The organism is Streptomyces canus (genome assembly GCF_001514145.1).
Classification (GTDB): domain Bacteria; phylum Actinomycetota; class Actinomycetes; order Streptomycetales; family Streptomycetaceae; genus Streptomyces; species Streptomyces canus.
The window spans coordinates 6,835-54,761 of sequence record NZ_KQ948659.1; the positions used below are offsets into that span (position 1 = coordinate 6,835).

At 71.5% G+C, this 47,927-nt stretch carries 50 protein-coding genes and 1 pseudogene; 31 read left to right on the forward strand and 20 right to left on the reverse strand.

All coding sequences use genetic code 11. The annotated features are described in order from the left end of the window. Positions 1-147 precede the first annotated feature (147 nt). The 5 genes from AQJ46_RS13690 to AQJ46_RS13710 all read left to right on the forward strand — a co-directional run bounded on the left by AQJ46_RS13690 (position 148) and on the right by AQJ46_RS13710 (position 5,262). Positions 148-1,056, forward strand: coding sequence for an MBL fold metallo-hydrolase (locus AQJ46_RS13690; RefSeq protein WP_059205876.1), 909 nt, complete (start codon positions 148-150; stop codon positions 1,054-1,056). 38 nt (positions 1,057-1,094) lie between these two features. Then, positions 1,095-1,736, forward strand: a complete 642-nt coding sequence (locus tag AQJ46_RS55440; RefSeq protein ID WP_059205877.1) for an antibiotic biosynthesis monooxygenase — start codon at positions 1,095-1,097, stop codon at positions 1,734-1,736. A gap of 91 nt (positions 1,737-1,827) precedes the next feature. After that, positions 1,828-3,537, forward strand: coding sequence for an NAD(P)/FAD-dependent oxidoreductase (locus AQJ46_RS13700; protein ID WP_059205878.1), 1,710 nt, complete (start codon positions 1,828-1,830; stop codon positions 3,535-3,537). Continuing rightward, positions 3,534-4,058 carry a flavin reductase family protein gene (locus AQJ46_RS13705; RefSeq protein WP_059205879.1) on the forward strand — a complete coding sequence of 175 codons (525 nt, stop codon included), beginning with the start codon at positions 3,534-3,536 and terminating at the stop codon, positions 4,056-4,058. The genes AQJ46_RS13700 and AQJ46_RS13705 overlap by 4 nt, the downstream gene beginning before the upstream one ends. A gap of 25 nt (positions 4,059-4,083) precedes the next feature. Further along, complete coding sequence (locus AQJ46_RS13710) at positions 4,084-5,262, forward strand: acyl-CoA dehydrogenase family protein (RefSeq protein ID WP_059205880.1); 1,179 nt, start codon at positions 4,084-4,086, stop codon at positions 5,260-5,262. 83 nt (positions 5,263-5,345) lie between these two features. On the opposite strand, the gene fabG is transcribed toward AQJ46_RS13710, so the two are convergent. Beyond that, positions 5,346-6,146: a 3-oxoacyl-ACP reductase FabG gene (fabG, locus tag AQJ46_RS13715; RefSeq protein WP_059205881.1), complete on the reverse strand. Its 801-nt coding sequence runs from the start codon at positions 6,144-6,146 to the stop codon at positions 5,346-5,348. 129 nt (positions 6,147-6,275) lie between these two features. Here fabG and AQJ46_RS13720 point away from each other — a divergent pair, with 129 nt between their 5' ends. Genes AQJ46_RS13720 through AQJ46_RS13750 form a run of 7 tightly spaced genes read left to right on the forward strand, consistent with a single transcriptional unit; the run spans position 6,276 to position 13,134 of the window. Beyond that, positions 6,276-6,719, forward strand: coding sequence for a nuclear transport factor 2 family protein (locus tag AQJ46_RS13720; protein ID WP_107117262.1), 444 nt, complete (start codon positions 6,276-6,278; stop codon positions 6,717-6,719). Positions 6,720-6,733: 14 nt separating this feature from the next. After that, the gene (locus AQJ46_RS13725; protein WP_057613879.1) at positions 6,734-8,005 is read left to right on the forward strand and encodes a beta-ketoacyl-[acyl-carrier-protein] synthase family protein; all 1,272 of its coding nucleotides are present in this window, start codon (positions 6,734-6,736) and stop codon (positions 8,003-8,005) included. Next, positions 8,002-9,243 (forward strand): ketosynthase chain-length factor, encoded by a 1,242-nt coding sequence (locus AQJ46_RS13730; protein WP_059205882.1) that lies wholly within the window; start codon positions 8,002-8,004, stop codon positions 9,241-9,243. The genes AQJ46_RS13725 and AQJ46_RS13730 overlap by 4 nt, the downstream gene beginning before the upstream one ends. A 10-nt stretch (positions 9,244-9,253) precedes the next feature. Next, positions 9,254-9,511 (forward strand): acyl carrier protein, encoded by a 258-nt coding sequence (locus AQJ46_RS13735; protein ID WP_057613877.1) that lies wholly within the window; start codon positions 9,254-9,256, stop codon positions 9,509-9,511. Further along, positions 9,508-10,461 (forward strand): aromatase/cyclase, encoded by a 954-nt coding sequence (locus tag AQJ46_RS13740; RefSeq protein WP_059205883.1) that lies wholly within the window; start codon positions 9,508-9,510, stop codon positions 10,459-10,461. The genes AQJ46_RS13735 and AQJ46_RS13740 overlap by 4 nt, the downstream gene beginning before the upstream one ends. After that, positions 10,458-12,005, forward strand: coding sequence for a class I adenylate-forming enzyme family protein (locus tag AQJ46_RS13745; protein ID WP_059205884.1), 1,548 nt, complete (start codon positions 10,458-10,460; stop codon positions 12,003-12,005). Before AQJ46_RS13740 ends, AQJ46_RS13745 begins: the two co-directional genes overlap by 4 nt. Continuing rightward, complete coding sequence (locus AQJ46_RS13750) at positions 11,998-13,134, forward strand: alpha/beta hydrolase family protein (RefSeq protein WP_059205885.1); 1,137 nt, start codon at positions 11,998-12,000, stop codon at positions 13,132-13,134. The genes AQJ46_RS13745 and AQJ46_RS13750 overlap by 8 nt, the downstream gene beginning before the upstream one ends. 88 nt (positions 13,135-13,222) lie before the next feature. Here the strand turns inward: AQJ46_RS13750 and AQJ46_RS13755 are convergent, their stop codons facing one another. Then, the gene (locus AQJ46_RS13755) at positions 13,223-13,711 is read right to left on the reverse strand and encodes a MarR family winged helix-turn-helix transcriptional regulator (protein ID WP_225887326.1); all 489 of its coding nucleotides are present in this window, start codon (positions 13,709-13,711) and stop codon (positions 13,223-13,225) included. Between the two features lie 67 nt (positions 13,712-13,778). On the opposite strand from AQJ46_RS13755, the gene AQJ46_RS13760 reads away from it, so the two are divergent. Continuing rightward, positions 13,779-15,494 carry an MFS transporter gene (locus AQJ46_RS13760; protein ID WP_059205887.1) on the forward strand — a complete coding sequence of 572 codons (1,716 nt, stop codon included), beginning with the start codon at positions 13,779-13,781 and terminating at the stop codon, positions 15,492-15,494. Beyond that, positions 15,491-15,805: a hypothetical protein gene (locus AQJ46_RS13765; protein ID WP_059205888.1), complete on the forward strand. Its 315-nt coding sequence runs from the start codon at positions 15,491-15,493 to the stop codon at positions 15,803-15,805. Before AQJ46_RS13760 ends, AQJ46_RS13765 begins: the two co-directional genes overlap by 4 nt. A 502-nt stretch (positions 15,806-16,307) precedes the next feature. On the opposite strand, the gene AQJ46_RS13770 is transcribed toward AQJ46_RS13765, so the two are convergent. Continuing rightward, positions 16,308-17,510, reverse strand: a complete 1,203-nt coding sequence (locus tag AQJ46_RS13770) for a CdaR family transcriptional regulator (protein WP_059205889.1) — start codon at positions 17,508-17,510, stop codon at positions 16,308-16,310. A gap of 239 nt (positions 17,511-17,749) precedes the next feature. Between AQJ46_RS13770 and AQJ46_RS13775 the strand changes: the two genes are divergently transcribed. From AQJ46_RS13775 to AQJ46_RS13790, 4 genes are read left to right on the forward strand one after another with little or no spacing between them, the layout of a single operon-like run. Then, the gene (locus AQJ46_RS13775; protein ID WP_225887327.1) at positions 17,750-18,688 is read left to right on the forward strand and encodes a substrate-binding periplasmic protein; all 939 of its coding nucleotides are present in this window, start codon (positions 17,750-17,752) and stop codon (positions 18,686-18,688) included. Positions 18,689-18,697: 9 nt separating this feature from the next. Next, on the forward strand, positions 18,698-19,447 hold the full coding sequence (locus tag AQJ46_RS13780; protein ID WP_059205890.1) for an amino acid ABC transporter permease: 750 nt from the start codon (positions 18,698-18,700) through the stop codon (positions 19,445-19,447). Then, positions 19,444-20,238 (forward strand): amino acid ABC transporter ATP-binding protein, encoded by a 795-nt coding sequence (locus AQJ46_RS13785; protein ID WP_059205891.1) that lies wholly within the window; start codon positions 19,444-19,446, stop codon positions 20,236-20,238. Before AQJ46_RS13780 ends, AQJ46_RS13785 begins: the two co-directional genes overlap by 4 nt. Beyond that, a complete protein-coding gene (locus AQJ46_RS13790; RefSeq protein ID WP_225887328.1) occupies positions 20,235-21,524 on the forward strand; it encodes an NAD(P)/FAD-dependent oxidoreductase in 1,290 nt (429 codons plus the stop codon). Before AQJ46_RS13785 ends, AQJ46_RS13790 begins: the two co-directional genes overlap by 4 nt. 22 nt (positions 21,525-21,546) lie before the next feature. Here AQJ46_RS13790 and AQJ46_RS13795 read toward each other — a convergent pair whose 3' ends face one another. The 3 genes from AQJ46_RS13795 to AQJ46_RS13805 form a co-directional block, all read right to left on the reverse strand. After that, positions 21,547-22,668: a M24 family metallopeptidase gene (locus AQJ46_RS13795; protein WP_059205892.1), complete on the reverse strand. Its 1,122-nt coding sequence runs from the start codon at positions 22,666-22,668 to the stop codon at positions 21,547-21,549. Positions 22,669-22,758: 90 nt separating this feature from the next. Next, positions 22,759-23,103: a MazG-like family protein gene (locus AQJ46_RS13800; RefSeq protein WP_059205893.1), complete on the reverse strand. Its 345-nt coding sequence runs from the start codon at positions 23,101-23,103 to the stop codon at positions 22,759-22,761. Between the two features lie 36 nt (positions 23,104-23,139). Beyond that, on the reverse strand, positions 23,140-23,715 hold the full coding sequence (locus tag AQJ46_RS13805; RefSeq protein WP_059205894.1) for a DoxX family protein: 576 nt from the start codon (positions 23,713-23,715) through the stop codon (positions 23,140-23,142). 129 nt (positions 23,716-23,844) lie between these two features. Here AQJ46_RS13805 and AQJ46_RS13810 point away from each other — a divergent pair, with 129 nt between their 5' ends. Next, positions 23,845-24,171 (forward strand): hypothetical protein, encoded by a 327-nt coding sequence (locus AQJ46_RS13810; protein WP_059205895.1) that lies wholly within the window; start codon positions 23,845-23,847, stop codon positions 24,169-24,171. A 64-nt stretch (positions 24,172-24,235) separates the two neighbouring features. Continuing rightward, a complete protein-coding gene (locus tag AQJ46_RS13815; RefSeq protein WP_059205896.1) occupies positions 24,236-25,216 on the forward strand; it encodes an aldo/keto reductase in 981 nt (326 codons plus the stop codon). A 22-nt stretch (positions 25,217-25,238) separates the two neighbouring features. Here AQJ46_RS13815 and AQJ46_RS13820 read toward each other — a convergent pair whose 3' ends face one another. The 3 genes from AQJ46_RS13820 to AQJ46_RS13830 all read right to left on the reverse strand — a co-directional run bounded on the left by AQJ46_RS13820 (position 25,239) and on the right by AQJ46_RS13830 (position 28,547). Continuing rightward, positions 25,239-25,928, reverse strand: a complete 690-nt coding sequence (locus AQJ46_RS13820; RefSeq protein WP_057613862.1) for an ABC transporter ATP-binding protein — start codon at positions 25,926-25,928, stop codon at positions 25,239-25,241. A 42-nt stretch (positions 25,929-25,970) separates the two neighbouring features. After that, on the reverse strand, positions 25,971-27,437 hold the full coding sequence (locus AQJ46_RS13825) for an ABC transporter permease (RefSeq protein ID WP_059205897.1): 1,467 nt from the start codon (positions 27,435-27,437) through the stop codon (positions 25,971-25,973). Positions 27,438-27,782: 345 nt separating this feature from the next. Further along, a complete protein-coding gene (locus tag AQJ46_RS13830) occupies positions 27,783-28,547 on the reverse strand; it encodes an SDR family oxidoreductase (protein WP_059205898.1) in 765 nt (254 codons plus the stop codon). 135 nt (positions 28,548-28,682) lie between these two features. Between AQJ46_RS13830 and AQJ46_RS13835 the strand changes: the two genes are divergently transcribed. Beyond that, a complete protein-coding gene (locus AQJ46_RS13835) occupies positions 28,683-30,323 on the forward strand; it encodes an alkaline phosphatase D family protein (protein WP_059205899.1) in 1,641 nt (546 codons plus the stop codon). On the opposite strand, the gene AQJ46_RS13840 is transcribed toward AQJ46_RS13835, so the two are convergent. After that, entirely contained in the window at positions 30,310-31,335 is a 1,026-nt protein-coding gene (locus tag AQJ46_RS13840; protein ID WP_059205900.1) for a Gfo/Idh/MocA family protein, read from the reverse strand. The genes AQJ46_RS13835 and AQJ46_RS13840 overlap by 14 nt on opposite strands. Positions 31,336-31,422: 87 nt before the next feature. On the opposite strand from AQJ46_RS13840, the gene AQJ46_RS13845 reads away from it, so the two are divergent. From AQJ46_RS13845 to AQJ46_RS13855, 3 genes are all read left to right on the forward strand, one after another. Further along, positions 31,423-32,721, forward strand: a complete 1,299-nt coding sequence (locus tag AQJ46_RS13845) for a multidrug effflux MFS transporter (protein WP_059205901.1) — start codon at positions 31,423-31,425, stop codon at positions 32,719-32,721. Beyond that, complete coding sequence (locus AQJ46_RS13850) at positions 32,673-33,848, forward strand: serine hydrolase domain-containing protein (RefSeq protein WP_059205902.1); 1,176 nt, start codon at positions 32,673-32,675, stop codon at positions 33,846-33,848. Before AQJ46_RS13845 ends, AQJ46_RS13850 begins: the two co-directional genes overlap by 49 nt. 178 nt (positions 33,849-34,026) lie before the next feature. After that, complete coding sequence (locus tag AQJ46_RS13855) at positions 34,027-35,019, forward strand: small ribosomal subunit Rsm22 family protein (RefSeq protein WP_059205903.1); 993 nt, start codon at positions 34,027-34,029, stop codon at positions 35,017-35,019. 21 nt (positions 35,020-35,040) lie between these two features. On the opposite strand, the gene AQJ46_RS55445 is transcribed toward AQJ46_RS13855, so the two are convergent. Then, positions 35,041-35,226, reverse strand: a complete 186-nt coding sequence (locus tag AQJ46_RS55445) for a DUF6243 family protein (protein WP_159064027.1) — start codon at positions 35,224-35,226, stop codon at positions 35,041-35,043. Positions 35,227-35,332: 106 nt separating this feature from the next. On the opposite strand from AQJ46_RS55445, the gene AQJ46_RS13860 reads away from it, so the two are divergent. Further along, entirely contained in the window at positions 35,333-35,965 is a 633-nt protein-coding gene (locus AQJ46_RS13860) for a TetR/AcrR family transcriptional regulator (RefSeq protein ID WP_059205904.1), read from the forward strand. Positions 35,966-36,055: 90 nt separating this feature from the next. Continuing rightward, the gene (locus AQJ46_RS13865; RefSeq protein ID WP_059205905.1) at positions 36,056-36,793 is read left to right on the forward strand and encodes a bifunctional DNA primase/polymerase; all 738 of its coding nucleotides are present in this window, start codon (positions 36,056-36,058) and stop codon (positions 36,791-36,793) included. Positions 36,794-36,808: 15 nt separating this feature from the next. Here AQJ46_RS13865 and AQJ46_RS13870 read toward each other — a convergent pair whose 3' ends face one another. The 4 genes from AQJ46_RS13870 to efeO are packed head-to-tail and all read right to left on the reverse strand — an operon-like array spanning position 36,809 to position 41,058. Next, the gene (locus AQJ46_RS13870; RefSeq protein ID WP_079072258.1) at positions 36,809-37,807 is read right to left on the reverse strand and encodes a hypothetical protein; all 999 of its coding nucleotides are present in this window, start codon (positions 37,805-37,807) and stop codon (positions 36,809-36,811) included. After that, complete coding sequence (gene efeU, locus AQJ46_RS13875; RefSeq protein WP_059205907.1) at positions 37,767-38,639, reverse strand: iron uptake transporter permease EfeU; 873 nt, start codon at positions 38,637-38,639, stop codon at positions 37,767-37,769. Before efeU ends, AQJ46_RS13870 begins: the two co-directional genes overlap by 41 nt. Positions 38,640-38,642: 3 nt before the next feature. After that, positions 38,643-39,902 (reverse strand): iron uptake transporter deferrochelatase/peroxidase subunit, encoded by a 1,260-nt coding sequence (gene efeB, locus AQJ46_RS13880; RefSeq protein WP_059205908.1) that lies wholly within the window; start codon positions 39,900-39,902, stop codon positions 38,643-38,645. Positions 39,903-39,912: 10 nt separating this feature from the next. Further along, positions 39,913-41,058, reverse strand: a complete 1,146-nt coding sequence (gene efeO, locus AQJ46_RS13885; RefSeq protein ID WP_059205909.1) for an iron uptake system protein EfeO — start codon at positions 41,056-41,058, stop codon at positions 39,913-39,915. Positions 41,059-41,215: 157 nt separating this feature from the next. On the opposite strand from efeO, the gene AQJ46_RS13890 reads away from it, so the two are divergent. Next, a complete protein-coding gene (locus AQJ46_RS13890) occupies positions 41,216-41,860 on the forward strand; it encodes a PhzF family phenazine biosynthesis protein (RefSeq protein ID WP_059206331.1) in 645 nt (214 codons plus the stop codon). Positions 41,861-41,873: 13 nt separating this feature from the next. Here the strand turns inward: AQJ46_RS13890 and AQJ46_RS57220 are convergent. Further along, positions 41,874-42,059: pseudogene (locus AQJ46_RS57220) on the reverse strand (hypothetical protein); the annotation flags it as partial. Positions 42,060-42,073: 14 nt separating this feature from the next. Then, the gene (map, locus tag AQJ46_RS13895; protein WP_059205910.1) at positions 42,074-42,931 is read right to left on the reverse strand and encodes a type I methionyl aminopeptidase; all 858 of its coding nucleotides are present in this window, start codon (positions 42,929-42,931) and stop codon (positions 42,074-42,076) included. Positions 42,932-42,989: 58 nt separating this feature from the next. Between map and AQJ46_RS13900 the strand changes: the two genes are divergently transcribed. Further along, the gene (locus tag AQJ46_RS13900; RefSeq protein WP_059205911.1) at positions 42,990-43,220 is read left to right on the forward strand and encodes a hypothetical protein; all 231 of its coding nucleotides are present in this window, start codon (positions 42,990-42,992) and stop codon (positions 43,218-43,220) included. On the opposite strand, the gene AQJ46_RS13905 is transcribed toward AQJ46_RS13900, so the two are convergent. Continuing rightward, the gene (locus AQJ46_RS13905) at positions 43,221-44,519 is read right to left on the reverse strand and encodes an MFS transporter (protein WP_208616932.1); all 1,299 of its coding nucleotides are present in this window, start codon (positions 44,517-44,519) and stop codon (positions 43,221-43,223) included. Between the two features lie 51 nt (positions 44,520-44,570). After that, on the reverse strand, positions 44,571-45,173 hold the full coding sequence (locus AQJ46_RS13910) for a hypothetical protein (RefSeq protein WP_057613846.1): 603 nt from the start codon (positions 45,171-45,173) through the stop codon (positions 44,571-44,573). A gap of 280 nt (positions 45,174-45,453) precedes the next feature. Here AQJ46_RS13910 and npdG point away from each other — a divergent pair, with 280 nt between their 5' ends. After that, on the forward strand, positions 45,454-46,161 hold the full coding sequence (npdG, locus tag AQJ46_RS13915) for an NADPH-dependent F420 reductase (RefSeq protein ID WP_059205912.1): 708 nt from the start codon (positions 45,454-45,456) through the stop codon (positions 46,159-46,161). Between the two features lie 4 nt (positions 46,162-46,165). Next, a complete protein-coding gene (locus tag AQJ46_RS13920) occupies positions 46,166-46,405 on the forward strand; it encodes a hypothetical protein (protein ID WP_079072260.1) in 240 nt (79 codons plus the stop codon). On the opposite strand, the gene AQJ46_RS13925 is transcribed toward AQJ46_RS13920, so the two are convergent. Next, positions 46,390-47,157 carry a site-2 protease family protein gene (locus AQJ46_RS13925; RefSeq protein ID WP_059205913.1) on the reverse strand — a complete coding sequence of 256 codons (768 nt, stop codon included), beginning with the start codon at positions 47,155-47,157 and terminating at the stop codon, positions 46,390-46,392. The genes AQJ46_RS13920 and AQJ46_RS13925 overlap by 16 nt on opposite strands. Positions 47,158-47,262: 105 nt before the next feature. Between AQJ46_RS13925 and AQJ46_RS13930 the strand changes: the two genes are divergently transcribed. Next, complete coding sequence (locus AQJ46_RS13930; protein WP_059205914.1) at positions 47,263-47,886, forward strand: DUF6578 domain-containing protein; 624 nt, start codon at positions 47,263-47,265, stop codon at positions 47,884-47,886. The last annotated feature ends 41 nt before the right edge of the window (positions 47,887-47,927 follow it).

The following is a 47,927-nucleotide window of genomic DNA, read 5'->3' on the forward strand; positions in this document are numbered from 1 at the left end:
CTCGGCCGAGTTCGGCGGGGCCTGGTACGGCTCGTTGGTACCGCTGGGAGCGCACCGCGGGGTTCCGGCCGGGGCACAGCTGGCGTCTGGCCCGCTGATCAGGTTCGCTTCGAGTGGCCGTCGAGTGCCCCGGACGACAGTGGCCGTATGGCAGCTTTCACCGGTGCACCGAGACTCGAAGAGATCGCCGAAGGGGTCCACGCCTTCCTGCAGCCCGACGGCGGCTGGTGCCTCAACAACGCGGGGCTGGTGGTCGACGGCGGCACCGCGCTGCTGATCGACACCGCCGCCACCGAGGCCCGGGCCACGCGGCTGCGCGAGCTGGTCGCCGGCACCGCGCCGCTGCCGCGGCTGCTCGTCAACACCCACTCGCACGGCGACCACACCTTCGGCAACCACCTCTTCCCACAAGCGGTGGTGGTGGCCGCCGAGCGGACCCGGCAGGAGGCGATCCGCACCGGACTGCACCTGACCGGCCTGTGGCCCGACGTGGACTGGGGCGCGGTCGAACCGGCCGCGCCCCAGGTCACCTTCGCCGAGGAACTCACGCTCCACGTCGGCGAACAGGAGGTGCGGCTGCGTGCCTTCGGCCCGGCGCACAGTTCCTGCGACACGGTGGTGTGGCTGCCGGAGCGCCAGGTGCTGTTCGCCGGCGACCTGGTGATGAACGCGGTCACCCCGTTCGTCCTGACCGGCTCGGTCAGCGGTCTGCGCGACGCGGTGGCCCGGCTGCGGGCGCTCGACGCGGTCACCGTGGTGCCCGGGCACGGCCCGGTCGGCGGCCCGGAGCTCCTCGAGACCACCGAGCGCTACCTCGCCTGGCTGCTGGACGTGGCCAAAGCCGGCCTCGCCGAGGGACTGGACCCGCTGGAGGCGGCCCGGGCGGCCGACCTCGGCGAGTTCGCCGACTTCCTGGACACCGAACGGCTGGTGCCCAACCTGTACCGCGCCTACGGCGAACTGCGCGGCGGACGCCCGGAGGACTTCGCCGGCATCGACGAGATGGTCCGCGGCATGGCGGAGCTGCACGGCGGCTTCCCCGCCTGCCACGCCTGACGACACGTTTCCCAACCCCACGGGGAGAGGACGGACAAGTGAGCACGAAGCACGAGAGCGGCCCGGTCACCCTGATCGCGGTGCTCGAAGCGCCGGTGGAGAACACAGAGGAGTTCATCGCGGGTTGGCGCACCCACCTGGAGCCGCTGCGCACCGCGCCCGGCTTCCGCGGCGCCCGCCTGCACCGGGCCCTGCGCGCCGAGCACCGCTTCCAGCTGGTCGCGGTCGCCGACTGGGCGAGCACCGCCGACCTGGCCGCGGCGGCGGCCGGCGAGCGGGGCGGCCCGGGCGCGGAGACGTACGCCAAGACCGTCCACCGGGGCGTCTACCGGGTGATCGGCGAAGCCGCGTCCGGGCAGCGGGCGGACGGCGCGGGCGTGACCATGGTCAACGCCTTCGAGCTGCCGGACGAGCGGGTCGAGGAGTTCCTGGACGCCTGGCGGCCCCGGGCCGAGCGGGCGAGCGCGTCACCGGGCTTCGTCGACTTCCGGATGCACCAGGCGCTCGGCGAGGCCTCGCTGCCCCTGGTGAACGTCGCCCACTACGCCAGCGTCGAGGCGTGGAAGGCGCTGCAGGCCGACCCCGAGTTCCAGGCCCGCAAGGCCGTCAACCCGCCGTACGCCACGGCCAATCCGGGCCTGTTCGACGTGGTCGCCGAGGTGACCGCCGAGGTGGTGTGAACCGGCATCCGGCCGCTTCCACGCGGGCTTGAGCGGGGCGCGAGAGCGCCCGCACAGACTTCTTGACGACTTGTTACCAGCAGGAGGAGCGATGGTGGATCAGGCTACGACCGATGTGGTGATACTCGGCGGCGGGCTCGCGGGTCTCACGCTCGCGGTCCAGCTCAAGAACGCCCGGCCGGAGACGGACGTGGTGATCCTCGACAAGCGGCAGGGCCTGGCGCCGGAGGCGGCGTTCAAGGTCGGTGAGTCGACGGTGCCGGCGGGCGCGCACTACTTCGCACAGACCGTCGGGATGAAGGAGCACCTGGAGAAGTTCCACCTGAAGAAGAACGGCCTGCGGTTCTTCCAGCCCGCGGGCGGCAACCACGACCTCACCCGGCGCATCGAGCTCGGCCCGCGGGAGTTCCCCGCACACGACAACTACCAGATCGACCGCGGCCGGTTCGAGAACGAGCTGACCCGGATGGCGCTGGACGCCGGCGCCGACCTGCGCCAGGGCGCCGCGATCACCGACATCGAGCTGCGCGAGGGCGACCAGGACCACACGGTGTCCTACACGCAGGGCGGCGAGCAGCGTACGATCACCGCCCGCTGGCTGGTCGACGCGGCCGGCCGCGCCCACTTCGTCAAGCGGAAGCTGGGCCTCGCCCGCGAGGTGTCGCACACCATCAACGCCTCCTGGTTCCGCCTGACCGGCGGCATCGACCTGGAGGAGTGGGGCAAGGACGACCCGCGGTGGATGGCGCGGATGAACCGCCCCGGCATCCGCAAGTTCTCCACCAACCACCTGATGGGCGAGGGCTACTGGGTGTGGCTGATCCCGCTGGGCTCGGACCACATCTCGGTCGGTGTCTGCGCGGACCCGCGGGTCCACCCGTACGAGGGGATCCAGACCTTCGAGAAGGTCCAGGAGTGGCTGCGCGCCAACGAGCCGCAACTGGCCGAGGTGGTCGACGGCCGCACCGGCGACGTCGCGGACTTCATCAGCCTGAAGGACTTCGCCTTCGGCACCGAGCGGGTGTACTCGCCGGACCGCTGGATGCTGGTCGGCGAGGCCGGCGCCTTCGCGGACGCCTTCTACTCTCCCGGCTCGGACATGATCGGCTACGGCAACAGCGTCACCACCGACCTGGTCACCCGGGACTTCGCGGGCGAGGACATCACCGAACGGCTGGAGTTCTACAACGAACTCCACCTGCGCACCTTCGAGTTCGTGCTCTCCAAGGTCGAGGACCACTACCCGGCCTTCGGCAACCCCGCCGTGATGGTGCCGAAGCTGTGCTGGGACGCCATGCTCAACCACGTCGGCGTGGTGCTGACCTTCGTCAAGGACCGTTTCCTGGACTACGGGTTCATGCGGCGCGTGCGCGGCGACCTCGAGAAGCTGTTCACGCTCAACGACCGTGTCCAGCAGGTCTTCCGCGACTGGAACGAGCTGGAGAAGGTTGTCACCGACGGCCCCGCGGCCGCCTATGTGCCGGCCAAGGCGATCAAGGACAGCCATGCCACCCTGGTCGTCGACTACACCGACGACGAACTGGCCGCCGAGCTCGCCCGGGACGTCCGGGTCGCCGAGGCGCTGGCGGTCGCCGTCCTGCACCGGGCGGCCCGCAAGCTCGACGCCACCCTGGACCCGGAGGTGCCGGTCAACCCCTACGCGATCAGCCTGCGTCCCGACGACTGGCAGAGCGACGGTCTGTACACCGGGGAGGTGCTGCTGACCCTGGCGCAGGCGGAGGAGATCTCCGAGGGCAGCCAGGGCCTGTTCGTCGACCCGCTGCTCGACGGTGCGGCATGAGCGAGCACCGCGCGGCGAGTGTGCTGCAGCCGGAACCGGCCCTGGTGGACCCACAGGCGCTGCGCAGCGTCTGCGCCAACTGGGCCACCGGCGTCACCGTGATCACCACCGGCGGCACCGGGCGGACCGTGGGACTGACGGTGAACTCCTTCACCTCGGTCTCGCTCGACCCGGCCCTGATCCTGGTCTGCATCCACAAGGACTCGGGCGAACTGCCGGTGTTCCGGCGGACCGGCGCCTTCGCGGTCAACATCCTGGCCGCCGACCAGGAGGAGCTGTGCCGGTCCTTCGCCAGCCGGCACACCCGGCACAGCGTCGAGGCCGACACCCGGCCGGGGATCACCGGCGTGCCGGTGCTCTCCGACGCGCTGGCCTATCTGGAGTGCCGGATCGACCGCGAGGTGGACGGCGGCGACCACGTGATCGTCATCGGCGAGGTGATCGACCTGGCCGTGCAGCGCGAGGAGGGGCCGTTGACCTTCTTCCGCAACACCTTCCACCGGCTGCCGGCCGCCTCCTGAGCACCGAGTAGTGAGGAGAAGACAGATGCCCACCGCCGGGTCGCCCGCTACCGGGTCGTCCATCACCGGGTTGTCCACCGCCGCGGCCGCCGTCGCACCCGCCGCCGGCCGGCGCGCCGAGGCCGCTGAACGGGCCCGCGACGTCGACCCCGCCGTACTGAAGGAGATCGTCCGGGCGGGCTTCGCCCGGCACTTCGCCCCCGCGGCCGTCGGAGGCACCGCCGGTTCCTTCACCGAACTGGTGGAGGCGGTCGAGGTGATCGCAGGGGAGTGCCCCGCCAGTTCCTGGTGCGCCTCGCTGATCGCCTCGATCGCCCGGATGGCGGGGGCCTTCCTGCCCGAGCAGGGCCAGGCCGAGATCTGGGCGGCCGGCCCGGACGCCGTGCTGGTGGGGTCCGTGACGCCGTTCGGCACGGCCAGGCCGGCCCCCGGCGGCTGGCTGGTCCGCGGCCGCTGGCCGTACATCAGCGGCGTCGCCCACTCGGACTGGGCGCTGATGTGCGGCCTGGTGGAGACCGGGACGGGCAGCGAGGCGCGGCTGTTCGCCCTGCCGCGCTCCGCGTACCGCGTCGAGGACACCTGGCACAGCGTCGGTATGGCCGCCACCGGCAGCAACACCCTGGTCCTCGACGAGGTGTTCGTGCCCGAGCACCTCTCCTTCGACCGGGCCGACCTGTTCGCCGGGCGCACCAGCGAGGCCTGGGGCGGGGTGGCGGCGGCCTGCCACCGGGCCCCACTCCAGGCGGTCAACGGTCTGATGTTCGCCGCACCGGCGGTCGGCGCCGCGCTCGGCATGGTCCGCACCTTCTCGGCGTACTTCGCCGAGAAGGTCGGCAACGCCCCGCACCTGCCCGGCACCACCGGGGTACAGGGCGTACGGGGCTCCGCCGAGCAGGCGCTGGCCCGTTCGGCCGGCGAGGTGGACGCGGCCCGGCTGCTGCTGGGGCGGGCCGCCCGGCTCGCCGACGAGGGCGCCGTCGCCGGCCCGCTGGAAGCCACCCGGAATCTGCGGGACTGCGCCCTCGCCGTCGACCTGTCGGTGACCGCGGTGGACCGGCTGTTCCGCCAGTCCGGCACCCGGGGACAGGCGCTCTCCGGTCCGATGCAGCGGCTGTGGCGGGACGTCACCGCCATCTCCACCCATGTGGCGCTGCAGTTCGAGCCGGCCGCCCGGGGCTGGGTCGACCAGGTGCTCAAGGCCTGACCCCCGCTCATGCGTGACGCCCGGGTGCCGGGACCTCCATCGAGGTCCCGGCACCCGGGCGTCACGCATGGCAGAGGGGCCGATCAGTAGTTGCCGAGGCCGCCGCAGACGTTCAACGCCTGCGCGGTGACCGCCGCGGCGCCCGGGGAGACCAGATAGGAGACCATCGCGGCCACCTCGCTCGGCTCCACATAGCGGCCGAGCGGCACCCGAGTGGTGATCCGGCTGTGCGCCTCCTGCTCGTCCACACCCCAGATCCCGGCGTAGTGCTCGCGCACCCGCTCGGCCATCGGGGTCTCCACGAAGCCCGGGCAGACCGCGTTGACGGTGATGCCGGTCCTGGCCAGCTCCAGGCCCAGCGACTTGGAGAAGCCGACCACGCCGTGCTTGGAGGCGGTGTACGGCGCGGCGTGCACCACGCCCTGCTTGCCGCCGGTGGAGGCGATGTTGACGATGCGTCCGGTGCCGCGCTCCAGCATGCCGCCGCCGGTCAGCGCCGCCTTGGTGACCAGGAAGACGCTGTTCAGGTTGGTGTCGATGACGTCGTACCACAGCTCGTCGGGCACCTCGGCGGTGGCGCCGCCGCCCGGCCGGCCGGCGTTGTTGACCAGCACGTCGAGCCGCCCGTAACGCTCGACGACGGCGGCGACCAGCGCCCGCACCTGCTCGGGCGAGGTGACGTCGCAGGTGCTGCCGTCGGCGTCGAGGCCTTCGGCGCGCAGCTCGGCGAGGGTGTCCTCGAGGGTCTTGGCGGTGCGGGCGCACAGGTAGACGGCGTAGCCCTGGCGGGCCAGGGTGCGGGCGATCTCGTGGCCGATGCCGCTGGTGGCACCGGTGACCAGCGCGACTCGGCGCTCGGTGGCGGTGGAAGTCGATGTGTCCATGGCCCCCACCGTCGCCGTCCCGCCTCGCGCCCCGGTCGAGCCGCGCTCCAGGCCGGCGGTGAGGGCGTTGAGCCGGTCTCGACCGTGGCTCTTGGGCGTGATTGAAGACTGAGCGCATTCAACGGTCGCGTGAAGGAGTTCGAGGAGATGGAGTCGACCGGCGTCAGCGCCGAGTTGTACGCAGAGGTTCTTCAGTACTACGCGCGCCAAATGCAGGCGCTGGACGCGGGCAAGGTGGAGGAGTACGCCGACACGTTCACGGACGACGCCGTCTTCGGCCACACGCCCGGCCGGGAGCCGGCGCGCACCCGGGCCGGCATCCTGTCCGACCTCTACGAGGTGCGCGAGAGGCTCGCCGCGGACCCGCAGCAGCGGCGCCACATGTTCACGATGGTCGACGTCGAGCAGCTGGCGGACGGCCGGCTCCGCAGCACCTGCTACGCGCTGGTGCTGACCACCCGCCCCGGCGACGGTCCGCAGATGGTCCGCAGCTGTGTGGTGCGCGACGCCCTGGTCCGCGAGGACGGGCGGCTGCGCAACCAGGAGCGGCTCGTCGACCACGACGGTTTCTGAGAGAGGGGGTTGGGATGAGCCGACGAGTGGTCATCACCGGCATCGGCGTACGCGCCCCGGGTGGCCGGGGCACCAAGGAGTTCTGGGATCTGCTCACCGCGGGCCGTACCGCGACCCGGCGGATCAGCTTCTTCGACCCGTCGCCGTACCGGTCGCAGATCGCCGGCGAGGCGGACTTCGACCCGGTGTGGGAGGGGCTGAGCCAGCGGGAGATCCGCCGCATGGACCGGGCCACCCAGTTCGCCGTGGTCTGCGCCCAGGAGGCCGTGCAGGACAGCGGCCTGGACTTCGCGGGCATCGACCCGGCGCGGATCGGCGTCACCCTGGGCAGCGCGGTGGCCGCCGCGACCAGCCTGGAGCGCGAGTACCTGGTGCTGTCCGACTCCGGCCGCAACTGGCTGGTGGACAGCGAGGAGTGGCTGTCGCCGCACATGTTCGACTACCTGGCGCCGAGCGTGATGCCGGCCGAGGTGGCGTGGAAGGTCGGCGCGGAGGGGCCGGTGTCGCTGGTCTCCAACGGCTGCACCTCCGGCCTGGACGCGGTCGGGCACGCCCTGCAGCTGATCCAGGAGGGGTCGGCCGACGTCATCGTGGCCGGCGCCACCGACACCCCGATCACCCCGATCGTGGTGGCCTGCTTCGACGCGATCAAGGCGACCACCGCCCGCAACGACGAGCCGGAGACCGCCTCCCGCCCGTTCGACCGTTCCCGCACCGGCTTCGTGCTCGCCGAGGGGGCCGCGGTGTTCGTACTGGAGACGCTGGAGTCGGCACGGCGCCGCGGCGCTCCGATCTACGCCGAGGTCACCGGCTACGGCACCCGCTGCAACGCCTACCACATGACCGGCCTCAAGCCGGACGGCCGGGAGATGGCCGAGGCGATCCGGGTCGCCATGAACCAGGCCCGCATCGACCCGACCGCCGTGGACTACATCAACGCCCACGGCTCCGGCACCAAGCAGAACGACCGGCACGAGACCGCCGCGGTCAAGCGCGCCCTCGGCGACCACGCGTACCGCACGCCGGTCAGCTCGATCAAGTCGATGGTGGGCCACTCGCTGGGCGCCATCGGCTCGGTGGAGATCGCCGCCTGCGCGCTCGCCATCAAGAACGGCGTGGTGCCGCCCACCGCCAACCTGCACGAGGCCGACCCCGAGTGCGACCTCGACTACGTACCGCTGACCGCGCGGGAACGGGACGTGCGGACCGTGCTGACGGTCGGCAGCGGTTTCGGCGGCTTCCAGACCGCGATGGTGTTGCAGCGTCCGACCGGGGAGAGGGAATGACCAGGACCGTAGTCACCGGGATCGGCGCGCTCGCCGCCAACGGCCTCGGCACCCAGGAGTACTGGGCCGCCACCCGGGAGGGCCGGCACGGGCTCGGCGAACTCACCCGGTTCGACGTGCGGACGTACCCGGCCACACTGGCCGGTGAGATCCGAGGCTTCGACGCCGCCGACCACCTGCCGGACCGGCTGCTCCCGCAGACCGACGTCTCCACCCGGTACGCGCTGGTCGCGGCCGGCTGGGCACTGGAGGACGCCAAGGTCGACCCGGCCAGCCTGGTCGACTACGACATGGGCGTGGTCACCGCCAACGCGCTCGGCGGCTTCGAGTTCACCCACCGCGAGTTCCACAAACTGTGGACCGAAGGCCCGCAGACGGTCAGCGTCTACGAATCCTTCGCCTGGTTCTACGCGGTGAACGCCGGTCAGATCTCCATCCGGCACGGCATGCGCGGCCCCTCCAGCGCCCTGGTCACCGAGCAGGCCGGCGGCCTGGACGCCGTCGGCCATGCCCGGCGCACCGTGCGCCGCGGCACCCCGCTGGTCGTGGCGGGCGGCGTGGACTCCGCGCTCGACCCCTGGGGCTGGGCCTCGCAGATCGCGGGCGGCCGGCTGTCCACCGGCACCGACCCGGACCGCGCCTACCTGCCCTTCGACCGGGACGCCGGCGGCTACGTCCCCGGCGAGGGCGGCGCGCTGCTGGTACTGGAGGACGCCGAGGCGGCGCTGCGTCGCGGCGCCCCGGACATCCTCGGCGAGATCGCCGGCTACGCCAGCGGCTTCGACCCCGCGCCGGGCTCAGGCCGGCCCCCGGCGCTGCGCCGCACCATCGAGGCGGCACTCGCCGACGCCGGGGTGACGGCCGGCCAGGTCGACGTGGTCTTCGCCGACGCGGTCGGTCTGCCCGAGCTCGACCGGGCGGAGGCGGCCGCGCTGCGCGAGGTGTTCGGCACGGGCGCGGTGCCGGTGACCGCACCGAAGGCCGCGTCCGGCCGCACCTATGCGGGCGGCGGCGCGCTGGACGTCGCCACCGCGCTGCTGTCGATCCGCGACGGCGTGATCCCGCCGACCGCCGGCACCCACGAGGTGCCCGCCGAGTACGGCATCGACCTGGTCCGCGACCGGGCCCGCGACGCGGACGTACGCACCGCACTCGTGGTCGCCCGCGGTCTGTGGGGCTTCAACTCGGCCGTCGTCGTCCGCGCCTGGGACGCCGACACCGCCAACGACCTTTCCTGAGGAGACAGTTGTGAACATCACCGTGGACGAGATCCGCCGTATCATCATCGCCAGCGCGGGCGCCCCCGAGGCCGGGGTCGTCGAGGCCGACTTCGCCGACACCTCCTTCGACGACCTCGGCTACGAGTCGCTGGCCCTGATGGAGACCGCCTCCGCGATCGAGCGCGAGTTCGGCGTGTCGGTGCCGGACGATCTGCTCTTCGAGGCCCGTACGCCGCGTGATCTGGCCGAGCTGGTCCGCTCCGCCAAGGAAGCCGCCGCCGCATGAGCCCGCGCACCCGAGAGATGGAGCACAGCCGGGTGGTGCGCGCCCCCGCCGACCGGCTGTACGCGCTGGTCGCGGACGTGGGCCGCTGGCCGGTGCTGCTCGGGCCGTGCCTGTGGGCACGGCAGATCGAGCGGCACGGCGCCGACGAGCGGATCGAGCTGTGGGCGCAGACCAACGGCAAGGTGGCGACCTGGACCTCCCGCCGCACCCTGGACCCGTCCTCCCTGCGGATCTCCTTCCGGCAGGACCGCTCCACCGCGCCGGTCGCCTCGATGTCCGGTGACTGGTCCTTCCACCCGGCCGGCGACGGCCGGACCAGGATCGTGCTGACGCACGCCTTCACCGCCGTGGACGACGCACCCGAGGCGCTGGAGTGGATCGCCGAAGCGGTGGACCGTAACAGCGTCGAGGAGCTGGCCGCCCTCGGTGATTTCGCCGAACGCCCGCATCCGCTGGAGCAGTTGGCCTTCTCCTTCAGCGACCGGGTGGAGGAGCCCGGGGTGGACCCGGCCGATGTCTACGACTTCGTGCACCGATCGGACCTGTGGCCCGAGCGGCTGCCGCACGTCGGCCGGGTCGACCTCACCGAGGACCCGGCGGGAGTGCAGCGGATGGAGATGGACACCGTCACCTCCGACGGCCGTACCCACACCACCGCCTCGGTCCGGCTGTGCCTGCCGGGCGAGCGGATCGCCTACAAGCAGACCGTGCTGCCCGCCCTGTTGACCGGGCACAGCGGCCGCTGGGAGTTCGAGAAGTCGGACGGCGGCACGGCGATCGTCTCGCACCACACCGTGGCGGTCGACCCGGCCGCCGTGGAGCGGGTGCTCGGCGAAGGAACCACCTTCGAGCAGGCGTGCGCCCACGTCCGCGACACCCTGAGCGCCAACAGCCGCGCCACCATGGGGGCGGCCTGCGCGTACGCGGCATCGGTGGTGCGGCGCCCATGACACCGACGCCGAAGCTGGTCGGTCTCGCGCTGTCACCGAACGCCGAGGCCGACCGGGTGTGCATGGTCGCCGGCGACCGCTCGCTGACCCGGCGCCAGGTCCGAGCCGAGGTGGCCCGGACCCGGGCCGCCCTCCTCGAACGTGGCCTGACCCCGGGCAGGCGGGTGCTGGCGCTGCTCGACCACGGGCCGGAGGCGGTGTTCTTCCTCGCCGCGGCCAGTTCGCTGGGCCTGCACCTGCTGATGCCCTACGGGCTGCAGGCGGCGGCGCTGCCCGAGTGGCTGTCCATCGCGGACGCCGCCGAGCCCGACGTGGTCCTGCACTTCAAGCGCGACCGGACCGGCCTGGACGTGCTGCGCGAGCGCTGCGCCACCGTGGTGGAGCTGCCGTTCCCCACCGGCGAGGCACCCGAGGCGGAGGTGGAGGTGCTCCACCCAGAGCCGGTGGAGCACTTCCTGACGCTGTTCACCAGCGGCACCACCGGCAAGCCGAAGGCGATCAGCGTCAACGAGGCACACATCGTCGCCAGGATCGGCTGGGTCACCCGGACCATGGGCTACGGCCCGACCGCCCGGATCTTCATGACCGGCCTGATGAACAACACCACCGGGGTGATCAACTCCTTCGGCGCGCTGTTGCACGACGCCACCGTGGTCTTCCCGGAGACCCCGGACCCGGCGCAGTGGCCGGCCCAGGTGGCCCGCCACCGGGCCACCCACCTGGCGCTGCGCCCGGTGGCGCTCAAGCAGTTCGTGGCCGCCGCGGCCACCGGCGAGGACGACCTGTCCTGCCTGCGGGTGGTCTCCTACGGCGGGGCGGCCGTCCCCAGGGCGGTGCTCGAGCAGGGCCGCGCACTGCTGCGGTGCGACTGGATCCAGGGCTACGGCCTGACCGAGACCTACGGCCCGTTCTGCTTCCTGGCCGAGCAGGGCCACGCCGAAGCCCGCTACCTCAAGCACGTCTACTGCATCGGCCGGCCCGACGACTCCCTGACGGTGCGTCTGGAGCCGGTGGCCGGCCACCCGGACGGGGTCGGCGAGATCCGGGTCCGGGGCGACTCGGTGATGGAGGGCTACGTGGACGTCGCCACCGGGGTGATCCAGCCGGTCGGCGAGTGGCTGCGCACCGGCGACCTCGCCGAGTGGAGCCCCGACGGCGACCTGGTCCTCAAGGGCCGGCTCGCCGGGGTGCTGCTCAGCGAGAACGGCCACCGCATCTACCCCGAGGAGATAGAGGCGGTGCTCGCGGACACCCCGGGCGCGGACGAGGTGGTGCTGGTCGGCCTGCCGAACCCGAACGGCCCGCACGAGCTGCCGGTCGCCTGCCTGTGCGGCCCGATCGGTGAGCGCGGCGACGAGGAGTTGCGCGAGCTGGTCACCGCCGAACTGCGCCGCGCGCTGGCACCGGAGAAGTGGCCCGACCGGATCTGGGCCACTCCTGAGCCGTTCGCCCGCAGCGCCAACGGCAAGATCATGCGCGGTGAGGTGGCCGCGGCCGTCGACCCGGCCCGGGTCGTGCTGCTGAAGGGCGGCTCCGATGACTGAGACCCCGGAGCGCCTGCGGGTGCCCGAGCACATGTACCGCGCGCTCGGCTACCTCTTCCCGCGGCTGATGTTCCTCAACGCGCGCTACGCCCCGCAGGTGCACTGGGGCGACATCGCGGCGGCGCTGGACGGCTTCCCCACCGACGACCTGGACCTCGCCTCCGCCGGGTTCTGGAACCTCTGGCGCGAGCGCTGGACCGACCGGGCGGAGAGCTACACCGCCCTCGCCGAGGCGTCCGGCACGGTGGCCGGGCGCAGCCGCGCGCTGCGCGGTGCCGCGGCGGCCTACCACTGGGCGGAGTTCCAGTACTTCGACGACCGGACCGTCAAACAACGGCTGCGGCAGCGCATCAGGGACTGCTTCCTGGGCAGCCTGGCGGGCACCGACCTCCAGGTCACCGAAGGGTCGCTGCCCGGCACCGGCGCGGGCTACTGGGTGCTGCGCACCGAGGCGATGCGCGCATCGGGCGAGCCGCTGCCCGCGGTGGTGCTCTCCAACGGACTGGACTCCGCCACCGAGGTCGAGGTGATGGCGCTGGCCGAGGCCTACCTCGAGCGCGGGATCGCCGCGGTGCTCTTCGAGGGCCCGGGCCAGGGGCTGCGGCTGGGCCGCACCCCGGTACTGGCGGAGATGGAACCGGTGGTCGCCGAGCTGCTGGAGAAGCTGCGCACCGAGCCGGGGATCGCCGCCGACCGGCTGGCCTTCGCCGGCATCAGCTTCGGCGGCTACCTGGCACTGCGGGTGGCCCGAGAGCTCGGTGAGCACTTCCGATGTGTCGTCAACTTCGGCGGCGGACCGGCGATCGCCAAGTTCGACGGCCTGCCGCGCCGACTGAAGGACAACTTCCGGTTCGCCTTCGGCGCCGAGCCGGGCGCCGACCTGCAACCGCGCTTCGACGAGCTGGCGATCGAGCCGGGCCCGGCGCCGGCCACCGAGGTGCTGAGCATCTCCGGAGCTCTGGACGACATCTTCCCGATCGAGGGGCTGTACGACCTCGACCGCGCGTGGTCGGACCGGCACTCGCTCGAGGTGCACCCCAGGGAGGCGCACACCAGCCTCAACCTGATCAACTCCTACACCCTGCGCACCGCCGACCTGGTCACCGAGCGGCTGGCCGACCGCGCCTGACCGGGCCCGTTCACCAGGGGCCTGTCCGCCGGATCGGCGGACAGGCCCTCGGCGTTCGTCCGGGCACCCTCGTACGAAACCGTCCTCGTCAGCGGCTCTCGGCGAGGGTGGCCTCGGACGTGAGGAGCCCGGGGTGCAGGTCGCCGGCGAGTCCGGCGTGCGCGAAGACCCGCTTGAGCAGGGTGACGAAGGTCCGCGCCTCCTCCGGCTCCAGTCCGCCGAGCAGCCGGGTCTCGAAGCCGCTGATGAGCGACTCGGCCTCGGTGTGCATCTCGCGGCCGGCCGGAAGCACATGGACGGCATGGGCGCGGCGGTCGGTGGGGTGGCGGCGGCGCTCCACCAGGCCGCGCCGCTCCAGCTCGTCGACCAGGCCGACCATCACGTTCCGGTGCACGTTCAACGGTCCGGCGAGCTGGTGCTGACTGAGGCCGTCCTTCTCGATCAGCAGGTCGAGCAGGCCGAACTGGCGGGGGTGGATGCCCAGGGGCGCGAGCACCTCGACGAGCTGCTCCTGCACATGGGCGCTGAGGTGGGTCACCACGCAGGCGGGGTGGTCGAACAGCGATGGGGTACTCACGCCCGCCATGATACCTCCGAAGAATTATCACCTTGAGGGATAGTCACTGGAAGTGCATACTTGTCCCGTGACCCAAGACATCTCCGCATCTACTCCCGCCGCCCCGCCGCAGGAAGCCGCGGGTGGCACCGCACCCGACCCGAAGCGCCGCCTGGCCTTCGCGGTCGTCCTGATCGCCGGATTCATGGACCTGGTCGACACGACGATCGTCAACGTCACCGTCCCGAGCATCCAGCGCGACCTGCACGCCGACTACGCCCAGATCGAGTGGGTCATCGCGGCGTACGTGCTCTCCTTCGCCGCCCTGCTGATCCTCAGCGGCCGGCTCGGCGACATCTTCGGACGCAAGCGCGTCTTCCTGATCGGCATGGCCGGCTTCACCATCGCCTCGCTGCTGTGCGGCGTCGCGGTCAACCCCGAGATGCTGATCGTCTCCCGGTTCGTCCAGGGCGCCATGGCAGGCCTGATGGTCACCCAGATCCTGGCGATCCTGCACGTGGTCTTCCCGCCGGGCGAGCGCGGCAAGGCGGTCGCCATCTTCGGCGCGGTCACGGGTTCCTCCGCGGTCTTCGGCCTCGCCCTCGGCGGCGTGGTCGTGCAGTGGAACCTCTTCGGCTGGGAGTGGCGCCCGATCTTCCTGGTCAACGTCCCCGTCGGGATCGCGGCGCTGATCGCCGGCGCCCTGGTGATCCGCGAGTCCCGCGCCCCGCAGCGCCCCAAGCTCGACCTGCTCGGCATGCCGCTGGCCCTCGCCGCCGTGGTGCTGCTCGTCTACCCGCTCACCGAAGGCCGCCGCCTGGGCTGGCCGGCCTGGACCTACGGCATGATCGCCGGCGCCCTGGTGCTGCTCGCGGTCTTCCTCGCCTACGAGAAGCGCCGCTTCGCCAAGGTCGGCTCCGCACTGGTCGAGTTCGGGGTGTTCCGCTCCCGCTCGTTCTCCATCGGCATGGCGGTGTGGTTCCTGTTCTGGACCGCGGTCGGCGGATTCTTCTTCGTCTGGACGCTCTTCCTGCAGCAGGGCCTCGGCTGGACGCCGATGCACGCCGGCCTGACCGCCGCCACCTTCGCCATCGGGGTGGGCATCGGCGCGGGCAACGCCCCCGACAAGCTGGTCCCCAAGTTCGGCCGCAACGTGCTGGTGGCCGGCGGCATCGTCAACGCGATCGGCTTCGTCGCCTTCTCCGTCCTGGTCGCCCACTACGGCCACAGCCTCGCGTCCTGGCAGATCATCCCGGTGCACATCGTCTCCGGCATCGGCTTCGGCCTGATCGTCGCGCCGACCCTGGATCTGCTGCTCGGCCAGGTCCCCGGCGAACAGGCGGGCAACGCCTCGGGCCTGCTGAACACCGTCCAGCAGCTCGGGATGGCGCTCGGTGTCGCGCTGACCGGCGTGATCTTCTTCGCCCAGGTCGCGGGCGCGTCCGGTGACGCCGCCGACGAGGCCGCCCCGGCGCTGAAGTCCGCCCTCAGCAGTGCCGGCGTCACCTCCCAGGACCAACTGGTCGCCGACTTCCGCACCTGTGTGCAACAGCGCGCCGACTCCGTCGACCCGAGCGAGGTCCCGGCCGACTGCCGCAAGGACGCCCCGAAGGTCGCCGGCGCCTTCGGCGGGGCCATCGCCCGCGCCGACTCGGTCAGTTACTCCTCCGCGTTCCGTACCGTCCTGCTGCTGGACGCCGGCATCCTGGTGATCGCCGCCGCCGGCTTCCTGACCCTGCCCAAGCACTCGCGGCCCGCCGACGCGGCCGCCGTGAGCCCCGAGCCCACCGAGGTGACGGCATGAGCAACGAGAAGAACGTCCTGGTCCTCGGCCGAGAGCGGCACCTGGTCGACGCCTCCACCGGCATCATCGAGGCCAACGGCTTCCACGCGGTCGGCGTGACCCGTGACGAGGAGGCGCTCTCCCTGCTGGACACCGGCCGGTTCATCGCGGTCCTGGTCGGCAGCGGCGTCGAGTGGGAGTCCCGTCCGCCGGTGCGTGAGCACGCCGCCCCGCACGGCACCGTGGTCCTCGAGGCGCAGCGCGTCCCGATGCAGACCGTCCAGGAGCACGTCAGCCATGTGATCGTCCCGAAGCTGCGCCGGATCGCCTGACCACCACCGCACCAGAGCCCCGGATCCGACCGCCCCCCGACGGATCCGGGGCCCGGCCACGCCCTGGGGGGCACGGACACGGTCACCTCCGTGGTCGACGACGTGGTCACGTCCGCCATGGCGAGTGGGCGGCCGCGAAGGCCGTAGCAGCTCGCCCGGGGTGCCGACGGGTCGGGCAAGGGCGCTCGGCTGGTCGCGGTCCGGCCGGAGCTGCCGACGTCCCTGCCCCCCACCCCCTGCACCACCTGGTCGGGCCGCGTTCCTGGCTCGACGCGCAGGAACGCGAGGCCGGCTGGCGCGCCACCCTGGAGAAGCGGGGGGCTCCGTGCCCCGAGGTCACCGCGCTGTTCTGCACCAACGACCACCTGGCCCTCGGCCCGCTGCGGCGAGAGAGCCCACATCGTCATACCGCCCAGCCTTGTCGTGCGGACCTCGGCGACCCGCCCGCGAGACCCAGAGGCGACCACGGCCTCCGGCTGGCCGGGGCGATCGCGCCGACGACTCACCCGCCCCCGTCGCCGGCCCCCGTCCCTCCGCCCAACCGATCGGCCAGACAGGCCAGATACAACGCCATCGTGGTCCGGTGGTCCCGCAGTGGCCGGCCGGTCGTCTGCTCGATCTTGTTCATCCGGTAGACGACGGTGTTGCGGTGGATGTGCAGGGCCTCGGAGGCGCGGACGAGGTTGAATCCGCTCTCGCACCACGCCGTGATGGTGTCGCGCAGGACCGGCCAGTCCGGCTGGTCGCGCAGGCTCGCGGTGGTGCGTTCGATCAGGCGGTTGCGGGCCGGCTGGGACACCGCCGTGAGGGCCTGGTGGACGCGCAGGTCGGTGATCAGGTGGACGGGGGAGTCGCTCGCCACGCGTGCCCCGAGGCGGAGCGCGTCGCAGGCGTCCTGGTAGGAGTCGTGCAGGCCGCTCACGGAGGCCGCCGGTTCGCCGATGCCGGCTCGGGCGACGAGACCGTCCTGCGCGGCGATGACGTCGGTGGTCCGCCGACAGTCGTCCAGCAGGGAGGTCACCGGGCGCCGGTCCGGGAGTCTGCGCAGTACGCCGATCCAGCCGGGAGCCGTGGAGGCGATGATGTCCTGGGGGTCGGCGAAGACCTCGCGAACCGTGCGCAGCAGTTCCGAACGGACCAGTGCCATGTCCCGGGTAGGTGCGCCCTGGCGTCGGGTGCCCGCGTCGGGGACCCGTACCTCGATGGCGACCGCGACCCGCCGCAGCCGTAGGTCGAAGCCCAGCTCGGCGGCCCGGAACAGCAGGAAGTCGCCCTCCACGACCTGCGGGTCGTACGACGCGACGTCGGCCAGCAGTTTCTCCGCCGCCCGCTCGGCGAGCAGGCGGGAGCGCAGCATCACGGACTCCCTGAGCAGGATCTCCGTCTGGCGTTTGACGAGCAGCCCGAACCGGCGCACCTGCGCGGGCGTTCCGGTGATCCCGACCGTGCCGACGGCCTTTCCGTTCGCGACCAGGGGCAGGGTGACTCCCGGGCGTACTCCGCGCAGTTGCTGTGCCTGCGACGCGTTGTGCGTGGCGGGTTCCTGGGTGCGGACGACCTCGACCGACGCCTCGTGGAAGCTGCCCACCCGGCTGCTGTCGCCGCTGCCGATGACCAGGCCGCCCGCGTCGGTGATCAGCACGTTGAAGCCGATGACGGCGGTGGTGTCGGAGGCGATCTCCTGCGCGAGTGACGGGCTCAGCATGAGCGGTTCTCCCGTCGAGGGCGGGCCCGGGTGGACGCACCGTACAGCGGATCGATCGAATTCGGCCACAAGTCTGTACGGAGTACACGGTGACGTAACCGGAGCCGGTTCGTAGCGTATGGCCCCATCGCATCCGCAATCACCTCCCCGATCCATCCCCCTCACATCCCCGCCGGGGGCACAGCGCGGTGAGTCGGCGGGCTCCCCTCTGCTTCCTTCAGCATCGTTACGGAAGGCCCATGCCGATGATCCGTATGCGTCCGCTTGCCGTCGCTCTGTCCGCCACCCTCCTGCTCCTCGGCACCGCCGCCTGCGGCTCCGGTGACGACGACGGCCCCAAGAACGTGTCGGCGAAGACCGCCGCGCTGGGCACCCTCACCCCCGGCGTCATCAAGGTGGCCGTACAGCCGTACGCCCCCTACACCAGCGTCCAGGGCGACAAGATCGTCGGCCTGGACGGCGACATCCTCAACCACGTGGCCAAGAAGCTCGGCCTGGAGGTCGAACCGCAGGTGACTGACTTCGCCGGCATGCTCGCCGGGGTGCAGTCCCGCCGCGTGGACATCACCGTCGGCGGTGTCGCCTGGTCCGCTGACCGGCAGAAGCAGGGGCTGTTCACCGACCCGCCCTACTACTCGCCCCCGGCGATGGCCGTCCGCAACGGCAAGACGTACAAGACCGTCGACGACCTCGAGAATCGAAGCCTCGGCACCGTCGAGGGCTATGTCTGGGTCAAGTCGATCCAGTCCGTCCCCGGTGCCAAACTGCACGCCTACCCCGACGCCAACGGCGTCTTCGACGACCTCGGCGCGGGCCGCGTCGACGTCGGCTTCCTCGACCCGCTCCTCATCATCGCGGCGCAGAAGGAACGTCCGGAGCTGAAGATCAGCACCCAGTACCTGACCCCGCCGACCGCCGCCCAGGTCAAGGCGAAGCCCGCGTACGCCTACTTCCAGCCGTACCAGACCGGCTTCTACCTGCCCAAGAAGGCCACCAAGCTGGAGCAGGCGATCTCCGCGCAGATCGACGCCATGTACACGAACGGCGAGATGGCCAAGCTCGTCGAGAAGTACGGCGGCGACCCCGAGCAGTTCCTCAAGCCGGCCGCCGACGTCGCCACCGCGCGCCGGGGCGTGGACCGGCCGCAGGACTGGAATCCGCCGACCATCGCGAAGTGAGGGGACGACATGTCCGGCCTCTTCCAGGTTCCCTGGTCCGACTACCGGCCCGACCTCGTCGACGCCCTGTGGCGCACCGTGTCCTACACAGTCGTGAGCTTCGTCGGCGCGGTCCTGCTCGGTCTCGCGGTGGCGCTGCTCCGGCTCAGCAGAGCGTGGCCCGCGCGGGCCGTCGCCGCCGTCTACACCGAGGTGTTCAAGAACGTCCCGCTCCTCGCCATCATCTTCCTCACCTACTTCGGCCTGGCCTCGGTGGGCATCCGGCTGGACGTCTTCACCGCCGGCTGCCTCAGCCTCGTCGTCTTCTACGCCGCCTACCTGTCCGAGATCTTCCGCTCCGCCATCAGCGGGGTGCACGCCGGACAGACGGAGGCCGGGGAGGCGCTGGGCCTGGGCCGGGCGGGAATCTTCGGGCACATCGTCCTGCCGCAGGCCGTACGGCAGGCGCTTCCCGGCACCAACACCATGCTCGTCGACCTGCTGAAGTCCACCTCGCTGCTGGTCACCGTCTCCGCCGCCGAGCTGATGTCCGAAGGGCGACTGATCACCTCGGCCACCTTCCGGGCCCTGGAGGTGTACCTGGTCATCTCGGCCATCTACTTCGCCCTGTGCTACCCGCTCTCCCAGCTGCTCCTGCTCCTCGAACGCAAGGTGCGGGCGGGCATCCCCCTCTCCCCGTGGCGACGCCGGCGCCTGAAGGCGGCACGCGTCCTGCTCGCCTCGGCCGTGGAGGCCGACATGAAGGCAGGTGCCGTATGACCGAGTCGGTCACCACCCCGCAGACCACGCCTCGGACACCGACAGAGGCCGTCGTACGGATCAACGGTCTGAGCAAGTCCTTCGACGGCCGTCTCGTCCTCGACCAGGTGGACCTGGAGGTCGACCGCGGCCGGATCGTCAGCGTCATCGGACAGAGCGGTGGCGGCAAGACGACCCTGATGCGCTGCGTCAACCTGCTGGAACGGCCCGACCGCGGCACGATCGAGGTCGCCGGTGAGGTGGTGCACAGCGACGGCCGCACGGTCTGCCGCGACCTGCCCCGGCTGCGCCGTACCGTCGGCATGGTCTTCCAGCGGTTCAACCTCTTCCCGCACCTGACCGCCGTGGAGAACGTCGTCCTGGCCCAGCGCAAGGCGGGCATCCCGGAGCAGGAGGCGCTGGAGCGTGCCGTCACGCTGCTGCGCCGGGTCGGTGTCGCGCACCGTGCCCTCGGCCGGCCCGAGCAGCTGTCCGGCGGCGAACAGCAACGCGTCGCCATCGCCCGGGCCCTCGCCCTCAGGCCCGAGTTGCTGCTCTTCGACGAGCCCACGTCCTCCCTGGACCCCGAGGCGACCCGGGAGGTACTGAGCGTGATGCGCGAACTCGCCGCGGACGGAATGACGATGCTGCTGGTCACCCACGAACTGCCCTTCGCCCGCGAGGTGTCCGACCACGTCGTCTTCGTCGACGGCGGCCGGATCGTGGAGGAGGGCAGGCCCGACGACGTGCTCGACAACCCCTCCCGGGCCCGCACCCGGGAGTTCCTCGCCTCGTACGGAACCGCGTCGTGACCGGTACGCCCGCTCTCACCGGCGACGGACCCGTGGTGGTCGTCGGGGGCGGTGTCGTAGGACTGTGCACCGCGTACTACCTGGCGGCGGCCGGACTTCCGGTGGAGGTCGTCGAGCGGCGCGGGCTGGGCTCGGGGGTGTCCCGGGGCAACGCGGGCTGGGTCTGCCTCAGCCACTCGACGCCCGTTCCGTCCCCCGGAGTGCTGCGCTACGCCCTGCGCTCCCTGGGCCGCCCCGACTCGCCGCTCTATTTGCGGCCCCTTCCCGACCCGGCGTTCCTGCGCTGGCTGTGGCGGTTCTGGCGCAGCAGCGCACCGGCCGCCTTCCGGCGGGGCTACGCGGCGATCGCCGACCTGAACCACGACACCTTCGACCTCTTCGACGGGCTGCGCGAGGCCGGGGTGGCCACCACCCTGACCCGGCCCGGCATGGTGCACGCGTTCCTGTCGGAGGCCGAGGCCCGTCATCACCTCGCGATCCAGCGGGAGATGGCGGAGGGCCACTATCCGATGCCCGACGACATCACCACGGGCGACGAGGCCCGTCTGCTGGACGGCGCGCTCTCCTCCAAGGTGCGCGCGGCCTACCTCGTCGAGGGCGAGGGCGTGGTCGATCCGGAGGGGTTCGCCCGCGGACTCGGCGAGGCGCTCGCCGCCGCGGGTGTGAAGGTCCACGAGAACGCGGAGGTCACCGGATTCCGGTCCGGGGCAGGGCGGGTGACCGCACTGCGGACCGACCGGGGCGAGATCCCCTGTTCGGCCGTCGTCGTCGCGGCCGGAATGCGGTCCCCGGCGCTGCTGCGCGAGCTCGGACACCGGCTGCCGCTCCAGGCCGGCAAGGGCTACAGCTTCGCGGTGGACCTGGACCCGGCACCGCGGCACACCCTGTACTTCGGCGAGCGCAGGGCCGTCGCCTCACCGATCGGCACCACCACCCGGATCGGCGGCACGATGGAGCTGAGCGGCAACAACAACCGCCTCGACTGGCGCCGGATCGTCGCGGTGGCGCTTGCCAGCCGCCACTACCTGGGCCGGTGGTTCGACGACCCCGACGACCTGGTGAGCCTGATCCGCGACCCCTGGGTCGGCGGCCGGCCCTTCCTGCCGGACGGCCTCCCGGTGATCGACCGGCTGCCGGGCCGGGAGAACGCCTTCGCGGCCACCGGCCACGGCATGCTCGGCGTCACCCTGGGTCCGGCCACCGGCCACCGGCTCGCCGAGTACATCCGCACCGGCCGCCGCCCCGAGGTCCTCGCCCCGTTCGGCTTCGACCGGCTGCGCGGCTGAGGAGGCACGGCGGCCGGTGCTCTCACGCCACGATCGCCATCCCGCGATCCGTGGCGTTGAGCCGCCTCCCTCCGTCCGCCGTGCACGTCACGACGTCCTCGACCCGTACGCCGAAGCGGCCCGGCAGATACACACCTGACCCGATCGAGAAGCACATGCCGGGGGCGAGGAAGGTCTCCTCGCCCCCGGTGAGGTGCGGTGGCTCGTGAGCGGTGACTCCGATGCCGTGGCCGGTGCGTTCGGCGGCGTACTCGCCGTACCCCGCGTCCTCGATCCACCGGCGTGCGCCGCGGTCGACCTCCTGGCAGGTCGCGCCGGGGGCGACCGCCTCGAAGGCCGCCTGCTGGGCCGTACGGACGAGGTCGTGGACCGTGCGTTCCTCCTCCGTCGGTTCGCCGACGTGGACCGTGCGGGTCAGGTGTGAGGCGTAGCCGTCCTTCAGGCCGCCGAAGTCCAGGATCACCATGTCGCCCTTCTTCAGCGTCCGTTCGCCCGTCCTGTGGTGCGGGTTCGCGCTGTTCCGGCCGGAGGACACCACCGTGACGACCTGGCTGTGGCTCTGTTCGCGGAGCAGGCGGGCCAGGTCGGCGGCCACTTCGGACTCGCGGCGGCCGGTGAACCGTACGGCGAGGATCTCCTCGTACACCGCGTCCGCCGCCGCTGCCGCCGACGCGAGGCGGGCCACCTCGTGGTCGTCCTTCATGGCGCGCAGCAGCGGGAGTACGACGGTCAGGGGGCGGTAGGTGGTGAGGGGGAGGGCCTCCTGGAGGCCCAGCAGGTGCAGGGCCCAGGTGGTGTCGGAGACGGCGTAGCGGCCGTTGGGGAGGAGGAGGCCGGTGGCTGCCGCGTACGGGTCCTGGCCGTCGCGCCAGTCGGAGATGCGGACGGCGTCCGCGCCGGGCGCCGACTCCGCGTCGGGGCGTTCGAGGGACGGGACCAGCAGGCGGGGTTCGGAACCGGGGGTGAGGACGAGGAGCGTGAGGCGTTCCGTCGTCGCGGCGGGGCGGTGGCCGCAGAGCCACGTCAGGTCGGGGCCCGGCGTGATGAGCAGTCCGGCCAGGCCGGTCTCGGCCGCGTCCCTGGCCGCCCTGGACATGCGAGCCGCGTAGTCCTCTTCCGTGAAGGGGGCGGGGGTGTCGTGCATGGGGCTCCTCCGACCGCTGCCGTCGTCCGGTTCATCGTCCGAGGAGTGAGGTGCGGGGTGCCCGGGGGCGTGGGCCGAGCGGGTGAGGGTTCAGGCCGCCTCGGGGCCGAGCGAACGCTCCGTCACCCGCGTCAGATGGCGGTGGAAGACCTCGCGGGTGTCCGGGGTCAGCGTGCGCAGCGCCACCAGTGCGGTGATCACCACGTCGCACAGCTCACCCTGCACGTCCTCCCAGCTGTGGCTGACGCCCTTGCGCGGGTTCTGGCCGATCGCCCCGATGACCGCCTCGGAGACCTCTCCGACCTCCTCGGACAGCTTCAGCATGCGCAGGAGGAGGCCTTCGCGACCGCTCACCGGCTGATCCGCCTCCAGCCAGGCCCACAGGGCGTCGACGGACTTCCAGAGGTCCGGAGAGGGCGTGCCGAGATCACTCATGCGGAGCAGCTTCCCATGGCGCGGGGTCCCGTTCGGCTACTCCCCGAACAACGCCTCCTCCTCATCGAACAGCGCCGTCTGCGCGTCGTCGTCCCCGTCCTTCTTCTCCCGCAGCCGCAGACCCCGCGCCCCCACCACCGCCGCGGTCACCAGCCCCGTCGCCGCGAGCGCCACCGGCACCATCCATCCCCGGTTGACCGTGTGGCCGAGGGCGTGGTCCAGGGAGATCCGGCCCGGCCCCGTCACCGCCAGGCCCGCCGCCGTCAGGCCCAGCGAGGCCGCGTACTCGTAGCCGCCGCCCGCGTTGAAGAAGCCGTTGGGGGCGTGAACCGCGGACGCGCCGGCCATCGCGCCGGCCGCCGCCGCGCCCGCCGCCGGGGTTGCCAGGCCCAGTGCCAGCAGGGTGCCGCCGCCCGCCTCGGCCAGTCCCGCCGCCGTGGCGCTCGCCCGGCCCGGCGCGTACCCGACGGACTCCATGAACTGGCCGGTTCCCTCGAGGCCGCCCCCGCCGAACCAGCCGAGCAGTTTCTGCGCGCCGTGGGCGGCCAGCACACCCCCGGTTCCCAGCCGGAGGAGCAGCAGGCCCAGATCACGTCGGTCGTATGCGGTCACGATGACTCCCAGCAGAAGTGGAACGAGACCCCCCTCGCGTTTCCACCGTCGCACCGCTCACACCTGTCCGGAACACCCGCGCGGCCGTTCGGGTGGCGGCCCCGGGGGCGTGGTGTGAGTCTGGCTGGCATGACGATTCAGACCGCCCGACTCAGCGACCCGGCCGTCCGCGCCTTCGTCTCCGCCGTCAACGCCCATGACCGCGAGGCCTTCCAGTCCCTGCTCGCGCCCGGCGCGACCATGGCGGACGACGGCAGCGACCGTGACCTCGACGAGTGGGTCGACCGGGAGATCTTCTCCTCCCACGGCCACATCGACGTCGACAACGAGTCCAACGGCGGCCGTTCCCTCCTCGCCCACTACAGCAACGACACCTGGGGCGAGATGCGCACCCGCTGGGACTTCACGGTCACGGAGGACGGCAGGATCGCCCGCTTCGAGACCGGCCAGGCCTGAAACCACGAAACCCCCTCGCCGAACCCCTTGCCCTGAAGCGCACTTCAACTCCTAGCGTTCAGGCATGGAGACCACACGCACTCTCGGCCGCTCCGGCATGGAAGTAAGCGCTCTCGGCTTCGGCTGCTGGGCGATCGGCGGCGAATGGCAGGACGCCGACGGACAGCCCCTCGGCTGGGGCAAGGTCGACGACGAGGAGTCCGTACGGGCCGTGCACCGCGCCCTCGACCTCGGCATCACCTTCTTCGACACGGCGGACACCTACGGCGCCGGACACAGTGAGCGGGTGCTCGGACGGGCCCTGGGCAAGCGGCGGGACGACGTCATCGTCGCCACCAAGTGGGGCAACGTATTCGACGAGGAGACCCGCACCCGCACCGGCGTCGACGACACCCCGGCCCACGCCCGCCGCGCCCTCACGGCGTCCCTCGACCGCCTCGGCACCGACCACGTCGACCTGTACCAGCTGCACCTGAACGACCTGGACCCCGAGCGCGCGGCCGAACTCCGGGACCTGTGTGAGGAGTTCGTACAGCAAGGGCTGATCCGCGCCTACGCCTGGAGCACCGACGACCCGGCCCGCGCCGCGGTGTTCGCGCGAGGGGAGCACTGTGCGGCCGTGCAGCACGCGCTGAACGTCATGCAGGACGCTCCCGAAATGCTGTCCCTGTGCGAGGAGTTGGGCCTGGCCAGCATCAACCGCAGCCCGCTCGCGATGGGTTTGCTGGCCGGCAAGAGGCAGGGCCCTCAGGACGCCGGTGACATCCGCAGCAAGCCCCCGGCCTGGCTCCAGGGCTTCGGCGACGGCGCGGCGGCCGACCCGGAGTGGCTGGCGAGGATCGACGCGCTCAAGGAGATCCTGACGAGCAACGGCCGTACGCTCGCCCAGGGCGCCCTGGCCTGGATCTGGGCCCGCAGCCCGAAGACGGTCCCGATCCCGGGCTTCCGGTCGGTGACCCAGGCGGAGCAGAACGCGAGCGCCATCGAGAAAGGGCCGCTCACCGCCGACCAGTTGACCGAGATCAACCGAATCCTGGAACGGTGAGCGGCCCCGCCTCGAACGGCTCCTACCCCTGAGCCAACGACTGTTCGGTCAACGTGAGCTGTCCCGCCTTGATGGTCGCGAGGCGAGGTGCCCGACGAGCGATCGACGAGTCATGGGTGACCAGGATGAACGTCAGCCCGTACTCGTGCCACAGCCCCTCCAGCAACGCCATGATCTCGTCGCGCATCGACTCGTCGAGGTTGCCGGTGGGCTCGTCGGCGAGCAGCACCTTCGGCTTCTTGACCAGCGCACGCGCGATGGCCACCCGCTGCTGCTGCCCACCGGACAGCTCGGCGGGCGCGTGGGTGAGCCGCTCGCCCAGCCCCACCGAGCGGAGCGCCTCCGCCGCCCGCTCGCGCCGTTCCGCCGGCTTCACTCCCAGCGGGACCAGCGCCGTCTCGACGTTCTCCTGTGCGGTCAGTGTCGGGATGAGGTTGAACGACTGGAAGATGATGCCGATCTTCTCGGCCCGCAGCCGGGTCAGCCTGGCCTCGCTGATCTTCGCCAGGTCGACGCCGTCCAGTTCGACGCTGCCCTCGGTCGGGCGGTCCAGGCCGCCGATCATCTGCAACAGCGTGGACTTGCCACCACCGGTGGGGCCCTGGATGACCAACTGGTCGCCGTCCTCGATGGTGAGGTCGACGCCCCGCAGCGCCTCCACCGTCTCCTTGCCGCGCGAGTAGCGCTTGGTGACGCCGGTGAGTCTGTACATGAGAACTCCGTAGAGAAGAAGAAGTGGGGAGGGCGACAGCGGTTACGACACGCTGCGCAGCGCGTCCGCGGGCCGCATCCGGGAGGCCCGCCACCCGCCCATCGCCCCGGCGATCAGCCCGCCGGTCACCGCGAGGCCCACCGCGAGCGCGATGGTGGTCATCGAGACGGGCGCGGTCAGCGCGATCTCCATGGTGTTCTGGGTGGCCTGCTGTCCGGGGCCGCCACCGCCGGGGCCGCCCGCACCGCCACCGCCGCCGGTGTTGCCGAGCTGCGCGGTCAGCTTGGGGCTGATCATGGTCACGGCGTACGCGGCCGCGAGGCCCAGGCCGATGCCGAGGGCGCCGCCGAGCAGGCCGTTCACGATCGACTCGCCGACGACCTGCCGGGTGACCCGGCGGCTCGGCCAGCCGAGCGCCTTCAGGGTGCCGAACTCGCGCACCCGGCGGGAGACCGCCGAGGAGGTCAGCAGCGCGGCGACCAGGAAGGCGGCCACGAGCACGGCGATGGACAGCCACTTGCCCACGCTGGTCGCGAGGTTGGAGGCGGTGGACAGGGACCCGGAGACGGTCTCCGCGAGGTCGGCGGAGGTCGTGACGGTCGTACCGGAGATGTTCTTCTGGATCGCCGACTTGACGGAGTCGATCTGCTTCGAGTCGCTCGCCTTGACGTAGATCGTGGTGACCTGGTTCTTCGCGTCGGCCAGCGTCTGCGCCTGCTTCAGCGGCAGGTAGACGTCGGTGGTGGACTCGCTGCTGTCCGGCGTCGCGATGCCGATGATCGTGTACTTGGTCCCGGAGATCTTCAGGGTCCCACCGACCTTGAGGGAGTTCTCCTTGGCGTACGCCTTGCTGACGACGGCGACCTTCGCGTCGGTCTGCGCGGCGGTGAAGGTCTTGCCGGTGGTGATCTTGGAGCCGGCCAGCGGGCCGAGCGTCTGGTCGGTGACGTCCACGCCGGCGACGGAGTAGGAGTTCACGTCGAAGTTGGCGCCGCCGCCCTGGACCTGGGGCGCGGCGGTGCTGCCACTGCTGCCGCCGCCCGGACCGCCCTGGCCGCCGTTCCCGGTGTTTCCACCGGAACTCTGCGCCTTGCCCTGGGTGAAGGAGCCGTCGACCTTGGTGACATTCAGGGTCAGCGCGCCCACCGCGCTCGCCACGCCACTCTGCTGGGAGACCTTGGTGACCACGCTCGACGCCAGGGCCTGACCGCCCTGGGTCATCACGCGGTCGGAGCTCTGCGTGTCGTCGCTGTCGTTGGAGTTGGCGTCGAACTGGAAGTTCGGTCTGCCCGAACTCCCGGACGTCGGGGCCGACCTGGCCTTGGTGACGGTCATGTCGGTGCCGAGCCCGTAGAGCGATTTCAGGACCTTGTCCTGAGCCTGTGTCATACCGGCCGACACCGAGTTCACGGTGATGACCAGCGCGATACCGAGCGCCAGACCCAGAGCGATGACCAGGGCCGCCTTCTTGCGCCGGCCCAGCTCGCGCTTGAGATAGATGCCAAACATCCCGTTCCTCGAAGGTTCTTGGCGCCCGCTGTGGGCGCGCCCTCAAGGTAGGGACGCAGCATTGCGGGGCCGTGAGGAAGGGATATGTGCCGGCTGAGAAGGGATGTGCGCGAGCTGAGAATGTTGCGCGGCGGCCGTCCACGGACCGGTGCGTACCTCGCGGTCCCACGCGAGATCCACCCCCACCCGGCCCATGGACGGCCGCCGCACTCCCCCCTCGGGCGAGGCCGACGGAACGCCACCCCCCAAGTGTGAAGCTCTTGTGGAGAGCGCGTGATGAGCATAAGCCGCCAACCAGCCTCGGTGGGGGTGGAAGCGCATATTCCGCTTGTGGAAATCGATTGCTCAGCCACGCCCCACATACGGCATCGCCGTCGCCAGTACGGTCGCGAACTGCACGTTCGCCGCCAGCGGCAGCTCCGCCATGTGCCGCACCGTGCGCGCCACATCGGCCACGTCCATCACGGGTTCCGGCGCGACCTCCCCGTTGGCCTGCAACGCCCCGGTCTCCATCCGCGCGGTCATGTCCGTCGCCGCGTTCCCGATGTCGATCTGCCCCACCGCGATGCCGTACGGCCGCCCGTCCAGCGACAGCGACTTGGTGAGACCGGTGAGTGCGTGCTTGGTCGCGGTGTAGGCGACGGAGTGCGGCCGGGGTGTGTGCGCCGAGATCGAGCCGTTGTTGATGATCCGTCCGCCCTGCGGGTCCTGCTCCTTCATCTGCCGGTACGCCGCCTGCGCGCACAGGAACGCCCCGTTGAGGTTGGTGTCCACCACATGCCGCCAGGCGTCGTACGGCAGCTCCTCCACCGGCACCCCGCCGGGCCCGAAGGTCCCCGCGTTGTTGAACAGCAGATCCACCCGGCCGAACCGCTTCACGACGGCGGCGAACAGGGCGGCCACGTCGTCCGGTTGGGAGACGTCCGTGCGCAGGGCCACGCAGTCGCCCCCGGGCGCGAGTGCCGCCGTCTCCTCCAGTGTCCCGGTCCGCCGCCCCGCGAGCGCCACCGACCAGCCCGCGCCCAGCAGTTCCACCGCGACCGCGCGTCCGATCCCGGAGCCCGCGCCGGTCACCACCGCGACCTTGTTCGTAGCTTGCCTGTCATCCATGGGGCCGCAGCGTAGGCGAACGGCCGCCACCTGGAACTCATTCGTCCGACACCTGACTGTTGTGTACGCGCCAAGCGGGAGTAGTCCTGGACCACTCCAATTGGTCTCTGCATCCATCAGTCAGGGGAGGACCGGATGACACACGACCCCCGCAGGTCTCAGCACACCCCAGAACTCCGCGCCGCCGTACGCCACTTACCCCGCCGCCGCTTCCTGACCGTCACCGCGGCGGCAGCCGCCCTCGCCTTCTCCGTGAACCTGCCGGCCGCCGGCACCGCGAGCGCCGCTGAGCTGGACGCCGCGAAGATCACCGAGGACCCCTTCACGCTCGGCATCGCCTCCGGCGACCCGTTGCCCACGTCCGTGCTCCTGTGGACCCGCCTCGCCCCCACCCCCTACCAGCCCGACGGCGGCCTGCCGGCCGAACGCGTCACGGTCCACTGGGAGGTGGCGCACGACGAGAGATTCCACCGCGTCGCCAGAAGCGGCACGGCCGTCGCCCACCCCGAGTTCAACCACACCGTGCACGCCGAGGTGAACCACCTCGACTCCGACCGGGACTTCTTCTACCGCTTCCGCGTCGGCAGGTGGATCAGCCCGACCGGCCGCACCCGCACCGCCCCGGCCCCCGGCAGCCGCAACCGGCAGCTCACCTTCGCGGGCGTCTCCTGCCAGGCGTACACCGACGGCTACTGGACGGCGTACCGCCATCTCGCCGACGAGGACGTCGACATGGTCCTCCACTTCGGCGACTACCTCTACGAGTACGCGGTCAACTCGGTCGGCGGTTACCGCAACTACACCGACCGGACCGTCCCCGGCATCTTCAACCACGAGACGGTGACCCTGGAGGACTACCGCCTGCGGTACGCCCTCTACAAGACCGACCCCGACCTGATCGCCGCCCACGCGGCACACCCCTTCGTGGTCACCTGGGACGACCACGAGACCGAGAACAACTACGCCGACGACATCCCCGAGAACAGCGTCCCGCCGGAGGAGTTCCTGCTGCGCCGGGCCGCCGCATACCGCGCCTACTGGGAGAACCAGCCGCTGCGCCGCCCGCAGCTGCCGGTGGGCCCCGACGCGCAGCTCTACCGCCGCCTGCACTGGGGCCGGCTCGCCCAGTTCGACATCCTCGACACCCGCCAGTACCGCTCCGACCAGGCCTACGGCGACGGCCTCCAGCTGCCCGGGCCGGTGATCGACGACCCGGAGCGCACGATGACCGGGGACCGGCAGGAGCGCTGGCTGCTCGACGGCTGGCGCGACTCACGGGCCCTGTGGAACGTCGTACCGCAACAGGTCAACTTCTCCCAGCGCAAGCTGGACCTCAACCCCGTCTCCAAGCTCTCCATGGACTCCTGGGACGGTTACCGTGCCTCACGCCGCCGCATCCTGGACGGCGCGAAGGCGGCCGGCATCGAGAACCTGATGGTCCTCACCGGGGACGTGCACGTCGCCTACGCCTACGACATCAAGGACGACTTCGACGACCCGTCCTCCCGCACCCTCGGCACCGAGATCGTCCCCACGTCGATCTCCAGCGGCCGGGACGGCGCCGAGCACCTCCCGACCTGGGAGACGTACACGAAGGCCAACCCGCACATGAAGTTCTACGACGGCCGGCGCGGTTACGGGATCATCCGGCTGGACCGTGAGCAGGGGCGGGCCGACTTCAAGGTCGTGCCGTATGTGACCACGCCCGGGGCGCCCGTCCTCACGGCCGCGTCCTTCATGACGAGGGTGGGGGACCAGGGGCTCAGGCAGGTGTGAGTTCCGGCTCACCCGCCTCGCTCGGATAGCGGACGCCGATCCGGTCCCGTACCGCGTCGAGCGTCCGCATCACGGCCAGCGTGCCGTCCAGCGGCACCAGCGGGGACTGCGTCTCACCGGCCCGCACCGCGCGCATCACCTCGCGGGCCTCGTGCTTGAGGCTGTTGCGGGGCCCGTCGGCCGGGTCGGCGACGAACTCCTCCGGGTCGCGCCCGTCGCGGTGCAGGACGAAACGGTCCGGGTGGAAGAAGCCGTTCGGGATGTCGATCCGGCCCAGCGAGCCGGTGACCGACGCGATCGTGGCGGTGCCGCCGGTCAGGGAGCAGTGCAGGGAGGCGAGCGCCCCGCTGTCCCAGGACAGCAGCGCACCCGTCTGCAGGTCCACGCCCTCCTCGGAGAGCACCGCCTTGGCCGTGACGTCCGTGGGTTCCCCGAGCAGCAGCTGCGCGAGCGACACCGGATACACCCCGAGGTCGAGGAGCGCGCCCCCGCCCTGCGCCGGGTCCCGCAGCCGGTGCGCGGGCGGGAAGGGCCCGGCGAGCCCGAAGTCGGCCTGCACCGTGCGGATCTCGCCGATCGCGCCGTCGTCGACGAGGGCCTTGAGCCGTCGGATCAGCGGGTTGCAGTACATCCACATGGCCTCCATGAGGAAGCGGTCGTGCTCCTTCGCGAGCGCGACGAGCTCCTCGGCCTCCCGCGCGTTCAGCGTGAACGCCTTCTCGCACAGCACGTTGCGGCCGGCCTCCAGACACAGACCGGCGGCGGCGCGGTGCGCCGAGTGCGGGGTGGCGACGTACACGACATCGATGTCCGCGTCCTCGGCCAGGGCGCCCCAGTCGCCGTACGCCCGCTCGATCCCGAACCGCTCCGCGAACACCTTCGCCGAGGCCTCGGACCGCGAGGCCACCGCGACCACCTCCGCGTCGGGCAGATCCACCAGGTCCGCGGTGAACGCCGCCGCGATCCCGCCCGTCGCCAGAATCCCCCAGCGCACGCTCTGCTCCGTCGTCATCCCGGTCCCACCCTCGCTCACGTGACCCTCGGCACTCTGTACGAGCTGAGAGCATAGGTGCCGGATCATTCGGAGAGGGAGGGGCACATGCCCGAGCAGGGGGCACCGACACCGCACCTGGAGCAGGGGGCGGCCGCGGCGGACAAGGCGCCATCCACCGTCGCCGTCCGCCGCACCGGCCTGCTCGTCACCCTGCTCCTCGGCGGCCTCACCGCCACGCCGCCGCTGGCGATGGACATGTACCTCCCCTCGCTGCCGGAGGTCACCGACGCCCTGCACGCGCCCGCCGCCACCGTCCAGCTCACCCTCACCGCCTGTCTGCTCGGCATGGCCCTCGGACAGCTGGTGGTCGGCCCGATGAGCGACCGCTGGGGCCGCAGGCGCCCGCTGCTCGCCGGTCTCGTCGTGTACGTCGTCGCCACCGCGCTGTGCGCCGTCGCGCCGACGGTCGAGTTCCTGGTCGGCTTCCGGCTGGCGCAGGGTCTCGCGGGCGCGGCGGGCATAGTGATCGCCCGGGCCGTGGTCCGGGACCTGTACGACGGCGTGGCGATGGCCCGCTTCTTCTCCACCCTCATGCTGATCGGCGGGGTCGCGCCGATCGTCGCACCGCTGATCGGCGGGCAGATCCTGCGGGTGACGGACTGGCGGGGTGTGTTCGTGGTCCTGACGGCCATCGGCGCGCTGCTCGCCGCCCTGGTCTGGGTGCGGCTGCCCGAGACCCTGCCGGCGGCCGAGCGGCACACCGGCGGCGTCGGCGAGGCCCTGCACTCGATGCGCCGTCTCCTCGCCGACCTGCCCTTCACCGGCTACCTGCTCACCGGCGGCTTCGCCTTCGCCGCGCTGTTCGCCTACATCTCGGCGTCCCCCTTCGTGATCCAGGAGATCTACGGCGCCTCCCCGCAGACCTTCAGCCTGCTGTTCGGCGTGAACTCCGTCGGGCTGGTCGTCGTCGGCCAGATCAACGGCAAGGTGCTGGTGGGCAGGGTGAGCCTGGACCGCGCCCTGGGCGTGGGCCTGCTGATCGTGACGGCGGCGGCCGCGGCGTTGCTGCTGATGGCGACGGGGACCTTCGGCGAGGTGGGCCTGGCTCCCGTCGCCGCCGCGCTCTTCGTCCTGATGTCGGCGATGGGCGTCACCCTGCCCAACGCCCAGTCCCTCGCCCTCCTGCGCACCAAGCACTCCGCCGGCTCCGCCTCCGCCCTGCTCGGCACGTCCTCCTTCCTCATCGGTGCGATCGCCTCCCCGCTGGTCGGGATGGCCGGGGAGGACACGGCCGTCCCGATGGCGGTCGTCCAACTGGCGGCAGCACTGGTAGCGCTCACCTGTTTCATGGCAATGTGCCGTTCTGGGAACAGGCGTGCGACTACGGAGGGAGTAGAGAGCTGAGCGCACCGAGACTGCGCATCGACACACCGGAACGGGCCGGGCTCGACCCCGGGGAACTCCGGCTTCTCGTCCGGGAGTTCCACGCCCTGACCACCGGCGCACGCCCCTGGGCCCCGGGCGCCGTCCTGGCCGCCGGGCGCGGCCCGGTGATCGCCGTGGAGGAGGCGTCGGGCTGGGCCGTCCGCTACGCGTCCTACGACCCCGAAGCCGACGCGGGCATGGAACTGCCCGCGAGCGAACGCGTCCCCGTCCGGGTGGACACCCCCTTCGACCTGGCATCGCTCACCAAGCTGTTCACGGCCGTGGCCGCGGTGCAGCAGATCGAGCGCGGCACGCTGGGCATAGACGCGCGCGTGGGGGCCTACCTGCCCGACTTCACGGCGGCCGCGACGCACTCCGTCACCGTCCGCGAGCTGCTCACCCACACCTCGGGACTGCGCCCCGAACTCCCTCTCCACGACTGCGGCAGCGACGAGGAGCGCCTGAACCTCCTGCGCGCCGAGCCGCCCATCGGCGTCCCCGGCACCTACACCTACTCCGACCTCAATCCGCTCCTCCTCCAGCACGTCCTCGAACGCATCACCGGCCGCCCCCTCGACGCCCTCGTCCACGAGGGCATCACCCGCCCCCTCGGCATGACGTCCACCCGCTTCGGCCCCTGCCCGCGAGCGGCGGCCACGGAGGACCAGCGCCGGCCGTGGGCCAAGGCGGACCGGGGGATGCTGCGGGGCCTGGTCCACGACGAGAACGCGTGGTCGCTGGGCGGAGTGGCAGGCCACGCGGGCCTCTTCTCGACCGCCCGCGACCTCGCGATCTTCTGCCGGACACTGCTGGCGGGCGGCGCGTACGGCCCCGCCCGCATCCTCGGCCCGGACTTCGTGGAGCTGCTGCTGACCCCCCCGGGGCTGGGCTTCGCCATCGACCAGAAGTGGTTCATGGGCGAGCTCGCCGGGCGGGGCGCGGCGGGCCACACGGGCTTCACGGGCACGTCCCTGGTCCTGGACCCGGCGACGGACACCTTCGTCGTACTGCTGGCCAACACGGTCCACCCGCGAAGACGCCCCCCGGACAACAGACCGAGGGCGCAGGCGGCGACGAGGGTGGCGCGGGCGGTGAGGGGGACGTGAGGGTTTTCAGCCCGTCCGGCGTTTGAGGACGAGGCCCCTTCAGGGCCGAGGGGGGTCTGGGGGCGCAGCCCCCGGCGGGGTCGAAGGGGCAGCGCCCCTGGGGACGGGACGGGTAGGGGCGGCGGGGGCGAGAAAACCGGCGAGGCCCACCCCCACCGGCCGCCCATAGAATCCTCGGGTGACCGCCCCCGCACGCCCGTCCGAAACCCTCCGCACCGCCCTCGGCACCCTCCTGGAGGGCCTCCCCCCGAAGCAGGCGGCGCAGGCGGTGGACCGCCTGATCGCCAACTACCGCGGAACCACCCCCACCGACACCCCGATCCTCCGCGACCGCGCGGACGTGGCCGCCTACGCCGCGTACCGCATGCCCGCCACCTTCGAGGCGGTCCACGCGGCCCTGGAGGCGTTCGCCGAGGCCACCCCCGACTGGACCCCCGCCAGTCACAGCGACGTCGGCGGCGGGACCGGCGCCGCCACCTGGGCCGTCACCGCCACCTGGCCGGGCGACCGCGCGGTCACCGTCCTCGACTGGTCCGACCCCGCGCTCGCCCTCGGCCGCGAGATCGCCACCGCGAACCCGGCACTGCGCGACGCCCACTGGCAGCGCACCAGGATCGGCAAGGACCTCACCCTGCCCGCCACGGACCTGGTCACCGTCTCCTACGTCCTCAACGAACTCACCCCCGCCGACCGCACCGCCCTCGTGGACACCGCGGCGGCGTCGGCGCAGACGGTCGTGATCGTCGAGGCCGGCACCCCCGCCGGGTACGCCCGCGTCATCGAGGCCCGCGACCGGCTGATCGCCGCCGGCTTCCGTGTCGCCGCGCCCTGCCCGCACAGCGCCGCGTGCCCGATCGTCCCTGGCGAGGACTGGTGCCACTTCTCGGCGAGGGTCAGCCGGTCGTCCCTCCACCGTCAGGTCAAGGGCGGCTCACTGGCGTACGAGGACGAGAAGTTCAGCTACGTGGCGGCGACCCGACTCCCCGCCACTCCGGCGTCCGCCCGGGTGATCCGCCGGCCGCAGATCCGCAAGGGACAGGTGCTCCTCGACCTGTGCGAGCCCGACGAGCACCTGACCCGCCGCACGGTCACCAAACGGCACGGTGACCTGTACAAGGCGGCGAGGGACGCGGCGTGGGGCGACCCCTGGCCCCCGTCGGACAGGCCGTAGCCCCGGTCCGCGGTGGCCCGGTCACGACGAAGCCGCTTCCCCCTCCCGCTTCTCCTGGAGTTTCCGCAACAGCTCACGCTTGTCCGCCCGCGGGTCCCGCGCGCCGCCGATCTGGCCGTCGCGGTCGCCGCCGCGCAGGGCCTTGCGGCCGATGTTGCTGCGTGTGCCGCCGACTCCGAGCATGCCGCCCGATCCACCTCGTGCCATGACCTGCTCCTTCACTCATCCGACTCATGACGATACGTATCGTCTCGCCCAACGCATCCACTCTCCGGCGAGACGCACCGTCTTGTCAACCTGGTAAGTTCGCCCCATGGCCACCCACAACTCCAAGCAGCCCGCCGCCCCCGACACCACCCGGCGCAGCGAGAAGTCCCGCCGCGCCATCTACGACGCCGCCCTCGACCTCGTCGCCGAGGTCGGCTACCCCAAGACCACGATCGAGGGGATCGCCGCCCGTGCCGGTGTCGGCAAGCAGACGATCTACCGCTGGTGGTCGTCGAAGGCGGAGGTGCTGATGGAGGCCTTCCTCGACCTGAGCGAGCAGGCGGCACGGGAGGCCGGCCCCGAGGCGACGTACACCATTCCGGACACCGGTGATCTCGCCGCCGACCTCAAGGCCGTACTGCGACTCACCGTGGACCAGCTCAAGGACCCCCGCTTCGAGGCCCCCTCCCGCGCCCTGGCCGCCGAGGGCGTGGTCAACGAGCAGGTCGGCCGGGCCTTCATGGCCAAGCTCCTCGAACCGTCGCTCCAGCTGTACGTCGACCGGGTGCGCGCCGCCCAGGAGGCCGGCCAGGTGCGCCCCGAGATCGACCCGCGCATCGCCCTCGAACTCTGGGTCTCCCCCCTCGCCCAGCGCTGGCTCCAGTACACCGGCCCGATCACCTACGACTACACCGACACCCTCGTCGACTACGCCCTCCACGGCATCGCACCCCGCTGAGTGCCTCCCCTCGCTTCCGGACCCCCGGAGCCCAGGAAAGTGGGACCATAAGGCATGCTGTTCCGCACGACAGCGAGGCGAGGGCGATAGATGAGCGCGGAGTCGGGAGGCCGGACCGGCCTGCAGGGCAAACTCTCCCAGTGGCTGCGCGGACGCCGGCCGAAGGAGGCCGACGCCGGGCACGAAGGCGGTCGTGAGGCCCTGCTGCTGGCCGCTGCCTCAGCGGGACTCCCGCTCGCGCCCGCCGCGCATCCCGCCCCCGGCTACCGGTGTTCCTGTGACCGTGTCGGCTGTCCCACCCCGGCCCGGCACCCGGTGTCCTTCGCCTGGCAGACCCAGTCGACCACCGACCGCGCGCAGATCGAGCGCTGGGCCCGGCACCAGCCGCAGGCCAACTTCATCACCGCGACCGGCATGGTCCACGACGTCCTCGACGTCCCCCTGGAAGCCGGACGGGAAGCGCTCGAGCGGCTTCTCGGCTCCGGGATCGAGGTCGGACCCGTCGCCGAGAGCGACGACGGCCGGCTCCTGTTCTTCACCCTCACCCGCGGCACCCCCGAGGACGAGGACGAGTGGTGGCCGTGCGAACTGGACTGCCACCCCGAGACGGCCGACGAACACCCCGGCCTGCGCTGGCACTGCCGGGGTTCCTACGTCCTCGTACCGCCCGCCCGGCTGCCCGGCGACCAGGCCGTGCACTGGGTCCGCGGCCCCGAACACCCGCTGCCCGACCCGCTGAGCCTCCTGGAAGTCCTCACCGACGCCTGCTCCCGCTACGTCGGCGAGGAGCCGGACCACGAGAACGCGGCCTGGCCCCTGCGCCGGTAGCGAGCGGGCCGGTCTCTACGAACCCTTCGCGGACGTCAGGCCCTGGATCCGGCCGAGCACGGTGACCTGCTGCTCGCCCGCGCCCTTCGGCGGGTCGACGGCCACCGAGTTGGAGACGATCTCCATCGTCAGGGACTGCTTGATCTCGCCGGTCGTCAGGGCCCGCACGGCATCGTTGGTGGGGATCGAGGTGCCCGGGGCGGCCGTCTGCTTCGTGTAGAGGTGCGTGGCGAAGAACACCAGCGCCCCGCCGTCCGTCGTGCGCAGGGCCAGCGGTTGGTAGTCGCCGCTCGTCATCGGTTCGTCGATGTACTGGGTGACCAGGCCCGGCCGCTTTCCGTCCTTCTCGCGCGCCGCACGCCAGGTGCTGGTGTACGCGCCGTCCGCGAAGGTGTCGCCGCCGCTCTTGAGATAGGTCGCGTACTCCTGGCCCACCTCGCCGGGCGGGACGGCCAGTTCGGCCGAGTTCACCGGCACCGTCTCGCCCCAGCCGTCCGCGTCCTTCTTGAACTGCGGCACCTTGCCCTCGGCCACCAGCGTCAGATACGCCACCTGGAACGGCTCGTCGAGGCCGTTGCGGGTGAACACGAGCAGCCAGCGCGCGGTGCCGCCCTTGTTGCCGGCCGCGTCGGCGACGAACCAGCGCGGCCAGCCCGCCTTCTTCGGGATGGTGTACGTCACGTCCGACAGCTTCAGCGGTGTGTGCGTGGCATTGCCGCTCGGGCTGTTGGCCTTGCCGGCCTTCAGCCGCGCCGCGTCGATGGCACCGAGCGCCCCGGAGACGTGGGCGGCGTCCAACGAGCTGTCGTACGCCTTGTCCGCAGCGTTGTACGCGCTCGTGAACTGCTGGAGCGCCTTGGCGGCCTCCGCCTTGGTGGTCGCGGGGAGCACCTCCCGCTCGCCGTGCACCACCATGCATCCGCTCGCCGTCAACGACAAAGCGGTCACAGAGGCTGCTATCAGTGCGCTCCGGTCAAGCCTGCGGAGCCTTCGAGGGCCGCGATCCCTGCTCATCAGGTGCCTTCACCTTCCCCTTCCCGGAGGCGAACCCTACCGGGGCGAGGAAGAGCGCGAGCGTCGGGATCAAGTACAGCAGCCACACCGTGACCTGAAGGACCGTCGGATCAGGCTGGAAGTTGAACACGCCCTTGAGGAGCGTGCCGTACCAGCTGTCCGGCGGGATGGTGTCGCTGATGTCGAAGGCCCTGTTGGTGAGGCCCGGCAGCCAGTCGGCCTCCTGGAGGTCGTGGAAGCCGTACGCCAGCACACCGGCGGCCACGACGACCAGCATGCCGCCCGTCCAGGTGAAGAACTTGGCCAGGTTGATCCGCAGGGCTCCGCGGTAGAACAGCCAGCCCAGGAAGACCGCCGTCAGGATGCCCAGGGCCGCGCCGACCAGCGGGCGGGGGGTGCCGTCGCCGGCCGCGTGCACCGACGCCCACACGAACAGGGCGGTCTCCAGGCCCTCCCGGCCCACCGCGAGGAACGCGGTGGCGACCAGGGCGGCGGTGCCCATCTGCAGGGCGGCGTCCAGCTTGCCGTGCAGTTCGGACTTCAGGTGCCGGGCGGTGCGCCGCATCCAGAAGACCATCCAGGTCACCAGGCCGACCGCGAGGATCGACAGGGAACCGCCGAGCGCCTCCTGCGCCTCGAACGTCAGCTCCTGCGAGCCGAATTCGAGCGCGCACCCGAAACCGAGGGCGAGCGCGACCGCGACACCGATGCCGATCCAGATGGGCCTCAGGGCGTCCCGGCGGCCCGTCTTCACCAGGTAGGCGATGAGGATGCAGACGACCAGGCTGGCTTCCAGGCCCTCTCGCAGACCGATCAGGTAGTTGGAGAACACGGGTCAGGCCTCCTTGGAGAACAGCGTGCTGCCCCACCAGTCGTCCTTGTCACGGACGCCGGGTGGGACGGCGAAGACCGCCGAACCCACGTGCTGGATGTACTCGTTGAGCGCGTCCGTGGCCAGATGGCGCTGGATCCGGATGAAGCCCTCGCGGACGTCCTTCTGGTAGGCGAGGAAGAACAGACCCGCCTCCAGCCGGCCGAGTCCGTCCGTGCCGTCGGTGAAGGAGTACCCGCGGCGCAGGATCGTCGCCCCGTGGTTGGAGTCGGGGTGCGCGAGCCGGACGTGCGCGTCGGGCTTCATCGCCGGCAGGAACGGCTTGTCGCGCTCCTTGGCCTTGCCGACCGGGGCGCCCTCGCCCTTGTCCCGGCCGATGATGTCCTCCTGCTCCTGCAGCGAGGTGCGGTCCCAGGTCTCGATGTGCATACGGATACGGCGGGCGACGAGGTATGAGCCGCCGTTCATCCACGGGGCGTCCTTGGCCTCCTTGGCGGAGTCCACCCACACGAACTTCTTCAGCCGGTCCGTCTCCGTGCCCGCGATGTTGCGGGTGCCGTCCTTGAAACCCAGCAGGTTGCGCGGGGTCTGCGCGTCGGGCGTCGTCGAGGACGTCTTGCCGAAGCCGAGCTGCGACCACTTGATGACGACCTTGCCGAAGCCGATCCGGGCGAGGTTGCGGATCGCGTGCACGGCGACCTGCGGGTCGTCCGCGCAGGCCTGGACGCACAGGTCGCCGCCGCTGCGGTTCCTGTCGAGGTTGTCCCCGGCGAACTGGGGGAGGTCGACGAGCGCCTCGGGCCGCTGGTCGGCCAGGTCGAACTTCCCGAAGAGGGACGGCCCGAAGCCGATCGTCAGCGTCAGCCGCGACGGCTTGAGCCCGAGCGCCTCCCCGGTGTCGTCCGGCGGAGCCTCGGCGAGACCGCCGTACGCCCCTTCGCCGACCGCCTTCCCCGCGGTCATCCGCCGCGCGGCCGCCGTCCAGTCCTTGAGCATCTGCACGAACTCGGCGCGGTCCTCCGTCGTCACGTCGAACGCGGCGAAGTGCAGCCGGTCCTGCACGGGGGTGGCGATGCCCGCCTGGTGGGTGCCGTGGAACTCGACGGCGGCACCGGCCTCGGCCGCGGTCGGTTCGATGTCGTCGCCGGTACGGGTCATCGCGACCGCGCCACCGGCAGCGGCGGCACCGAGCGCGAGCCCGGCCCCGCCCCAGCCGATCAGCGCACGGCGCGAGGGAGCCGGATCCTTTGCTGTGTCCGTCATGACCCCTGCCTCAGGAAGACTTGGTGACGACGGCGGCGGCGAGCTTGGACAGCGGCTCCGCGAGCGCGTTCACACCGTCCGACAGCTGCTTGCGATCGGCGTCGCCGACCTTGTCGTACGAGGTGAAGTCGTAGGACGCCTTGTCGGCGCGGTACTTGTCCAGGAGCGTGTTCAGCGCGGCGAACTGCTTGTCGAGCTCGGTGACCAGGGCCGCGTTGTTCTCCTGGGCGACCGGCTTCAGCAGCGCGTACGACTTCTCGGCGCCCTCGACGTTGGCCTTGAAGTCGACGAGGTCGGTGTGCGAGTAGCGCTCCTCCTCGCCGGTGACCTTGCCGGTGGCGACCTCGTCGAGGAGCTCCTTGGCGCCGTTGGCCATCGAGGTCGGGGTGATGTCCGCCTTGCCGACCCGGTTCTGCCAGTCGGTGAGGTCGGTGATCAGCTGGTCGGCGAGGGTCTTGTCCTCGGCGGTGATCTTCTTGTCCTGCCAGAGGGACTTCTCGAGCCGGTGCCAGCCGGTCCACTTCTGCCCGCCCTCCAGCCCGTCCGCCCGCACATCGACCTTCGGGTCGATGTCACCGAAGGACTCGGCGACCGGCTCGGTGCGCTCCCAGCCGATCCGGGAGGGGGCGTAGGCCTTCTTGGCGGCCTCGAGATCGCCGGCCTTGACCGCGGCGGCGAAGGTCTTCGCGAGCGGCAGGGTGGCGTCGGCCTGCTCCTGCGCGTACTTGCGGTACGCGGCGACGGCCGAGTCGAGGCGCGGGTCGCGCTTGGCCACGGACCCGCCGGTGGCCTTGACCTCCTGCCGGATGCCGTCACCCTTCATGCCGGGCTTGCAGGCGATCGTGTAGTCGCCGGCCTTCACCTCGGCGGTGACCTTCTGCTTGGTGCCGGGGCCGATGTTCTCGCGCTCGGTGACGATCCGGTCGTCCGGGAAGAGGACGTAGACCTCGGTGACCTTGGAGCCCTTGTTCTCGATGGCGAGCTCCACATGGCCGGCCGGGAACGCCTTCTTGGAGACCTCGCACTTGCTGTCGGTCGCGGTCACGTCGATCACGCGGTCGCTGTCGCCCGAGCTTCCCTTCTCCGTGCACCCCGTGACGGCGGTCAGGGCCGCCACGGCGGTGAAGGTGAGGACGGACAGTCTGGCGGCACGCATACGAGCTCCTGAGGGTTGGTGAGGCTCGCCTAACTTATCTGAGGCTTATCTATCTATGGCGCAAAATAACCGTCAAGGGAAGGTCAAAGGAGATTCAAAGGTTCCGCTCCGGGGTCACGTGGAAGTGCGGGGCGTGCACGGATGCTTCAATTCCTCCGTGAGTGACTACGACGTGCTGCGCGTCTTCTGCGCGCCGAACGGCGGCTACGGCAATGAGCTGGGCGTCGTCCGTGAGGGGTCCGTGATGCCGGACCGGGACGAGCGGCAGGCGTTCGCCGCGAAGCTCGGGTTCAGCGAGACCGTGTTCGTCGACGACCCCGAGCGAGGGGTCATCGACATCTACACCCCCTCCGTGCGGCTGGCCTTCGCCGGGTATCCGTGCGTCGGGGCGGCCTGGTTGCTCGACGTGCCCGAACTCGTCACGCCCGCGGGGGTCGTCGGTACCCGGCTCGACGGGGAGTTCAGCTGGATCGAGGCGCGGGCCGAGTGGGCGGCGCCGCGGACCTTCCGCCAGTACGGCACCGCCGCCGAGGTGGACGATCTGGTCGTTCCGGCGGTGGGGGAGTGGATCTACGCCTGGGCGTGGGAGGACGAGGCCGCCGGGCGGATCCGGGCCCGTGGCTTTCCCGGCCGGGGTGACGGTGTCGAGGAGGACGAGGCCACAGGCGCCGCGGCTCTCCAGCTCACGGCCGAACTCGGCCGGGCCCTGAACATCGTCCAGGGCGCCGGCTCCCAGATCCTCACGGCTCCGCAGCCGGGAGGATGGGTGGAAGTGGGAGGCCGGGTCTTCCTGGAGCGCTGAGGCTCACGCCGTTGAACGCGGCCGGGTGGGAGAGCTCCTCGAAGACGTGGAAGCGCACACCGTCGCCCTTCTTGTCGAAGCCCCAGGTCTTCTCGTGCAAAACCAGCTCGGGCCGTATGAAGGGGCCGGCCACCGGATCCGCGGCCGAATTCTCGGACCCGGTCTCCAACGCCTCGTAGACGAACCACAGTTGCTCGGAGCGACAGGGACGTACTACGGCAGCGTCAGGATCTCCGCCCCCGTCTCCGTCACCACCAGCGTGTGCTCGAACTGCGCCGTCCGCTTCCGGTCCTTCGTGACGACCGTCCACCCGTCGTCCCACATGTCGTACTCGTGCGTCCCGAGCGTCAGCATCGGCTCGATCGTGAACGTCATGCCGGGCTGAATGACCGTCGTCGCGTGCGGGCTGTCGTAGTGCGGGATGATCAGGCCGCTGTGGAAGGAGGAGTTGATGCCGTGGCCCGTGAAGTCGCGGACGACTCCGTAGCCGAAGCGCTTGGCGTACGACTCGATGACCCGGCCGATGATGTTGATCTGGCGGCCCGGCCTGACCGCCTTGATCGCGCGGGCCAGCGACTCCCGGGTGCGCTCGACCAGCAGCCGGCTCTCCTCGTCGACGTCACCCACCAGGTACGTCGCGTTGTTGTCGCCGTGCACCCCGCCGATGTACGCCGTCACGTCGAGGTTGACGATGTCGCCGTCCCGGAGCACGGTGGAGTCCGGAATGCCGTGGCAGATCACCTCGTTGAGGCTGGTGCACAGGGACTTCGGGAAGCCCCGGTAGCCGAGCGTCGACGGATAGGCGCCGTGGTCGCACATGTACTCGTGCGCCACCTTGTCCAGCTCGTCGGTGGTCACCCCGGGGGCGATCAGCTTCGCGGCCTCCGCCATCGCCCGCGCCGCGATACGGCCGGCGACCCGCATCGCCTCGACGGTCTCCGGAGTCTGCACCTCCGGACCCTTGTACGGCGTCGGCGCGGGCTTGCCGACGTACTCCGGGCGACGGATGTTTCCGGGCACGGAACGGATGGGGGAGAGTTCCCCGGGCACGAGCAGCGACTGGCCAGACATGCCGACGAGTCTATCCAGCGGCGATGGGGGAACATGTCGGAGGCGAGAGGAGCAGGTCATGCCCTTGTTCAAGAAGCGAGCGGGCGGCAAGCCGGGCGAGTGGTACTACTGCCTGGAGCACAAGAAGGTCGAGGAAGGGCCCCAGTGCCCGGCCAAGGACCGGTTCGGGCCCTACGCGAGCCGCAAGGAGGCCGAGCAGGCGATGGAGACGGCCCGCGAGCGCAACCTCGAGTGGGAGAACGACCCCAAGTGGCACGACTCTCCGGCGGGCGGCCGGGAGGACGACTGATCACACCTGGGCTGCGGCTCTCTGGTCCCGCACCTGTGCCGCGTGCTGGTCCGTGCGTGCGTCGTAGGTCATCAGTTTCGGCAGGCACAGAGCCAGCAGGCCCACGGCGCCCGCGCACAGTACCCCGCCCGACCAGACCGACGTCCGCACACCCCAATACGAGGCGAAACCGCCGGCCCTGACCTGGCCGACGGTCGGTCCCACCGAGTACGACAGCAGTTCGATCCCGGCGAGCCGGCCGCGCAGCTCGTCCGGGATCGTCTGGTTCCACATGATCCCCCGGAAGATCCCGCTGACCATGTCGCAGCCTCCGGCCACGGTCAGGAACAACAGCACCAGCCAGACGTTGCTCATGATCCCGGCCGCCGCGATGGCCAAACCCCACAGGGCTGCCGAGAGGACCACCATCCGCCCGTGCCGGTGGATCCGCGTGGTCCAGCCACTGACCAGGCTCACCAGCAGCGCGCCGAGCGGCACGCTCGCGTACATCAGGCCCAGCGACCAGTCCGCGTCCAGCTCGTCCGCGAGGAACGGCAGCAGGGCCAGCGGCATCGCCAGGAACATCGCGGCGAGGTCGACGGCGTAGGTGCCGAGGAGTTCCTTGCGCCCCCACGCGTACCGCGCGCCCTCCGCGATGGCCTTCAGCGACGGCTTGGCCGCCTCGTGGGAGGCGGGGGAGGCTGCGATCCGTACGACGAGGACGACGGACACGGCGAAGGTCAGCAGGTCCGCGCCGTATGCCCAGCCGAGGCCCGCGTAGGCCACCACCACGCCCGCCAGCGCCGGACCCGCGACCCCGCCGACCGTCCAACGGAAGGAGTTCAGCGAGGCCGCCGCCGGGAGGTGGTCGTGGGCCACGATCCGGGGCCAGAGGGAGTCGAGCGCGGGGCGCTGCACCGAGACCAGGGCGGAGGAGAGCGCGGCGACGACGTACAGCGGCCACACGGCGGGGTGCGGCAGCAGGGCGTTGAGCAGCAGGGCCACGCTCAGCAGACCCTGCCCGGCCTCGGTCCACACGATCAGCTTCCGCTTGTCCCACGCGTCCGCGAGCGCGCCGCCGTACAGCCCGAAGACGAGGAGCGGGATCAGCTCCACGGCCCCGATCGCGCCCACCGCCGCCGCCGAACCGGTCAGCTCCTTCAGCTGCACCGGCAGCGCCACGAAGGTCAGGAAGCTGCCGAAGTTCGAGATCAGCCCCGCGTACCACAGCCGCCGGAAGTCCCGGGAAGCCCGCCAGGGGGCGAGGTCGGGGAGCATGGCGCGAAGGCCGGAGGGGGGTTCGGGGGCGTCGTCGGTCACGACCGGTCATGGTCGGGGCAGGCCTCCCGGTCCGGCAACTGCTTTTCGCGGCTACCAGCGGGCGGGAGGCGGCGCGGTCAGCTGGTCGGCCAGTCGCGACAGCCGGTCCCGGAACCGCCGCCGGCCCCTGGGGGTGGGGACGGCGTTCTCTCCGGCCGCCGCACTCACCAGGTGCTGCACGGTGTCCAGGTCCAGGTCCGTGCCCTCCGGTACGGCCAGCGACTCGTGGGCCATCGCGGCGAGTTCGCCCTCGCCGGGGCCGAGGGAGAGGACCGTCGCGCCGGCCCGTCGGGCGTCGTGCACGTGCTCCAGAAGCGGGGCGCCCGGCCGGTCCGGGGACACCACCAGCAGGGTCTCGCCACGCCGGGCCGCCGCGAGTCGGCCAGGGCCGACCGACAGGTGCGCGGGGTCGGTGGGGCGCGCGTCGTGGCGTACGAGAGTGGGGGCCAGCTCCGGTGTGCCCGACCAGGCGGCCTCGTCGACCAGATGGGCCGCCAGGTGCCACGGTTCGTACTCCGGCGTGCCGACCAGGAGCAGTCCGCCGCCGTGCGAGACCACCGACCCCCGCAGTACGCCCGCGAAGCGTCGCGTGGCCCCCAACCACTCGGTCCCGGCGAGCACTTCGCGCAGCAGCGCGACCCGTACGGCGTCCATGGGCTCGCATCCTGCCGCAAGCGGACGCCGGTTACCGGTGGTTCACCCCGAATTCGCCCGAACCGGGCAGAGAGGCACCGAGGACGACGGCCCGCCGGCGCCTGCTGCGAGCCGGTCCGGATCGGGGGATCCGACCTGGCCCGGGTCGACGCCTCGCCCGTCGGGCGCCGCGACGACGCCGGGGGCCTCGCGCCTGTGACCGGATCACCTTCGGGCGGGTGCCCGTGACACCGCTCACCCGACCGGCCTGGGCGAGCGGGGCGGACGTAAAGTCGGGCCCATGACCTCTACCGACAGTGCTGCACAGAAGGCTCCCGCCAAGGACCCCTGGGACCTTCCCGACGTCTCCGGACTCGTCGTCGGCGTGCTCGGCGGGACCGGGCCGCAGGGCAAGGGCCTCGCCTACCGGCTCGCCCGCGCCGGGCAGAAGGTGATCATCGGCTCCCGGGCCGCCGACCGCGCCCAGGCCGCCGCCGACGAACTCGGGCACGGTGTCGAGGGCGCCGACAACGCCGAGACCGCGCGCCGCAGCGACATCGTGATCGTCGCCGTGCCGTGGGACGGCCACGGCAAGACGCTGGAGTCGCTGCGTGAGGAGCTCGTCGGCAAGCTCGTCGTCGACTGCGTCAACCCGCTCGGCTTCGACAAGAAGGGCGCCTACGCGCTGAAGCCGGAGGAGGGCAGCGCCGCGGAACAGGCGGCGGCCCTGCTCCCGGACTCGCGGGTCACCGCCGCCTTCCATCATCTGTCGGCGGTGCTGCTCCAGGACCCGGAGGTCGAGGAGATCGACACCGACGTCATGGTGCTCGGCGAGGAGCGGGCCGACGTGGAGATCGTGCAGGCGCTGGCCGGCCGTATCCCCGGCATGCGCGGCATCTTCGCGGGCCGGCTGCGCAACGCCCACCAGGTGGAGTCGCTGGTCGCCAACCTGATCTCGGTCAACCGGCGGTACAAGGCGCACGCGGGACTGCGGGTCACGGACGTGTGAGCCGATGGGGGACACTGGTCGGCGAAGCACAGCAGTGTCCCCCCGACAGGAGCCCGTCGACATGCCCCGCCTCGCCCTCTACGCTCTCGCCGTCTGCCTCCTCGCCGTCGCGGCGGCGGTCGTCTCCTTCATCCAGGGCAGCTGGCTGGGGATCGTGTGGGTGCTGCTGGCGGGGCTCTCGTCCAACATGTGCTGGTACTACGTCAAGCGCGGCAAGGCCGACGGCGCCTACCAGAAGCGGTAGAGGCTCCAGCCGATCGACGCCTCCGCCTCGCTGACCCCGAGTCCGTTCAGGACCGAGTGCACCAGGTCGAAGAACACGCCGTTGACCTGCGGGACCCACAGCAGCGCGAACACGAACAGCAGGCCGAAGGGGGCGAAGGGCTCGATCTGGCGCTTGACGTCGTGCGAGAGCCAGGGCTCGATGATGCCGTAGCCGTCCAGGCCCGGGACGGGCAGGAAGTTCAGGATCGCGGCGGAGACCTGGAGCAGGGCGAGGAAGGCCAGCGCGAAGCGGAACTCCAGCGGTACGCCGTCGAGGGCGTCCAGCCAGAACGGGGCTGTGCAGGCGATCGCGAACAGGACGTTCGTGAGGGGGCCCGCCGCGGAGATCAGGCTGTGCCGCCAGCGGCCGCGGATCCTGTCGCGTTCGATGAACACCGCGCCGCCGGGCAGGCCGATGCCGCCCATGATCACGAAGATGACGGGGAGCACGATGCTGAGCAGGGCATGGGTATAGGCGAGAGGGTTGAGGGTCAAGTAGCCCTTCGCCCCTATTGAGATATCGCCACTGTGCAGTGCGGTGCGTGCATGCGCGTACTCGTGCAGACAGAGGGACACGATCCAGGCGCCGGTCACGAACAGGAAGACGGCGATGTCCGTCCGCTCGGCGAATCCGGTCCAGGTGGCCCAGCCCGTCACCGCCGTCACGGCGACGATCCCGAGGAAGACCGGGCTGATCCGCCGGTCGCTGTGGCGGGTGGTGGCGGTGGTCATGGGGCTCCCTGGACTGGACCTGCGCGCGGTGGGACGGCCCGACGGTACCGGGCACAGGTGAAAACGTCTTGGGGTGGGGCGGAGGTTCCGTGGAAGGGTGGGGACATGGGGCTGTGGCACGTTTTCTACGCGGACTGGCAGATGGAGTGCTGCGGTACGCCGTTCTCGGTGGGGGAGGAAGTGCGCTGGCCGCTGCTGTTCCATGCCGCCGACGACGTCCTCGGGGGCGGCTGGCGGGACCAGCTCACCGAGCTCGCCGGCGCGGTGGAGCAGGGCACCGAGCGGGTGCTGCGGGACAGGAGAGGCCTGGTCGTCGGGGTCGGGGAGAGCGTTGCGGCAACGGACGGCTCGGACCGGCTCGTCGGGCTGCTCACGGTCGAGACGCACGGGGGCCGGCTGCCCGAGGTCCGCGGCCGGGTGCGGTGCGTGCAGGTCGTGACACAGGAGTACGGCGAGACGGAGCCGGGTTCGAGGACCTGGGAGCCGGTGCCGGGGCGCCGGTCGCTGCGGTCGGTGGACGCGAGCCCGAAGTGGTTCGCCGGCGGCGGGGGCGCGCGGTCCGAGGCGGGGCTCGTGGTCACCCTGGAGGTCCCGGACACGGACTCGGCGTTGTCGCACACCGTCCGCAGGACCCGGGGCATCCCGCCCGGCTCGCCGCCCGGTACGGAGACCGAGGGCCTGCCGGCCGACGAGCTCGCCGAGCTGCTGGCGGGGCTGAGCGGGGCGTGAGCCCGCGGTGGTGGGGGTCCGGGCCGCGCTCACGGCGACTG

Excerpts from the sequence above, each read along its gene's own strand:
- AQJ46_RS13690 (WP_059205876.1), top strand. The coding sequence starts at position 148 with ATGGCAGCTTTCACCGGTGCACCGAGACTCGAAGAGATCGCCGAAGGG.
- AQJ46_RS13700 (WP_059205878.1), top strand. The coding sequence starts at position 1,828 with ATGGTGGATCAGGCTACGACCGATGTGGTGATACTCGGCGGCGGGCTC.
- AQJ46_RS13705 (WP_059205879.1), top strand. The coding sequence starts at position 3,534 with ATGAGCGAGCACCGCGCGGCGAGTGTGCTGCAGCCGGAACCGGCCCTG.
- AQJ46_RS13710 (WP_059205880.1), top strand. The coding sequence starts at position 4,084 with ATGCCCACCGCCGGGTCGCCCGCTACCGGGTCGTCCATCACCGGGTTG.
- fabG (WP_059205881.1), bottom strand. The coding sequence starts at position 6,146 with ATGGACACATCGACTTCCACCGCCACCGAGCGCCGAGTCGCGCTGGTC.
- AQJ46_RS13725 (WP_057613879.1), top strand. The coding sequence starts at position 6,734 with ATGAGCCGACGAGTGGTCATCACCGGCATCGGCGTACGCGCCCCGGGT.
- AQJ46_RS13730 (WP_059205882.1), top strand. The coding sequence starts at position 8,002 with ATGACCAGGACCGTAGTCACCGGGATCGGCGCGCTCGCCGCCAACGGC.
- AQJ46_RS13740 (WP_059205883.1), top strand. The coding sequence starts at position 9,508 with ATGAGCCCGCGCACCCGAGAGATGGAGCACAGCCGGGTGGTGCGCGCC.
- AQJ46_RS13745 (WP_059205884.1), top strand. The coding sequence starts at position 10,458 with ATGACACCGACGCCGAAGCTGGTCGGTCTCGCGCTGTCACCGAACGCC.
- AQJ46_RS13750 (WP_059205885.1), top strand. The coding sequence starts at position 11,998 with ATGACTGAGACCCCGGAGCGCCTGCGGGTGCCCGAGCACATGTACCGC.
- AQJ46_RS13765 (WP_059205888.1), top strand. The coding sequence starts at position 15,491 with ATGAGCAACGAGAAGAACGTCCTGGTCCTCGGCCGAGAGCGGCACCTG.
- AQJ46_RS13770 (WP_059205889.1), bottom strand. The coding sequence starts at position 17,510 with ATGCTGAGCCCGTCACTCGCGCAGGAGATCGCCTCCGACACCACCGCC.
- AQJ46_RS13775 (WP_225887327.1), top strand. The coding sequence starts at position 17,750 with ATGCCGATGATCCGTATGCGTCCGCTTGCCGTCGCTCTGTCCGCCACC.
- AQJ46_RS13780 (WP_059205890.1), top strand. The coding sequence starts at position 18,698 with ATGTCCGGCCTCTTCCAGGTTCCCTGGTCCGACTACCGGCCCGACCTC.
- AQJ46_RS13785 (WP_059205891.1), top strand. The coding sequence starts at position 19,444 with ATGACCGAGTCGGTCACCACCCCGCAGACCACGCCTCGGACACCGACA.
- AQJ46_RS13795 (WP_059205892.1), bottom strand. The coding sequence starts at position 22,668 with ATGCACGACACCCCCGCCCCCTTCACGGAAGAGGACTACGCGGCTCGC.
- AQJ46_RS13800 (WP_059205893.1), bottom strand. The coding sequence starts at position 23,103 with ATGAGTGATCTCGGCACGCCCTCTCCGGACCTCTGGAAGTCCGTCGAC.
- AQJ46_RS13810 (WP_059205895.1), top strand. The coding sequence starts at position 23,845 with ATGACGATTCAGACCGCCCGACTCAGCGACCCGGCCGTCCGCGCCTTC.
- AQJ46_RS13815 (WP_059205896.1), top strand. The coding sequence starts at position 24,236 with ATGGAGACCACACGCACTCTCGGCCGCTCCGGCATGGAAGTAAGCGCT.
- AQJ46_RS13820 (WP_057613862.1), bottom strand. The coding sequence starts at position 25,928 with ATGTACAGACTCACCGGCGTCACCAAGCGCTACTCGCGCGGCAAGGAG.
- AQJ46_RS13825 (WP_059205897.1), bottom strand. The coding sequence starts at position 27,437 with ATGTTTGGCATCTATCTCAAGCGCGAGCTGGGCCGGCGCAAGAAGGCG.
- AQJ46_RS13830 (WP_059205898.1), bottom strand. The coding sequence starts at position 28,547 with ATGGATGACAGGCAAGCTACGAACAAGGTCGCGGTGGTGACCGGCGCG.
- AQJ46_RS13835 (WP_059205899.1), top strand. The coding sequence starts at position 28,683 with ATGACACACGACCCCCGCAGGTCTCAGCACACCCCAGAACTCCGCGCC.
- AQJ46_RS13840 (WP_059205900.1), bottom strand. The coding sequence starts at position 31,335 with ATGACGACGGAGCAGAGCGTGCGCTGGGGGATTCTGGCGACGGGCGGG.
- AQJ46_RS13845 (WP_059205901.1), top strand. The coding sequence starts at position 31,423 with ATGCCCGAGCAGGGGGCACCGACACCGCACCTGGAGCAGGGGGCGGCC.
- AQJ46_RS55445 (WP_159064027.1), bottom strand. The coding sequence starts at position 35,226 with ATGGCACGAGGTGGATCGGGCGGCATGCTCGGAGTCGGCGGCACACGC.
- AQJ46_RS13860 (WP_059205904.1), top strand. The coding sequence starts at position 35,333 with ATGGCCACCCACAACTCCAAGCAGCCCGCCGCCCCCGACACCACCCGG.
- AQJ46_RS13865 (WP_059205905.1), top strand. The coding sequence starts at position 36,056 with ATGAGCGCGGAGTCGGGAGGCCGGACCGGCCTGCAGGGCAAACTCTCC.
- AQJ46_RS13870 (WP_079072258.1), bottom strand. The coding sequence starts at position 37,807 with ATGAGCAGGGATCGCGGCCCTCGAAGGCTCCGCAGGCTTGACCGGAGC.
- efeB (WP_059205908.1), bottom strand. The coding sequence starts at position 39,902 with ATGACGGACACAGCAAAGGATCCGGCTCCCTCGCGCCGTGCGCTGATC.
- efeO (WP_059205909.1), bottom strand. The coding sequence starts at position 41,058 with ATGCGTGCCGCCAGACTGTCCGTCCTCACCTTCACCGCCGTGGCGGCC.
- map (WP_059205910.1), bottom strand. The coding sequence starts at position 42,931 with ATGTCTGGCCAGTCGCTGCTCGTGCCCGGGGAACTCTCCCCCATCCGT.
- AQJ46_RS13900 (WP_059205911.1), top strand. The coding sequence starts at position 42,990 with ATGCCCTTGTTCAAGAAGCGAGCGGGCGGCAAGCCGGGCGAGTGGTAC.
- AQJ46_RS13910 (WP_057613846.1), bottom strand. The coding sequence starts at position 45,173 with ATGGACGCCGTACGGGTCGCGCTGCTGCGCGAAGTGCTCGCCGGGACC.
- npdG (WP_059205912.1), top strand. The coding sequence starts at position 45,454 with ATGACCTCTACCGACAGTGCTGCACAGAAGGCTCCCGCCAAGGACCCC.
- AQJ46_RS13920 (WP_079072260.1), top strand. The coding sequence starts at position 46,166 with ATGGGGGACACTGGTCGGCGAAGCACAGCAGTGTCCCCCCGACAGGAG.
- AQJ46_RS13925 (WP_059205913.1), bottom strand. The coding sequence starts at position 47,157 with ATGACCACCGCCACCACCCGCCACAGCGACCGGCGGATCAGCCCGGTC.
- AQJ46_RS13930 (WP_059205914.1), top strand. The coding sequence starts at position 47,263 with ATGGGGCTGTGGCACGTTTTCTACGCGGACTGGCAGATGGAGTGCTGC.